General features: G+C 72.4%; 49 protein-coding genes and 3 pseudogenes (2 of these 52 only partly in view). 29 read left to right on the top strand and 23 right to left on the bottom strand.

Going from position 1 to position 57215, the window contains the following annotated elements; all coding sequences use genetic code 11:
• Window positions 1-2710, top strand: partial view of a BTAD domain-containing putative transcriptional regulator gene (locus tag ABD369_RS20810; protein WP_344637976.1) — the 3' portion only. It extends 737 nt beyond the left edge of the window; 2710 of the gene's 3447 nt are visible here — the last part of the coding sequence; its start codon lies off the left edge, out of view; its stop codon occupies window positions 2708-2710.
• A gap of 590 nt (window positions 2711-3300) precedes the next feature.
• On the opposite strand, the gene ABD369_RS20805 is transcribed toward ABD369_RS20810, so the two are convergent.
• Together ABD369_RS20805 and ABD369_RS20800 are read right to left on the bottom strand one after the other, a co-directional pair.
• Window positions 3301-4065: an anti-sigma factor family protein gene (locus ABD369_RS20805; protein WP_344637975.1), complete on the bottom strand. Its 765-nt coding sequence runs from the start codon at window positions 4063-4065 to the stop codon at window positions 3301-3303.
• A complete protein-coding gene (locus tag ABD369_RS20800) occupies window positions 4062-4634 on the bottom strand; it encodes a sigma factor-like helix-turn-helix DNA-binding protein (protein ID WP_344637974.1) in 573 nt (190 codons plus the stop codon). The genes ABD369_RS20805 and ABD369_RS20800 overlap by 4 nt, the downstream gene beginning before the upstream one ends.
• Window positions 4635-4927: 293 nt before the next feature.
• Between ABD369_RS20800 and ABD369_RS20795 the strand changes: the two genes are divergently transcribed.
• The 3 genes from ABD369_RS20795 (at window position 4928) to ABD369_RS20785 (ending at window position 6268) form a co-directional block, all read left to right on the top strand.
• The gene (locus ABD369_RS20795; RefSeq protein ID WP_344637973.1) at window positions 4928-5068 is read left to right on the top strand and encodes a hypothetical protein; all 141 of its coding nucleotides are present in this window, start codon (window positions 4928-4930) and stop codon (window positions 5066-5068) included.
• Window positions 5069-5142: 74 nt separating this feature from the next.
• Window positions 5143-6030, top strand: a complete 888-nt coding sequence (locus tag ABD369_RS20790) for an oxygenase MpaB family protein (RefSeq protein ID WP_344637972.1) — start codon at window positions 5143-5145, stop codon at window positions 6028-6030.
• A gap of 7 nt (window positions 6031-6037) precedes the next feature.
• Window positions 6038-6268 carry a hypothetical protein gene (locus ABD369_RS20785; RefSeq protein WP_344637971.1) on the top strand — a complete coding sequence of 77 codons (231 nt, stop codon included), beginning with the start codon at window positions 6038-6040 and terminating at the stop codon, window positions 6266-6268.
• Window positions 6269-6362: 94 nt separating this feature from the next.
• Here the strand turns inward: ABD369_RS20785 and ABD369_RS20780 are convergent, their stop codons facing one another.
• From ABD369_RS20780 to ABD369_RS20765, 4 genes and pseudogenes are all read right to left on the bottom strand, one after another.
• Complete coding sequence (locus ABD369_RS20780; protein WP_344637970.1) at window positions 6363-9161, bottom strand: helix-turn-helix transcriptional regulator; 2799 nt, start codon at window positions 9159-9161, stop codon at window positions 6363-6365.
• Between the two features lie 60 nt (window positions 9162-9221).
• Window positions 9222-9752: a sigma-70 family RNA polymerase sigma factor gene (locus ABD369_RS20775; RefSeq protein WP_344637969.1), complete on the bottom strand. Its 531-nt coding sequence runs from the start codon at window positions 9750-9752 to the stop codon at window positions 9222-9224.
• Between the two features lie 389 nt (window positions 9753-10141).
• The gene (locus ABD369_RS20770; RefSeq protein ID WP_344637968.1) at window positions 10142-12916 is read right to left on the bottom strand and encodes a helix-turn-helix transcriptional regulator; all 2775 of its coding nucleotides are present in this window, start codon (window positions 12914-12916) and stop codon (window positions 10142-10144) included.
• 136 nt (window positions 12917-13052) lie between these two features.
• Window positions 13053-13271: pseudogene (locus tag ABD369_RS20765) on the bottom strand (hypothetical protein); the annotation flags it as partial.
• A 394-nt stretch (window positions 13272-13665) separates the two neighbouring features.
• Here ABD369_RS20765 and ABD369_RS20760 point away from each other — a divergent pair.
• Together ABD369_RS20760 and ABD369_RS20755 are read left to right on the top strand one after the other, a co-directional pair.
• Window positions 13666-15372, top strand: coding sequence for an AMP-binding protein (locus ABD369_RS20760; RefSeq protein WP_344637967.1), 1707 nt, complete (start codon window positions 13666-13668; stop codon window positions 15370-15372).
• 70 nt (window positions 15373-15442) lie between these two features.
• The gene (locus ABD369_RS20755; protein ID WP_344637966.1) at window positions 15443-15646 is read left to right on the top strand and encodes a zinc-binding dehydrogenase; all 204 of its coding nucleotides are present in this window, start codon (window positions 15443-15445) and stop codon (window positions 15644-15646) included.
• Between the two features lie 236 nt (window positions 15647-15882).
• Here ABD369_RS20755 and ABD369_RS20750 read toward each other — a convergent pair whose 3' ends face one another.
• Window positions 15883-17346 carry a hypothetical protein gene (locus tag ABD369_RS20750; RefSeq protein WP_344637965.1) on the bottom strand — a complete coding sequence of 488 codons (1464 nt, stop codon included), beginning with the start codon at window positions 17344-17346 and terminating at the stop codon, window positions 15883-15885.
• Window positions 17347-17690: 344 nt separating this feature from the next.
• Here ABD369_RS20750 and ABD369_RS20745 point away from each other — a divergent pair, with 344 nt between their 5' ends.
• The 5 genes from ABD369_RS20745 (at window position 17691) to ABD369_RS20725 (ending at window position 26828) form a co-directional block, all read left to right on the top strand.
• The gene (locus ABD369_RS20745) at window positions 17691-18398 is read left to right on the top strand and encodes a hypothetical protein (RefSeq protein WP_344637964.1); all 708 of its coding nucleotides are present in this window, start codon (window positions 17691-17693) and stop codon (window positions 18396-18398) included.
• A 464-nt stretch (window positions 18399-18862) separates the two neighbouring features.
• Window positions 18863-20284 carry an acyltransferase domain-containing protein gene (locus tag ABD369_RS20740; RefSeq protein ID WP_344637963.1) on the top strand — a complete coding sequence of 474 codons (1422 nt, stop codon included), beginning with the start codon at window positions 18863-18865 and terminating at the stop codon, window positions 20282-20284.
• Window positions 20274-25046, top strand: coding sequence for an SDR family NAD(P)-dependent oxidoreductase (locus tag ABD369_RS20735; RefSeq protein WP_344637962.1), 4773 nt, complete (start codon window positions 20274-20276; stop codon window positions 25044-25046). The genes ABD369_RS20740 and ABD369_RS20735 overlap by 11 nt, the downstream gene beginning before the upstream one ends.
• A 29-nt stretch (window positions 25047-25075) precedes the next feature.
• Window positions 25076-26044, top strand: a complete 969-nt coding sequence (locus ABD369_RS20730) for a ketoacyl-ACP synthase III (RefSeq protein ID WP_344637961.1) — start codon at window positions 25076-25078, stop codon at window positions 26042-26044.
• Between the two features lie 13 nt (window positions 26045-26057).
• Window positions 26058-26828, top strand: coding sequence for a 4'-phosphopantetheinyl transferase family protein (locus ABD369_RS20725; RefSeq protein WP_344637960.1), 771 nt, complete (start codon window positions 26058-26060; stop codon window positions 26826-26828).
• A gap of 272 nt (window positions 26829-27100) precedes the next feature.
• On the opposite strand, the gene ABD369_RS20720 is transcribed toward ABD369_RS20725, so the two are convergent.
• From ABD369_RS20720 to ABD369_RS20705, 4 genes are read right to left on the bottom strand one after another with little or no spacing between them, the layout of a single operon-like run.
• A complete protein-coding gene (locus ABD369_RS20720) occupies window positions 27101-28171 on the bottom strand; it encodes an acyl-CoA dehydrogenase family protein (RefSeq protein WP_344637959.1) in 1071 nt (356 codons plus the stop codon).
• Window positions 28168-29334 carry an acyl-CoA dehydrogenase family protein gene (locus ABD369_RS20715; protein ID WP_344637958.1) on the bottom strand — a complete coding sequence of 389 codons (1167 nt, stop codon included), beginning with the start codon at window positions 29332-29334 and terminating at the stop codon, window positions 28168-28170. Before ABD369_RS20715 ends, ABD369_RS20720 begins: the two co-directional genes overlap by 4 nt.
• A gap of 28 nt (window positions 29335-29362) precedes the next feature.
• The gene (locus ABD369_RS20710; protein ID WP_344637957.1) at window positions 29363-30154 is read right to left on the bottom strand and encodes an enoyl-CoA hydratase/isomerase family protein; all 792 of its coding nucleotides are present in this window, start codon (window positions 30152-30154) and stop codon (window positions 29363-29365) included.
• Between the two features lie 31 nt (window positions 30155-30185).
• Window positions 30186-31361: a CaiB/BaiF CoA transferase family protein gene (locus tag ABD369_RS20705; RefSeq protein WP_344637956.1), complete on the bottom strand. Its 1176-nt coding sequence runs from the start codon at window positions 31359-31361 to the stop codon at window positions 30186-30188.
• 119 nt (window positions 31362-31480) lie between these two features.
• On the opposite strand from ABD369_RS20705, the gene ABD369_RS20700 reads away from it, so the two are divergent.
• Window positions 31481-32389 (top strand): LysR family transcriptional regulator, encoded by a 909-nt coding sequence (locus ABD369_RS20700; protein ID WP_344637955.1) that lies wholly within the window; start codon window positions 31481-31483, stop codon window positions 32387-32389.
• A 165-nt stretch (window positions 32390-32554) separates the two neighbouring features.
• Here ABD369_RS20700 and ABD369_RS20695 read toward each other — a convergent pair whose 3' ends face one another.
• Window positions 32555-33289, bottom strand: a complete 735-nt coding sequence (locus ABD369_RS20695) for a DJ-1/PfpI family protein (protein WP_344637954.1) — start codon at window positions 33287-33289, stop codon at window positions 32555-32557.
• A 205-nt stretch (window positions 33290-33494) separates the two neighbouring features.
• Here ABD369_RS20695 and ABD369_RS20690 point away from each other — a divergent pair, with 205 nt between their 5' ends.
• The 5 genes and pseudogenes from ABD369_RS20690 (at window position 33495) to ABD369_RS20670 (ending at window position 37189) form a co-directional block, all read left to right on the top strand.
• Complete coding sequence (locus ABD369_RS20690) at window positions 33495-34508, top strand: GlxA family transcriptional regulator (protein WP_425557696.1); 1014 nt, start codon at window positions 33495-33497, stop codon at window positions 34506-34508.
• Between the two features lie 201 nt (window positions 34509-34709).
• Window positions 34710-35828, top strand: a pseudogene (locus tag ABD369_RS20685) (amino acid adenylation domain-containing protein); the annotation flags it as partial.
• A gap of 88 nt (window positions 35829-35916) precedes the next feature.
• Complete coding sequence (locus ABD369_RS20680; protein WP_344637952.1) at window positions 35917-36201, top strand: phosphopantetheine-binding protein; 285 nt, start codon at window positions 35917-35919, stop codon at window positions 36199-36201.
• 18 nt (window positions 36202-36219) lie between these two features.
• Window positions 36220-36594 carry a hypothetical protein gene (locus ABD369_RS20675; RefSeq protein ID WP_344637951.1) on the top strand — a complete coding sequence of 125 codons (375 nt, stop codon included), beginning with the start codon at window positions 36220-36222 and terminating at the stop codon, window positions 36592-36594.
• Between the two features lie 73 nt (window positions 36595-36667).
• Window positions 36668-37189, top strand: coding sequence for a TerD family protein (locus ABD369_RS20670; RefSeq protein ID WP_344637950.1), 522 nt, complete (start codon window positions 36668-36670; stop codon window positions 37187-37189).
• A gap of 309 nt (window positions 37190-37498) precedes the next feature.
• Here the strand turns inward: ABD369_RS20670 and ABD369_RS20665 are convergent, their stop codons facing one another.
• The 4 genes from ABD369_RS20665 to ABD369_RS20650 form a co-directional block, all read right to left on the bottom strand.
• Entirely contained in the window at window positions 37499-37663 is a 165-nt protein-coding gene (locus ABD369_RS20665; RefSeq protein WP_344637949.1) for a hypothetical protein, read from the bottom strand.
• Between the two features lie 89 nt (window positions 37664-37752).
• Window positions 37753-39024 carry a peptidase C39 family protein gene (locus tag ABD369_RS20660; RefSeq protein WP_425557695.1) on the bottom strand — a complete coding sequence of 424 codons (1272 nt, stop codon included), beginning with the start codon at window positions 39022-39024 and terminating at the stop codon, window positions 37753-37755.
• A 223-nt stretch (window positions 39025-39247) separates the two neighbouring features.
• Window positions 39248-40129 (bottom strand): NAD(P)-dependent oxidoreductase, encoded by an 882-nt coding sequence (locus tag ABD369_RS20655; protein WP_344637947.1) that lies wholly within the window; start codon window positions 40127-40129, stop codon window positions 39248-39250.
• A gap of 87 nt (window positions 40130-40216) precedes the next feature.
• Window positions 40217-40414 (bottom strand): hypothetical protein, encoded by a 198-nt coding sequence (locus tag ABD369_RS20650; RefSeq protein WP_344637946.1) that lies wholly within the window; start codon window positions 40412-40414, stop codon window positions 40217-40219.
• A 173-nt stretch (window positions 40415-40587) separates the two neighbouring features.
• Between ABD369_RS20650 and ABD369_RS20645 the strand changes: the two genes are divergently transcribed.
• Window positions 40588-41031, top strand: coding sequence for an ASCH domain-containing protein (locus tag ABD369_RS20645; RefSeq protein WP_344637945.1), 444 nt, complete (start codon window positions 40588-40590; stop codon window positions 41029-41031).
• Window positions 41032-41076: 45 nt separating this feature from the next.
• On the opposite strand, the gene ABD369_RS20640 is transcribed toward ABD369_RS20645, so the two are convergent.
• On the bottom strand, window positions 41077-42279 hold the full coding sequence (locus tag ABD369_RS20640) for a M20 metallopeptidase family protein (RefSeq protein ID WP_344637944.1): 1203 nt from the start codon (window positions 42277-42279) through the stop codon (window positions 41077-41079).
• 184 nt (window positions 42280-42463) lie between these two features.
• Between ABD369_RS20640 and ABD369_RS20635 the strand changes: the two genes are divergently transcribed.
• Together ABD369_RS20635 and ABD369_RS20630 are read left to right on the top strand one after the other, a co-directional pair.
• Complete coding sequence (locus ABD369_RS20635; RefSeq protein WP_344637943.1) at window positions 42464-43357, top strand: N-acetylmuramic acid 6-phosphate etherase; 894 nt, start codon at window positions 42464-42466, stop codon at window positions 43355-43357.
• Between the two features lie 455 nt (window positions 43358-43812).
• Window positions 43813-45456, top strand: a complete 1644-nt coding sequence (locus ABD369_RS20630; protein ID WP_344637942.1) for a S53 family peptidase — start codon at window positions 43813-43815, stop codon at window positions 45454-45456.
• Window positions 45457-45557: 101 nt separating this feature from the next.
• Here the strand turns inward: ABD369_RS20630 and ABD369_RS20625 are convergent, their stop codons facing one another.
• Together ABD369_RS20625 and ABD369_RS20620 are read right to left on the bottom strand one after the other, a co-directional pair.
• A complete protein-coding gene (locus ABD369_RS20625; protein WP_344637941.1) occupies window positions 45558-45926 on the bottom strand; it encodes a DUF4180 domain-containing protein in 369 nt (122 codons plus the stop codon).
• A 117-nt stretch (window positions 45927-46043) separates the two neighbouring features.
• Window positions 46044-46502 carry a helix-turn-helix domain-containing protein gene (locus tag ABD369_RS20620; RefSeq protein WP_344637940.1) on the bottom strand — a complete coding sequence of 153 codons (459 nt, stop codon included), beginning with the start codon at window positions 46500-46502 and terminating at the stop codon, window positions 46044-46046.
• A gap of 537 nt (window positions 46503-47039) precedes the next feature.
• Here ABD369_RS20620 and ABD369_RS20615 point away from each other — a divergent pair.
• From ABD369_RS20615 to ABD369_RS20585, 7 genes are all read left to right on the top strand, one after another.
• On the top strand, window positions 47040-47183 hold the full coding sequence (locus ABD369_RS20615; protein ID WP_344637939.1) for a hypothetical protein: 144 nt from the start codon (window positions 47040-47042) through the stop codon (window positions 47181-47183).
• Window positions 47184-47421: 238 nt separating this feature from the next.
• Window positions 47422-47733: a type VII secretion target gene (locus ABD369_RS20610; protein WP_344637938.1), complete on the top strand. Its 312-nt coding sequence runs from the start codon at window positions 47422-47424 to the stop codon at window positions 47731-47733.
• Complete coding sequence (locus ABD369_RS20605; protein ID WP_344637937.1) at window positions 47733-48728, top strand: WXG100 family type VII secretion target; 996 nt, start codon at window positions 47733-47735, stop codon at window positions 48726-48728. The genes ABD369_RS20610 and ABD369_RS20605 overlap by 1 nt, the downstream gene beginning before the upstream one ends.
• Window positions 48725-49369, top strand: coding sequence for a hypothetical protein (locus ABD369_RS20600; protein WP_344637936.1), 645 nt, complete (start codon window positions 48725-48727; stop codon window positions 49367-49369). Before ABD369_RS20605 ends, ABD369_RS20600 begins: the two co-directional genes overlap by 4 nt.
• Before the next feature lie 222 nt (window positions 49370-49591).
• On the top strand, window positions 49592-50803 hold the full coding sequence (thrS, locus tag ABD369_RS20595) for a threonine--tRNA ligase (protein WP_344637935.1): 1212 nt from the start codon (window positions 49592-49594) through the stop codon (window positions 50801-50803).
• A 169-nt stretch (window positions 50804-50972) separates the two neighbouring features.
• Window positions 50973-51854, top strand: a complete 882-nt coding sequence (locus ABD369_RS20590; protein ID WP_344637934.1) for a ribonuclease BN — start codon at window positions 50973-50975, stop codon at window positions 51852-51854.
• 56 nt (window positions 51855-51910) lie between these two features.
• Entirely contained in the window at window positions 51911-52966 is a 1056-nt protein-coding gene (locus tag ABD369_RS20585; RefSeq protein WP_344637933.1) for a helix-turn-helix domain-containing protein, read from the top strand.
• Window positions 52967-53127: 161 nt separating this feature from the next.
• On the opposite strand, the gene ABD369_RS20580 is transcribed toward ABD369_RS20585, so the two are convergent.
• From ABD369_RS20580 to ABD369_RS20570, 3 genes and pseudogenes are all read right to left on the bottom strand, one after another.
• Complete coding sequence (locus tag ABD369_RS20580) at window positions 53128-53808, bottom strand: YoaK family protein (protein WP_344637932.1); 681 nt, start codon at window positions 53806-53808, stop codon at window positions 53128-53130.
• A gap of 117 nt (window positions 53809-53925) precedes the next feature.
• Window positions 53926-54333, bottom strand: a pseudogene (locus tag ABD369_RS20575) (cytochrome P450); the annotation flags it as partial.
• Window positions 54334-54350: 17 nt separating this feature from the next.
• Complete coding sequence (locus ABD369_RS20570) at window positions 54351-54506, bottom strand: hypothetical protein (RefSeq protein ID WP_344637931.1); 156 nt, start codon at window positions 54504-54506, stop codon at window positions 54351-54353.
• A 95-nt stretch (window positions 54507-54601) separates the two neighbouring features.
• Here ABD369_RS20570 and ABD369_RS20565 point away from each other — a divergent pair, with 95 nt between their 5' ends.
• A complete protein-coding gene (locus ABD369_RS20565; protein ID WP_344637930.1) occupies window positions 54602-56131 on the top strand; it encodes a helix-turn-helix domain-containing protein in 1530 nt (509 codons plus the stop codon).
• Between the two features lie 223 nt (window positions 56132-56354).
• Here ABD369_RS20565 and ABD369_RS20560 read toward each other — a convergent pair whose 3' ends face one another.
• Window positions 56355-56828, bottom strand: coding sequence for a hypothetical protein (locus ABD369_RS20560; protein WP_344637929.1), 474 nt, complete (start codon window positions 56826-56828; stop codon window positions 56355-56357).
• A 178-nt stretch (window positions 56829-57006) separates the two neighbouring features.
• Between ABD369_RS20560 and ABD369_RS20555 the strand changes: the two genes are divergently transcribed.
• Window positions 57007-57215: the beginning of a pseudouridine synthase gene (locus ABD369_RS20555; protein ID WP_344637928.1), read on the top strand. Its footprint extends 745 nt past the window's final position; 209 of the gene's 954 nt are visible here — the first part of the coding sequence; the start codon lies at window positions 57007-57009; its stop codon lies beyond the right edge, outside the window.

Genomic DNA, 57215 nt, shown 5'->3' with positions numbered 1-57215 from the left:
ATCCGCCGACAAACCTCGCCCCGAACGCCGAGAGCCCGTACGGTCCGGGAAGCGCACGGCCGAGAAGCCCGACGACGACGGGGCACGGAAGGCAGGCGACGGCGCCTCGTCCGTCGCGGCGCAAGGGCCCGAGAGGAGCGGTGGCGCCGGGGGCCCCGGAGCAGCCGAGGGGCGCGAGAGGCCCGACGGGGCCGCGGGGCACGGACCGGCCGACGGAGCCGGCGAGTTCGGCGCCGCCACTCCGGCCGGGACCGACCGGGAGCGTACGGCGGCCGGGGGAACCGAGGGACGACCGGAGGCCGGACGCACCACGCGGGACACTTCGGCCCGGCAGCCGACCCAGGCCCCCGCGGCCGACGCGGTGAGCCTCGGGCGAGCGAGCTCCCCCTCACCGTTCACCGGCCGCTGCGTGGAGCTCTACCGCCTGACGACCGCGGCCGCGAGCGCACTCGTCGGCCACGGACACGTGGCCGGCGTTCTCGGCCCCGCCGGGGTCGGCAAGACCCGCCTGCTCCTCGAACTCGCCCCACGGCTGGAGGCCGCCGGCGAGAGCCCGGACGGCGCCGGCCTGGAAGTGATCTGGAGCCACTGCTTCCCCGGCGAGGGCGTCCCGCCCTACTGGCCGTGGACCCAGGTCCTGCGGCGCCTTTCCGTCACCCGCCCGGACGCCTTCCGCCGCGCGACGGAGCCCTTCGGCGCCCTGCTCGCCCCCCTCATCCCCGAGCGCTCGGCCGGACCCGGCGGCGCCGGATCCGACTGGGGCCAGGCCCGGTTCCTCACCCACGACGCGGTCTGCGAGGTCCTGCTCACCCTGGCCGCCCAGCAGCCGCTCGCGCTGCTTCTCGAAGACCTGCACTGGGCGGACACCGCCTCCCTGGACCTGCTCAGGCTCCTGAGCATCCGCCGCCAGGGCCACCCGCTCGGCATCGTACTGACCGCCCGTGAGCTGGAGGTCGAGTCCGACGCCACGGTGCGCCGGTTGATCACCGAGATCCTGCGCGGCCCCAGGACCGAGACCCTCAGGCTCGGCGGACTGTCCCGGCAGGCCGTCGCCTCCCTGGTCTGGGCGCAGGCCGGGCCTGGCGTCGACGCGAAGGTCATCGAGGTGCTGCACCGGCGCAGCGAGGGCAACCCGTACTTCGTCATGCAGTTGCTCTCCCTCCTCGACAACGCGCGCAGCCTGCACCGCCCGGACGCGGCGGACGTGCTCCTCGCCCGCATTCCGACCGGCGTGCGCGAGGCCCTGCACCAGCGGTTCGCGGCACTGCCCGCTCCCGTCCTGCGCGTGCTACGGCTGTGCGCCGTCATCGGCGCCGAGGTCGACGCCGACCTGCTCCAGCGCACCGCCACCGAGGACGAACCGGTCGCCGAGGCGCTGGAGTCGGCGATCCGCGCCGGGCTCCTCGGCGAGGACCCGCACCACCCCGAGCGGCTCCACTTCACCCACGCGCTGGTGCGGGAGACACTGATCGACGAGCTCGCGCGCGAGGACCGGCACCGGCTGCACGCCCGGGTCGCCCAGGCCCTGTGTCCCCGCAGGCACGGTCAGGTGGCGGACGAGGAGATCGAGCGGGTGGCCCACCACTCGTGGCACGCCAAGAACGCGCTCCCCGCCGAGCAGGCACTCCCCCACCTGCTGCGCGCCGCCGAGCACGCCGAACAGCAGCTGGCGTACGAACAGGTGGAGACCTGGCTGCGCCGGGCGGTGCACCTCGTCGGTTCCCTGCCCTTCGACGACCCCACGACCCTGTGCCTGAAGCAGCGGCTGCACATCCAGCTCGGCCAGGTACTGGCCACCACCCGGGGCTACGGCCACCCCGAGGCCGAGGCGGAGCTCGCACGCGGCCGGGCCCTCGGCAAGGCCACTCAGGCACCTGAGGACCCGTCGGCGCTCTGGGCTCTGTGCGCGGCCTATCTCGTCACCGGCCGGTACGACGCCTCCCGGCGGTTGTCCGGCCTGCTGCGGGACATCGCGGACCGGACCCACGAGCCCGTGGCGATGCTCGGCGCCGCGTACGGCGAGGGCATCGTGCTGCATGTCAGCGGCCAACTGCCGCAAGCGCTGGCCGAGCTGGAGCGCGGCGTCGAGATGGCGGACCGCTTCGCCCGTGAGGGCCACTCGCTGGCCCGTACGTTCCAGCACGACCCTCGCGTCTCCTTGCGCTCGTACGACGCCTTCACCCGCTGGCTCCTGGGCGACCGGCGGGCCGCAGGGGCGCGCCGCCGTGAGCTGCTGCGGCTGACCGAGTACGAGAGCAGGCCCTCCGACCGGTGCTTCGCCCTCTATGTGGACGCGGTCATCGCGGCCTGGGAGGGCGACGCCGTCACGGCGTGCGCCGCCGCGGCCGAGGGCGTCCGGCTGGCGGGCGAACACGGGCTGCTCTACTGGAAGGCGATGCTCGGTCTGCTCGAAGGGTGGGGCCTGACGCACTCGGGGCGACAGGCGGACGGCCTCGGCCTGATGCACACCTCGCTGGCCGAACTGCGCGGGTCCAGCACGCGCCTGCGCCACCCGCTGCACCTGGGCCTGCTCGGCCAGGCCCAGCACCGCGCCGGGCGCACGGAGGAGGCGAAGGCCACCTTCCGCACCCTGCTCGCCGCCGTCGAACAACGCCGTGAGCATGTCTACCTGCACCCGTCGCTGCCCGCCACCCCGCTCCTCCACGGCCTCCTGGGGCGCGGTGCGGCGGCAGAGGTGACGGTCATGTGACGCGGCGGGCCGGCTCCGGCGGGTCTTCCTCTCCTGCCGGGCCCGGTCCGACGGCGGAGCGCGGCCATCTGCTGAGCAGTGTCCGTCGAAGCGGAGCAAGCTCACCTCAGGCCTGAACCGATGTCCGAGACTTGATCGCCGACAGAGCAGACAGGAGTTGCCCACACCGCGCGGGCGACCCCTTCGTCATGCTTCCGCGGACGTCAGGGCGCCAAGCGGTACCCCCTGCAGCGCCAAGCGCGGCGCGCTCGGCATGGAGCTATGGAGTGGTGACGGTAATTCAGCAGGCCGCACCGTGTGATCGAGCCTGTACGAGGCAGGCGTGCGCAGACATCCGACGGCCGGCTCCGCCGCCGGATCGTCCGAGGGGCTGGCCGACGCGTCCGAAACGTGGTTCCGGCCGGGCGCCGACGGATCGTCGAGCACTCCGGCGGCCACGCTGGGCCGGGGAACTGCGCCATCCGGCGGACATCCTCGGGCGCCGGGGACGGCGGTGTCGCCTGGCCCAGCGGCGAGCGGCCTTCAGCGGGCCGGCGACGGCGGAGCGGATGGGCCCGACTGGATCGGGCCGTCCCTTCGGGCAGGCGTCGCTAGACGGGGATCGACAGCAGCTGCCGCCCGTCCGCCGTCCACACCTCGAAGTGGTCGAGCTGCCCACGGGACCACGAGGTGCCGCCGTGCACCACCAGGGCATCCGGGTGGCCGGGCACGCCGTAGCCAGCGGGCGGCACGGACCAGCTGGTCACCGTCTCCCGCTGGCCGCCCTTCGACACCGCGACCAGCGAGCAGGTGAGGGGGCCGCCGACCCCGCTCAACTGGAGCGCGACATGGGTTCCCCACCCCTTGTCCTCCAGCCCCACCGAACCGGAGACCCGGGTGGTGGGATCGGCGGCCCGGTGCTGCTCGCCGGTCATCATGAGCATCACGGCGGGGCTCGGGGTGGGGCTCACGGCGGGCGCGGCCACCGTGTGTCCGGAACCCGCGCGCAGCGCGACGAACGGCAGCGCGACGACCAGCGCGGCGGCAGCGGTGAGCACCGCCGCGAGACGCCACCTGCGGCGGTGCCGCTCGCGGGCGACGTCGGCCAACAGCGAGGTGAGTACGTCCTCGTCGGGGACGGCGGGCGGTGCCGCGGCCGGATCCGGTGCGGTGCCGCGGCCGTCCTCAGGCTCGACGGCCTCCAACGGCTGCCCGACCAGCGGGAGCAGCAGGTCCCGGACCTTCTGGAAGGCATCGGCCTCGCCCAGGCAGTAGTCGCAGGTCAGCAGATGCTCCTCGAACCGGTCTGCCTCCGCGGCGTCCAATCCACCGAGCACATAGGCACCGAGTTCGGCGCAGGCGGCACTCCGGTTCACGCCGACTCCTGTTCTTCGAGGGCGAGCGCGAGGCGGTGGAGCCCGTAGAAGACGCGGGACTTCACCGCCTGCGGTGGCAGGCCGAGCAGCTCGGCGGCCTGGTGGACGGTTCGGCCCCTGAGGAACGACTCGGTGATCGCCTCTCGGTGCTCCGCCGGGAGCGCGGCCAGGGCCTCGGCGATGGCCGGCCGCCGCGGCGTTCCGGCGGCGGGCGCGGTCGGCCCGGCGGCGAGCTCCCGACGGGGCGACACCACCGCCGCGAGGCCGGCCTCGGACGGTTCCGGCCGCGTGAGCGGGAGCGGGTTCGGCCTCCGCCGCAGCAGAAACCTCCGCTGCGTGGCGTTGGCCGGGGCCGCCAGTCGGCTGACCTCCGCAGTCAGCCGCTCGCCGACCGCGCGTCCCTGTGCCACCACGGGCCGGCGAACGACCGCCAGCAGCGCGAGGCGCAGCAGTTCCGCCGCCCGCGCCCGGTCGCCGTCGGCTACGGCAAGGGCATGCGGGTACACGTCGCCGGCGTGTCGGGCGTAGAGCGCCTGCGCCAGGTGGCGCTCATCTGAACGGTTCGTCAATCTGGCCGTCCTCGTGCTCGCGGGGCCCCGGCCGACGTCGCTGGCGACCGGGCACTCATGCATTACGAACGAGGACGGTAACCGGTTCAGCGCTGCCCGGAATCCGCTGCGGTCGGCGAAGAGCCGCTCGGGCCCGTGGTGCGGGTGGCCGCGTTCCACGGATTCGTGGCACGGCATAGAGCTGGCCGGGCGGCGCGGGGCGGCCGCCAGCGGTGTCTGTCAGTGGGATGTGCCAAGGTGTGCGGCATGTCGGCGATCACAGTGCAGGAAGATCACTGCCGCAGCGACTCTTGGTGACCGATGAGACCCTCGGTGGGCTGGTTCGGCTGGACCGGCGCGAGAAGCGCCTCACCGGGCTGCGGGCCGTCCGCACCCGGATCAAGGCCGAAGCCGCCGGCAGAGCCCGGCGCATCAGCTGCGACAGCCGGAGGTGAACCCATGTCCGGGCCGACGCGTAAAGCCTCACGCGCAGGAGGTCCCTGCCGAAGCAGACCAGCGAAGGCCGCCCATGATCACCCGTTCCGTCCCCCGCGATCCGGACGCCCCTGATCCGGGGCTCTTCGGGCCGTCTTCGGTGACCTGGCACCTCCACGCGGACCCCGCGATGTGGATCGGCGGTATCAGCGCGCTCCATCTGCAGGCGCTGCACCCGGTAGCGGCTCTCGGCATCGTGCAGAACTCCTCCTTCGAGGACGATCCCTTCGGCCGTCTCACGGGCACCGGTTCCTTCATCGTCGCAACGACCTGGGGCACCAGGGAACAGGCGGAGCGCGCGGGTGCCCGGGTCCGGCTCGTGCACGAGCGGCTGCGCATCCGCGACCCCGAGACCGGAGCGGTCCACCGGGTCGACGCTCCCGACCTGCTGCTCTGGGTGCACTGCGCTCTGGTCAGGTCCAATCTGCATGCGGTTCTGCGGGGCGGTCTGGACCTCTCGGCCCGGCAGGCGGATCGCTATGTCCGCGAGCAGCGACAGGTCGCGGCCCTGGTGGGCCTGGCGTCCGGTGACGCCCCGGGGTCGGTGGCGGACCTGGAGGACTACCTCTGCGGCATGCGGCCCGTGCTGGCCGCCACCGCCGAGGCGATGGCGATACACCGCTTCGTCGCGCGGCCGCCGCTCCACGGGCTGCACCGGTCAATGCGCCCGGCGTGGACCGTGGCCTCGCGTCTTGGGTACTCACTGATGCCGTCCTGGGCCCGCGAGAGCTACGGGCAGCCCGGCATACCGGCGCCGGTGGCGAACACGGCCCTGCGTGCCGTCCGGTCTGCGGCTTTTCTGATCCCCCGTGCAAAGCGCCTCGACTTCCCCGTGCCCGTGCTGAGCCAGGCCGTCGCACGGCTGGGCAAGTCGAGCATCCCCTCCGGCCGACGGCTGAGTGAACAAACCCGGCGGCCCTGAATGGGGCATGGTCCGGAGTTCCGGCGGATGTTGGTACTGCACCCACGGCGAACAGCGGGCGGTGGACGCGGGCACGGGCCTGGCGCGGGAGTGGGGCGAGGACCGGTTCCCCGAACTGCGCCGCCTGACCGGCTGTTTCGGCATCAACCACTGGTCCCGGCAGGGGGCACGCACCATCGCCTCCCGACGCGGTGAGCTGCGGAGCCGGTCTCGTGGTGAAGGCGGGCACCGAACATGAGGAGCACCGAGGCGTCGTCCGGCTGGCCGGTCCCCGGCCTCGGGCCGGGGCTGTCCCCGCGACTCGTGCGGGCGTCTCCGATCGACTCCAGGCCCTACGACAGGACGCCTCGCCGGGTTGCCTCACGGGCGACGTCGACCCGCGATCGTACCGTCAACTTCCCCAGGATGTGCGAGACATGGGTCTGCACGGTGCGCGGCGAGAGCAGCAGCTCGGCGGCGATCTCCGGGTTCGACAAGCCCGCGGCGACCCGTTCGGCCACCCGGAGCTCGGTGGGCGTCAGGCTCTCCCAGCCCGAGGTCGCCCGCGACCTCGGGCCGCGGGCACCCCGGCGCACCCCGCAGGCGCGCAGCCTGGTCTCCGCCCGCCGGATGTCCCAACGGGCTCCCAGCCGGGTGTAGACCTCCACCGCCTCGTCCAGCCGGCGCTTCGCCTGTGCCGACTCGCCTTGCCTGGCCAGCAGTTCGGCCGCGTCCTCCAACGCCATCCCGTGGCGCAGCGGACGGGCGTGCGCGGCATAGTACGCGGCAGCCGCCAGCGCCGGGGCCGGGTCGGCCGCCAGCAGGCCGCGACCGTAGGCCGCGGCGTGCCGCCAGCGGTCGGACAGGTGCTCCTCGGCGAAGGGCGGCCGGAGCCCGGCCGCCTCCTCGGCCGTCGCACGGTCACCCAGGCCGAGGGCCAACCGCACCATCACCGGTATCCACTCGGGGCCCTCGGTAACCTGGACCGCGGCGTCGGGGTCGAGCACCGGTCGCAGGGTCGCAAGTGCCTCCTCCGGCCGTCCGGCCTGTTCGGCCGCGACCGCACGCGCCATGAGGAGCCAGTCGGCCACGCTGATCCCGGTCACCCCGTCGAGCGGTAGGTCGCGCATCGCCCTCAGGTGGACCTCGCAGCGGGCCCGGTCGTCCCGGTGAGCCGCCACCAGACCCGCCAGTCCGTGCCAGGAGCCCGCCACGACCCGGTAGGTGGGCTCTGCCAGGTACTCGACCTCCGCGAGGGCGTCATCCCACTCGCCCGCGACGAAGTGGTGGTCCGCGATGGCGATGGAGGACCCCACGTGCGGGACGGGCATCCGCTCGCGTGCCGTCTGGAGCCGGCCGATCTCCGCCTCCGCCTCGCCGGACCGGCCGACGGACGACAGGACCTTGAGCCGCTGGGTCCTGAGAACCGCCTCGACCCGGACCAGCGCGCCGTCGGCGCAGTGCGCCAGGCCGCGGTCGGTCAACACCAGAGCCTGGGCGTCATCGCCTCGGAACCGGCTCATTTCGACCAGTGTCCGAGTGGCGAACGCGATGGCGAAGTCGTCTCCGCTGCGCTTACCGAGGGCGACTCCCGCCTCCGCGGCCGAGGCCGCTTCGTCGGTGTGCCCGGCCGCATTCAGGTAGAGGGCGCTCTCCGCGTACAGCCGGGCCGCGCACCGCTCTCCGAGTCCTTCGAGCCCCACCGCGACGCGCAGCACCTCCACCGACTCGCGGATCCCGTCGCTCAGCGAACGCGTCCGGCTGATGGTCTCGGCGAGCAGCCAGGACGCCTCGGCTGCGGCTTCGGGTTCGGTGGCCGACCCGGTGGCGATAGCGCGGGCCATGGTCTCGGCCTCGGCTGCGCGCCCCGACCTCATCAGCGCCTCGACCAGCCTCAGCCGCAGGAACACCGCCGACGCGGTCGGCCCCGGACCGCGGAGTGCCTGCTCCAGCAGTTGCGCCGCCGCCTGTGGGGAACGGTCGACCAGTGCCGCCGCGTTGTCGCGGACCCAGCCGCACGCCCAGTCGTCGGTTTCGAGCCCGTCGGCCTGCAAGAGGTGGGTGGCCACCGCGTCGAAGTCCTCGTCCGCCCGGGCCAACGTCCGCGCGACCTGCCGGTGCATGGCGCCGCGCAGCGCCACGGGGATGGCCTCGGTGAAGACCTGCCAGATGAGGTGGTGACGGAACGCCAGCCGGTCGTCGGCCGGTACCAGGATCTCCGCTGTCAACGCCTCGTCGATCAGCGGCAGCAGGTCGGTCGGCGAGCGGTCCAGGACGGCGAAGAGATCGGCCGGCCGGAACTCCACACCCAGTACGGCTGCTGCCCGGAGCACCTCGCGCAGTCCGGTGGAGAGCCGCTGCATCCGATCGGTGAACGCCGCCGTCGGCGCGGGTACTTGATGCCCGGGCAGGATCTCCAGTCCGTCGGAGCCGACCGTCAGGGCGTCCTGGCGGCGCAGCAGCGCCAGCAACTCGGTGGCGTAGAGCGGGTTTCCGCCGGTGCGTGCCAGCTCCCGGCGGAGGGACGGCCCGGCAGAGGAGGCCAGCCGGACGGCCGCGAGTTCGGCCAGCTCCTCCTCGTCCAGCGGGCGTACGGGGAGGATCAGACCGTCGGTGCGCTCCAGCGCCCCGAGCAGCGGGTCGATCACCGCCTGGCCCTCTCCGGACCGGGCGGCGGCAGCCACCACGAGCGGCAACTGCTCGGCCTGGCAGGCCAGGCGGCCCCAGAGCGACGCCGATGCCTCATCGGACCAGTGCAGGTCGTCCAGCACCAGGAGGACCGGCCCGAGGGTGCACCACCGTTCGACGATCTGGAACAGCCGTTCTGCGGCCGCCGGTACGGGATCCGCCGCTCCCCGCCCGGTGGCCTGCAGCAACGCCAGGACGGCGGCCCGGTCGGGAGTGCCGAGGAGATCGAGGAAGGGCCACAGCGGAAACGACCGCTCCCATTCGCTGGCTTCGCCCCGGAGCACAGAGAACCCGCGTGTTCGGGCCTGGGCGGCGCAGTGGGCCAGAAGGGCCGACTTGCCGATCCCGGCCTCACCCAGCAACAGCACCCCTCGGCCGGTGCCCTCGGCAGCCGCCGAGAGCACTTCCTCGAGTCTGTGGGTCTCCGCCTCGCGGCCGATCAGGTGGGCGCTGCCGTGCTTCATGATCCAGAAAATACCGGTACGAGCGGGCTCCCCGTCCCCTCGGTGCCGGCGCGGGTCGGCTCAGGGCGCCAGGCCGTGCTCCTCCAGCGCCAGGCGCAACGCGCGGATCGCGTAGAAGCAGCGGGACTTGACGGTACCCGGCGGTACTCCCAGCAGCTCGGCGGTCTCGGGGACCGAACGGTGGTTGAAGTGGATCTCGGTGAGCACGGCACGGTGGGCGGGACTCAGCGAGGCCACCGCCTGCCGGACCGACCAGCTGTTGAGCAGCCGGTCGATCTCGTTCCCCAGCGCCTCCTCCCCGGCGACAGCCGCGAGGTCCGGCGTGCCGACCTCGGCCGGACGGCTGCCGCGGGCCCGGAGATGGTCGATGAGCAGGTTCCGCGCCACCCGGTACAGCCAGGGCAGCGGTGTCGCCTGACCACTTGTGAGGATCTCCGGATGGTTCAGCGCACGGACGAACGTCTCCTGGGTCAGGTCCTCTGCCAGCTGCCGATCACCGAAGGTGCGCTTGGCGAGGTAGGCGTGCACAGCTCGGTGGTGCGCCGTCAGGAGCTGGTCGAAGTCGGCGTCTGACATCCGGGTGTGGCTCATGGTGGATCGATCCTCTGGTCGGGTGCTCGGGACGACCCTGACCGAGGTCGATGCGCGAAACATCCGCCAACTGGCGCTGGTTCCGGGAAAACCCCTTCCACCTGCCTGTCTGTGCCGGGCGCGGAGGACGGAACGACCCGGTCGCCGCCCCTCACCGCGGGGTTCTGCGGGCGGAGGCGGTCGGAGTGCTGCACCGTACAGCCGCTCCGCCGGATACCCGCCCGGACGATCCGTCCGACGGTCGCTCCCCCTGCAGCGCGCCGACACGCAGCGGGAGAAGGACCGCTCGCCACCACCGGTCGGCTGGTCGAGGTGAGCACCGGGCCAGTGTGGTCTCGGGCCGCCGGTGACAGCGCGCCGAGGGACGGCATACGGTAACGCCGCCTCGTTCACAGCTCCCGGGCCCGCTCGGACGCGACCACCGCCAGCTCGACCCGGGACGACTTGCCGAGTTTGGCCAGGATCCGCGAGACGTAGGTCTGCACCGTCCGGCGGGACAGGTGCATCCGGTCGGCGATCTGCGGGTTGGAGCACCCTTCGGCAATCATCGCGATCACCGTCCGCTCGGTTGCGGTGAGCGACTCCCAACCCGTCCCCGGAGTGCTCGCGGACCGTCCGCCGGCCGGCCTCACGCCCTCGGCCCGGAGCCGCTCCTCGGCCCGGCGTGCGGGCCAGTCCGCACCCAGTGCGCCGTAGACCTCCACCGCTCGGGCGAGTTCCTCGCGGGCCTGCTTACGCAGGCCCGCGCGCGCCGACAGCAGTGCGGCGCTCTCATGGGCGATGCCCGCGTACAACGGACGGTCCGCCTCCCGGAACAGCTCCGCCGCCTCGGCCGCCGAGGTCGGATCGCCTCCCGCCAGTCCGGAGCACAGCAAGGCCACGGCCCTTCTGCTCGCGGTGGGTTGCGCGTCCGCGACATCCCGGGCGGAGGCGGCCAGCGCGCGGAGCCGGTCGCCTTGTCCGAGCGAGTGGGCCAGCCGCGCGGTGTCCGGGACGACGAAGTCGGCGACCGAGAACCTGCCCTGCTGGTCCGGTCGCCGATGGAACGACTCCAGCAGCTGGAACGCCCGCTCGTCATCCCCCTCGGCCTCACACAGCATGGCGTGCGCCCAGCGGTGGCAGTATCCGATGACGGTCCGTCCGCGCAGGTCCGGTTCGTGGTCGCGAATGAAATCGGTGTGCTCGTCACGTCGGCCCCGGTGTATCTGAACGAGCGCGGCCGCCGCCCGCAGGTCGGGCCCGACCCCGTGGAAGTCGGGGACCTCCAGCCCGGTCTGAGCCTCGGTGAGCGCGGCCTCCCAGTCTCCGCGGAGGAACTCCAACTGTGCGAGCGCGCAGTGGTACCAGGTCAGGAACGTGCCACTGTCGTTGGTCCTCGATCCGGCGCGGAAGGCCGTACGCGCCTCGGCTAGCCGGTCGGTGCCGACCAGGCAGTAGCCGCGGATCAGGTGCGGGGCCATCTGCACGTCGGACCCCGGCTCCCCGCCACCCACGGCGGCGAGCGCCTCGTCGACGAGGGCCAGCGCCTCCTCGGAGCGTCGGCCGACCAGCAGCACGGACGCGCGCAGGCACAGGCCGTAGGCCGTGGCATCGGCGTCGCCGCTCTCCCGGCCGATCGCGACCGCCCAAGACGCCCTCCACTCGGCGGCGTCGTACTCGGCCCGGAGATAGCTGCACTGCGCGGCGAGCCCGTGGAAGCGTGCCGACTGGCCGGGTGTCAGGACGTCCGCGCGCTCCGCCGTACGGACGGTCTCCTCGCACTCCGTCAGCCTCCCCTGCCGGAAGTACGCCTGGGCCAGCCACCACCGGACCGTCCCCCGCCACCGCGAGGGCAGGACGGCGCCGGTCAACAACGACCGCGCCTCCTCCTCGGCCTCGGCGAACCGGCCGGCCCACAGCAGGGCCCGGACCAGGTCGACCTCCAGGTCACGCTCGGCCGACTCCCCCATGCCCCGCCGTAGCAGGTCGATGGCGAGGCCGGGCGCACGCGCGAGCAGCCGGTCGAGCTCGGACCGCAGCCACGACACGTCCTGCCCACCCAGTCGGGGAGCCATCACCAGGTGCTCGGCCACCCGTTCCGCCGGCGCGTTGGCCCCGGCCAGTGAGCGCCCGATCCTCTGGTGGAGCGCCGCTCGGAGGGCGGGCGGGTGGCTCTCCTCGACGGCACGGCGGACGAGGTCGTGACGGAACGCCAGCCCGGTGCCGCGCTCCTCCAGGACTCCGGCCATGAGGGCCTCGGCCACCGGCTCCACCAGTTCGAACACGGAGCGCTGCGCCGCCACCGTCATCTCCTCCGCCGTGAAACCCTTGCCCAGCAGTGCGAGCACGCCCACCAGCTCGCGGGTCGGGCCGCGCAGGGAGCCGATCCGGCGCAGGATCGCCGCACTGAGCGAGGCGGGAACAGCCAGCCGGTCGCAAACGAGTTCCGCCACCGGGCCGCACACCCTGATCTGCCCCGTGTCCAGCAGCCCCGAGACCAGCTCCCTCACGTACAGCGGATTCCCGGCGGCACCGGCGACGTGCTTCAGCAGCCGCCCGTCCGGCCGACCACCGGATTGCGCGGCCACGAGCCGGGCCACGTCGGGCTCGGCCAACGGTCCCAGGTCGACCACCGGCACCCCGCGGTCCGCGAGCGCCGCCAGCAGTCGGCCAAAGCCGCTGTCCTCTCCGCAGGAGCGGCTGGTCAGCACGACGAGCAACGGCAGCTGGTCCAGCGAGCGGGTCAGGCGGTGGACGACGGCCAGACTCGGCTGGTCGGCCCAGTGCAGATCGTCCAGCAGCAGGGCCACCGGGCCCGTCGAACACCAGGCGTCGAACAGCGCCTGCAGCGCCTCGGCCACCAGCGGCTCCTGACCGGCGGCCCCGGGGAATGCCCCAGAAGGTGCGTCCCCTCGGAGCAGCACGCGGATCCGGACCACCTCCGGGCGCTCGGCCGCGCCCAGGCAGTCGACCACGGCGGCGAACGGCAGCCGCTGTTCGATCTCGTTGGCGCTGCCCCGAAGTACGGTCATCCCGGCCTCGCGGCAGAGGGTCTCCGCCAAATCCAGCAGCGTGGTCTTCCCGATCCCCGGCTCACCGCGGAACACCACGGCCCGCCCCCGCCCGCCGGACACCTCCCGGACGAGCCCGTCGAGCCGTTCCCGTTCGCCCGCCCGACCGAACACCCGCTTCCCCTCCTCGCCGCCACCGCCGCTGACCAGCGGCTACGGGCCCGGCCACGATACCGGAGGAGAATGCCGATCGACTTGGCTGCCGGTGCGAACCTCCCGGTGGCTGGCTCAGACCGACGGTGCTGCGCTACGCCAGCTCCACCCACACCCCGTCCGGGAACCCCGGCCACAGCTCGGCGGCGGCCCGCAGTGCCAGCCGGGTCTTGCCGACCCCGCCGACGCCGGTCAGGGTCACCAGCCGGGCGGCCGACAGCAGCCGACGCACCTCGTCGAGCTCGCGCCGACGTCCGACGAAGCTGGTGAGGTCCGCCGGGAGACTTCCGTTCATACGATCGCCGTGCGCTTCCATACGGCACAGCTATCCCGGTTTTCGATCATCTGTCCAGTTACGCCGACCGGGCACCCGTCAGAAGGTGGTGCACCTGGCCTGGACGGCCACTGCCGTGCGGCGCGTGCACGTCTGGACGAGGAGCCGATGCACGCCCTGGAGTCACACCTGTCGTGCCGGGTCGGCCCGCGTACGCTCTCCACCCTGGAGAAAGGCCCTCCTCGGACAGGAACGGCCCGCGGACCGAGCACGACCGGATTGAACCCGGACGGCTGTCGACACGTCAGTTGTTCCGTGCGTCAGCGCGGCTGCCTGCCCGATCCGAGCGGCACCTGGCCGACGCGCGGTGTTGGTACCCGTGCGCCGGGCCTGCCCGAGGCCCGGCCGTTTCACCTGCCCTCAGGAGCCGATTGCCGTGACGACGTACTCCGCCACCCAGCCTTACCGAGCCGCGCGGGACGTGCTGTTGCAGATGCTGGGAGACCATCGGACCGCGCTGGAGGAGTTCCGCTGGCCGGTCTTCAAGGGGCCGTTCAACTGGGCGGTCGACTGGTTCGACGTGATCGCGCGGGGCAATCCGGCGACCGCACTGTGGATCGTGGAGGAGGACGGCAGCGAGGCGAAGTACAGCTTCGACGACCTGGCCCGCCGCTCGGACCGGGTCGCACACTGGCTGGCCGGGCAGGGCGTGCGGCGGGGCGACCGGGTGCTGCTGATGCTGGGCAACCAGGTCGAGCTGTGGGAGTCGATGCTCGCGGTGATGAAGCTGGGTGCGGTGATCATGCCGACCACGAGTGCGCTCGGCGGGGCCGACCTGCGCGACCGGATCGAACGCGGGGGCGCCCGCCATGTGCTGGCGAACGCCGCCGACACCGCCAAGTTCGCGACGGTTCCCGGCGGTTACTCGCGTCTGGTGGTCGATGGCCCGGTCCCCGGCTGGGCGTCGTACACCGAGGCGTACGCCATCGAGTCGCCGGCGCCGTTCACGGCGGTGACCTCCGCCGACGACCCGCTGCTGGTCTACTTCACCTCCGGCACCACCAGCAAGCCCAAGCTGGTCGAGCACACCCAGGTCTCCTACCCGGTCGGGCACTTGACGACCATGTACTGGATCGGGCTGCGCCCGGGCGACGTCCACCTCAACATCAGCTCCCCCGGCTGGGCCAAGCACGCCTGGAGCTGCTTCTTCGCGCCGTGGATCGCCGAGGCGACCATCTTCGTCCACAACTACTCGCGCTTCGACCCGGCCCGCCTGGTCGAGCAGCTGCACCGGGCCGAGGTCACCACCTTCTGCGCTCCCCCGACGGTCTGGCGGATGCTGATCCAGACCGACCTGTCGGCCGGCCCCGGTTCGCTGCGGGAGCTGGTCGCGGCCGGGGAGCCGCTCAACCCCGAGGTCATCGCGCAGATCGAGCGCGCCTGGGGACTGACCATCCGGGACGGCTTCGGGCAGACCGAGACCACCCTGCTGGTCGGCAACACCCCGGGCTCCCCGGTCAAGCCGGGCTCGATGGGCCGTCCACTGCCGGGAGTTCCGGTGGTGCTGGTCGACCCGGTCCGCCAAGGGCCCGCCGACGAAGGCGAGATCTGCCTCGACCTCTCCCGGCACCCCGTCAACCTGATGACCGGCTACCTCGGCGACCCCGAGCGCAACGCCGAGGTGATGGCTGGGGGTTACTACCGCACCGGCGATGTCGCGGTCCGGGACGCCGACGGACACATCACCTACATCGGCCGCAGCGACGACGTCTTCAAGGCCTCGGACTACAAGGTCTCGCCCTTCGAGCTGGAGAGCGTACTGATCGAGCACCCGGCCGTGGCCGAGGCCGCCGTCGTCCCCGCACCCGACCCGATCCGCCTCGCCGTACCGAAGGCGTACGTCTCCCTCGCCCCCGGCTGGGAGCCCGACCGCGAGACCGCGCTCGCCGTCCTGCGGCACGCCCGCGAGCACCTGCCGCCGTATCTCCGGGTCCGCCGGGTCGAGTTCCATCCGCTGCCCAAGACCATCTCCGGCAAGATCCGCCGGGTCGAGCTGCGCGAGCGCGAACAGCGGGCGGCGGACGCCGGTACGGCACTCGACCTGGAGTGGCGCGACGACCAGTTCCCCGAGCTGCGGGCATGACCCGTTGAACCCGCCGCCCGCAGCGCGCATAAGACGTGTCTCCACCGTGTGGGTCCCACGGGCCCAGGAGGTGGCCACCCGCCACGGCATCCGGGTCGAACCGTTCTTCATGCGCCCCAGCGGCGAGCAGTTGGAGACGCTCGCGGCCCTGGTCGACACCGGCGCCGTCCGGCCGTTCATCGACCGCGCGTACGACCTCGACGAGACCGTCGACGCCCTGCGCCACAGCGCCTCGAAGCGCGCCAGGAGGAAGATCGTCGTCCGCGTCTCCTGACCCCTGCGGCAATCTCTGCGACGACCGCCCGGCACCGCGCCGGGCGGTCGTCCGCGTTCACACCCCGACCCGCTCGCCCGTGCCGACGCGAGAGCCCGCCGGTCATCGGGGAGAACCGGCTGGTGTCCGACGATCGGCCGGACGCCCGGAAAGCCGAGCGGGACCCCGGCCGGGCCACAGGCCCGGCACCGGAGTCCCGCTCGATCGGCCCACAGGGCCCAGGCACCCGGGACCGCTCAGCCCCCGAACCGGATCGAGGCGATCTTCCTGTCGAAGCCGATCGCGCCGAGGTCCGGAACGCTTGAGGTCACCACGGCCGAGGAGCCGGTGCAGTCGCGGCCGGTCCAGATCTTGACCGGTCCGCCGCTGAGGTCCAGCGAGGAGGCCTGGTCCCCCTTCTGGACGTTCTTGCAACCGGGGCCGGCGACGGCCTCCGATCCCTTCGGCTCCGTGAAGTTGACGCCGGTGTCAAGGGTGACCACGCCGCTTCCGAGGGCCACCGGGGTTCCGGCCGTGCTCGACGGCGCGGCAGCGGACGCGCTCGGCGAAGCGGCTGCGGACGCGCTCGGTGCGGCGGAGGCGGACGTCGGCGAAGCGGACGCGGCGGGCGCACCGCTCTCGGCGGCCGGGCGCAGCACCTTCCCGCCGTGCGGGGACACCGCGAACCAGGTGCCGCCGACCCCCTCACCATTCGCCTGCCCCGGAGCGGTGTCCTTGCTGAAGCGGTACACCGGCCAGCCACCGATCGTCACCTGACGCGTGCCGTCGGCCCGGGTCACGATGCCGATCTCCGAGGTCGGCACCCCGTCGACGAAGATCCGCGAGCCGGGCTGGACCAGGACCGGCGGCCAGGTCGTGGCGCAGGCGTCATTGCAAGTGGACTTCGACGGCTTCGCCGTGTCCTTGTCGAACCGGTAGAGCGTGAACCCGGCGCCGTCGTGCACGATCGGAGTCAGGCCACCCGCCGAACCCGCCGTCAGCTGCACCCACTTCATCGCCTCCGGGCTGTTGCGCGGCCCGGAGTACTGGTCCCCGGTGTTCGGCGGCGCGTTGTTCTCCTTCGCGGTGCCGTTCTTGTAGTCCAGGCCGGTATCGGCGTCGGTACCCTGCCGGGACTGGCTGGCCTTGCCGCCCTCCGGCGTCACGGCGAACCAAGTGCCGCCCACGCCCTGGCCGTTGGCCTGCGCCGGAGCGGTGTCCTTGCTGAAGCGGTACACCGGCCAGCCGCCGATGGTCACCTGGAACGTCCCGTCGTCGCGCTTGACGACACCGACGTCGGACCGCGACACGCCGTCCAGGAAGATCCGCGAGCCGGGCTGGACCAGGACCGGCGGCCAGGTCGTGGCGCAGGCGTCATCGCAGGTGGACTTCGACGGCTTCGCCGTGTCCTTGTCGAACCGGTAGAGCGTGAACCCGGCGGCGTTGTGGACGACCGGATTGAGCGGACCCGCCGCGCCCACGCTGAGCTGCACCCACTTCATCGCGGCCGCCGTGTTCGCCGCCCCGGCGGCGAAGTCCCCGGTGTCGGCAGGTGCGTTGTTCTCCCGCGCCGTGCCCGGCACGTAACTGACGGGCGAGGACGCCGTCGCGCTCTCGGCGGGCTTCGGCCTCGCGGTCGTCCCGCTCGGCGAACAGCCCGTCAGCGCTGCGATCCCCGCTGCCAGGACGGCCGCCAGTGTCGCGGCACGTGCTCGGATCATTTCGTTTCCCTAGGTAGTTCCACCGGCTGCCCGTTCCTCCGTCAGCCGTCCGCGCTCCTTTACGGAGCCGGCCCGTGAACTCCTCAACCACAACCCGGCCCATCCACGTGATCCGCCTCACACGCCCGTCACGGCACCCACCGCTCACAGCGGCAGGTCAGCACCACCGGCCCACCGGCCGAAGGGCTTCGGCGCGACCTGCCGTTGACCGACACCGGCCGCCGACGGCACCGTACGCGGCGAGTGACGGCGGTCGACTGAACGAGAGGCCGCAGCGGTGCGTAAGCCCGTGCGAAACCCGCCGTCACCACCCCAGCCCGGAAGGTCTCGATGCCGTGCAAGCCATGAGCAGGATGAATCTGCTGTTCACGCTCACTTCCCTGTCCGTCGTGCTCGTCGCCGTCGAGCGCTTCTCCTTCACCACCGAAGTCCTGCTGCAACCGTACGGTTTCCTGCGCCTGCACGAGTTGCTACAGGTGACCGTACTGATCCTCGTCACGGTGATCATTCCGGCGCTGATCTTCAGGGAGGTCTCCCGCGACTTCTCGGCCCTGCGATCGAGGGAGGGGAAATGGCTCTTCCTCCTCTTCACCACCGGCGTGTACTTCTATGCCACCGGGAACGGCCTGCACGAAGTCGCCTCGGCCGCCTTCAACGAGTACTGCGATCCCGACGCTTTCACCGGTGATCTCTGCGGCGGCCTGTTCTTCAACGACTTCTACACCGGCAACACGATGTTCTTCGCCGGTGCCCTGCTGATGAACACGAGCCTGCTGATCACCGAGAGCAGGAACCCGGACGAGTCGTCCGCCGGGAGCTCACAGGCCGCCCTCGTGGTCAACGCGGCCGTGTACGCGGTGACCGTCCTGGCATACGCCGGGTTCGACCGGGCCCCCGTCGGCCTGGTGTACTCCGTGGGGATGTCCCTGATCGCGGGCGCGTTCTTCCTGAAGGTCCGCCGGCACTACCGGAAGTTCCCGTTCATCACCTACAGCGCCCTCGTGTACGCGCTGGGCGGGTCCGCGTCCCTGGTGGTTCGGATGTGCGCGTGACCGACCCTCCGTCAAGCGTTCCTGGCTTGCGCGCCGCCACGCCGGACCGGGCGGCGGCGTGTCGTGCGTCACCACCATGGTGCGCTTCGCCACCCGGGTCGTCGTTTCGGCCTGCTCGCCACCGGGGTGCTCGCACGACCGGCCCTGCTCGGCGGATCCGTCGCGACCGAGAACGCCGAGACCTCGCGCTGCGCCACGAGGTCACGGTGCTCCGCCAGCTGCTCCTGCTGGGCGGCCTCCCTCGCGCCGATGGGGGTCCGGCCGGAGGAACCGGCCCTCAGCGCGGCTTCCCGGATCCGTCGTGAACCCATGGCCGCTGACGTGCGTAAGGACTCCCGGCGAGCCACCCGGGTGCGCCGGGACTCGGCTCCCTCCGGCGTGGGGCGGCCACGGTCCGGGATGAGTGGCCGAGTACCCGGCCGCCGGGTGCCAACGCCCTCCGTTCCACTGCATTGGAGTACTTCGTGTTGTCAGGCATCGAGACCACGGTCGGGTTGTTCCCCGGTCAGGGCGGCTACCGCAGGGGAGCTCTGCACGCGATCTGGTCGAGCGGGGACCCGGTCCTCCGGGACCTCTTCGCGGAGGTCGACGCGGCTGCCCGGGACATCCTCGGCAAGGAGGTGAGCCCGCGACTCTTCGCCCGCGACCCGCTCGGCCCCGAAGGGCTGTTCACCGAGGACCCGGAGATCCTCCAACTCGCCGTGTTCGGCACCTCGCTCGGAGTCTTCCGCCTGCTGCAGGCGCGGGACGCTTCCACGTCTGTCCTGATGGGGCACAGTCTCGGCGAGATCACCGCGCTGGTCTGCGCCGGCGCGTTCTCGGCACGCGCCGGCGCCGAGTTGATCTGCCATCGGATCGCGGTGACCACCCGGCTCGGATCGTCGGCCGGCGGGATGCTCTCCCTCGCCTGCGACGAGCATCGGGCCGGCAAGCTCCTGGACCTGGTCGCCGAGCCGAGGTTGGGGATCGCCGTGGTCAACGGCCCCGGACAGGTCGTCCTCTCGGGTCCGCTGGCCGGCCTGCGCAAGGTCGAGCAGATCGCCGACACCATCGGGGTCACCGCCGTACGGTTGCTCGCGCCGGTCGCGTTCCACAGTCGCGAGATGGAGGCGGTGCGCGTCGAAGTGCTCCGCCGCATCCGTGACGTGCGGCAGCGTCCGCTGGCCGTGCCGGTGTTCTCGCCGATCCTCGGCCGGTTCTACCGCGACTCGGACCGGCTCGCGGAGCTGCTGAGCCTGCATCTGGTGACACCAGTCCGATTCGGCGACGCCGTGCGGCGGATGCACGGTGCGGGAGCCCGGATCTTCGTCGAGATGGGCGCCGGAAGCACACTGTCCGGGTTGGCCGGGGCGGCGTTCCCGGAGATCACCGCACTGGCTCCGCTGTCCGGGAGGGACGAGGCCCGCGGCCTGGCGGAGACGGCGGCGTTCCTGCGCGAACCGGGTCTTACCGCGTCGGCGGCCTCTGCACCCCGGGAGCCGCGGCATCCCGTGGACGCGCGACCCGTGACCGTACGGCCCGAGGACACGCCGAGCGGGGTTCCCGCAGCACCTGAACCGGGGCCTGCGGTACCCCCGCCCGCCTCCTTCGAGGCGGGCGGGCCCACCACGGCCGGCCGCTCCCGTACCGAGCTGCTCGCGGAGATCCGGACTCTCTACGCCGAGGCACTGGAGTACCCCGAGGAGGTGTTCACCGAGGACGCCCATCTGGAAGCCGACCTCGGCGTCGACTCGGTCAAGCAGACCGAGCTGCTGGTGCGGGTACGCGGTCACTTCGGGCTGCCGGCCGAACCGGACGGCGCCCGGGCCGCTGCCTACGAGACGGTGGGCGCCGTGCTGGACTGGGTCGAGGCCCGGGTGTCGGGGAGTGCCGCCCATGCGCGTTGAACCCGCTCCGAACACCGACCGGAACCACGCGTCGCACGCTGTGGCACTGGTCGGGATGGGCCTTACCGTGCCCGGCGCCACCAGCCCGGAGCAGTTCTGGAACCTCCTCCAGGAGGGCACGGAACTCCTCGCCGATCCGCCGCCGCAGCGTTGGCGGACCGACGACTTCGTCAGCTCCGACCGGTCCGCTCCGGACAAGACGTACCAACAGGCGGGTGGCTTCGTCACCGGCACCCTGCCGGGCCGGGACGACTACGCCCAGGTCTGGCTCCGGCACTGTGTCGACCAGGCGATGGCCGAGGTGCGACGCACCGACGGTGACCGGTACAGCCTCTGCCTCGGCTACACCGCCGACGGCAGCCAGCACCAGGAGGAGGCCCTCCTGGCCGCCGGTCTCCTCGCCGGGGCCGACGGCCTGGACGAGGCGGACACCGGGCAGCTCCGCTCGATGATGCGCCGGCACTTCCCCCGTGCCGGCGAGCCCGGCCGGTACCTGCCGCACCGGATCGCCAGGGACGCGGTGCACCGGATCCTGCCGGCCGACACCAGGGTGCACCTGATCGACACCGCGTGCTCGTCCTCCCTCTACGCCGTCGACCTGGGCGTGCGCGAGATCCTGGCCGGGGACGTCGACATCGCGGTGTGCGGCGGAGCCCTCGTCCTGACGCCGACCATGTCCGTGCTGTTCGCCAAGAACGGCGGCCTCTCGCCGACCGGCAGGGTCCGCTCCTTCGACGCCGACGCCGACGGGGTCCTGTTCTCCGACGGCGCCGCCGTCGTGGTCCTCAAGCGGCTGGACCGCGCCCTGGCGGACGGCGACACCGTCCACGGGGTGGTCGTCGGCTCTGGGCTGTCGGCCGACGGGAAGGGCACCTCCATCTACAAGCCGGCCGTGGCCGGACAGAAGCTGGCCATCACTCGGGCGCTGGAGAACTCCGGTGTGTCACCCGAGGAGGTCGGGCTGATCGTCGCGCATGCCACCGGCACCCCGGCCGGCGACCTCGCGGAGCTCACCGGACTGCGCGAGTGCTACCCGGGGCGCGGCACCGTCCCGGTGGTGTCCAACAAGTCACTGATCGGGCACACCGGTTGGGCGGCCGGGGTGGTCTCCGTGATCCATCTGATGCTGGCCCTGCGCCACCAGGTGATCCCGGCTCAGCACCGGTTCCGGGCGGCGTCCGAGGCGGCCGGGCTGAACGGCTCACGGCTGGCCGTCCCCGGGGCGGCAGTGGCTTGGAGCAGCGACGGGCGCCCCCGGATCGGCGCCGTCTCGGGGTTCGGGTTCGGCGGCACCAATGCGCACCTCCTGGTGCGGGAGCACGGTCCGCACCTGCCCGCTGCCTCCCCGTACCGCAGGCGCGAGCACGACGACCTCGTCGTGGTCGGGTGGGCGGCCCGACTGCCCGACGGCGCGACCGGGTTCGGCGACGAGTACCCGCCGCCGGGGCGCGACGAGTTGCGTCTGCCGCCGCCGGCCGTCCGCAGGCTCGACCGGACCCAACTGATGCTGGTCCAGTGCGTCCATCGCCTGGCCCCGGCGGTCCGTGCAGCGCTCTCCCGCCGGGGCGAGCGCACGGGGGTGGTGGTGGGGCACGCCGGCCCCACGCGCAGTGCGCTGCTGTACCGGCTGCGCGCGCACCTCGACGAGGTGGAGCGGGTCGCGGCGGAGGCCAGCGCCGGACCGGGGGTCAAGGAATACCTCGGCGCGTTCCGCGACAGGGTCACCGGCCTGATCCCACCGCCCACCGAGGACTCCTCCCCGGGGGAGATGCCCAATGTCATCGCGGGCCGCCTCGCCAACTGCTTTGATCTGCGCGGACTCAACGCGACGGTCGACCAGGGCGGAGCCTCGCTCCTGGAGGCGTTCGAACTCGCCTGCCGGTACCTGGAGTTCGGCGATCTGGAGATCGCCCTGGTCGGCGGGGTGAGCGGCAACAGCCTCGCCGAGTGGCAGGCGGCGACGCTCGGACCGGAACCCCTGCGGGAGGGCGCCTACCTCTTCGCGGTGACCACCCGGGGCGTGGCGGCCGAGGAGGGACTGCCGGTCCTCGCGGCCATCCGGGACGTCGGCGTCGCCGACGAGCCCGCTGCACGGTCCGCCGGCGGCCTCCAGGGCGCCGAGGGCGGGGACGAGTTGGTCGCCTTCCTGCTCGGCCAGGCTCCCGAGGCACGGATCAGCCGTCGCCCCGGCCCCGGGGAACGGGCGCACGTGCTGAGTCTGCGCCGGGAGGACGGCGCGGCACCCGCCGCCGGTGCGGCATCCAGGCACGGCGGGACGGCCGAGGAGGCCACAGCGGCGGTGACCCGGATGGACCGCCACGTGCTGACTCTCGCGCCGCACCCGCGCCGGCCGGTGCGGCCCGCGCGGCGGGTCGTCCCGGCTGCGGCCGTCCTGCTCACCAACAACGCGGCGACGACGGGCCTGGACGGGAACAGCGCGACGGTCGTCGAGGTCGGGCACGACGGCGCGGTGGCCCGTCGGGACGGGTCGGTGCGGCAGGTCGAACTCACCGAGGACGCCTTCGACGACCTGCTGGCCGGGTCGGATCCGGCCCAGCTGCAGATCGTCTGCGACCTGAGCCGGGTCGCCGCGGGATTCGACCCCGCCGGCCCGGAGCACCGCGCCGTGCTCAGACTGCACGACGCCATGTTCCTGGCCGCCAGGGCCGCCGCCGCACGGTGGACGACCGGGCATTCGTTCACGGTGTTGGTGCTCGGCGGCATCCGGTCCGACCGCACCCCGCACCCCCTGTCGGGACTGTTCACCGGCTTCGTCAGGGTTCTCGCCCAGGAGTTCGGCCCTTCCGCCGTCTACGCCGTGGTGCACGAGGCGCCCGACTTCGCCTCGGCCGCCGAGGACCTGCGGGCGGAAGCCGACGCGGAGCGCCTGCTGCCCGATGTCTACTACGCGGGCGGCGAGCGTCTCCTCGTGCGCGCCGAACGCCGGTCCGCCCGTCCCGGACCCGCCGCGCTGACCAGGTCGTCCGTGGTGGTGGCGGCGGGCGGTGCCCGGGGCATCGGTGCCGAGGTGCTCAAGTCCCTTGCCCGCGACGCGGCGCCACGACTGTTCGTGCTGGGGTCGACCGCGGTCGACGGTCTCGATCTGGCGGCGGTCGAGGCCGGAAAGGCCGAGTTCATCAGGAGCCGGACCACTGGCCCGCACGCCCTGACCGTGCCACAGGCCGACCGGGCCTTCGAACGGCTCGTGCGGGCCAGGGAGGTCCGCGACACGCTGGACGAACTCACCGAGCACTGCGGCGAGGGCCGGGTCAGCTATCTGGCCTGCGACCTGCGTGACGCCGACGAGGTCCGCCGCGCGATCGAGCAGGTGCTGCACGCCGAGCCCCGGGTCGATCTTCTGCTCAACGTGGCCGGGATCATCAGCACCGCCCTGGTCGGGAACAAGTCCCTGGCCGACTTCACCGCGGTGCGGGACCTCAAGCTGCTCGCCCACACCAACCTGGCCAACGCGTTCGGCGACCAACTCCCCTTGACCTGGTGCAACTTCGGATCGGCCAACAGCTTCCTCGGCCAGCCGGGCGACACCGACTACGCCGCCGGCAACGAGTTCCTGCACAGCGCGGCCCAGTACGCCGCCGCCTGCGGCCACGACCAGTACACGGTCGGGTTCGGCCTCTGGGGCGAGGCGGGCTTCGCCAGCGGGCCGCTGTGGCGCAGCTATCTGGACACGTCGGGAGAGCTGACCCCGATGAACTCGCAGGAGGGGGTCAGGCATTTCCTCGCCGAACTCGCCGAACCCGATCGCCCGGTCGGCACGGTGCAGTTGGGCGACCGCGAACGCGCGGTCCTGGAGCGCACCGCTCCCGGCTACCTCCCCTGGTGCGACCGTACGACCGGGGCCCCGTCCCGGGCGTCGGCGCGGAGCGGGTCCGCCTACCACGTCGAGGAGTCGACCGCACAGAGTGTGACCCTGCTGCGGACCTTCGACCTCGAACGGGACGGCTACCTCACCCACCACCTGGTGCGTGGTCTGCCGACCCTGCCCGGGTCGTTCTACCCGGAACTCGCCGCCGAGGCCGCGGTCCGGCTCCTCCCGGGCATGGTGCCCGTCGCCTTCGACAACCTCGTCCTGGCCGCTTTCCTCCGGGTGCCGGGCCCCGACCGACCGCAGACCGTGCGGGTCTCGGCACGGCTGCACGCGCGGGAAGGCGCGGACTCCGTCGTCCGGGTCCGGATCACCGGCGATGTCGTGGCCCCCGGCGGGCGGGTGCTGGTCCGCGACAAGCTGCACGGCAGCGTGGAGGTGCGACTCGGTGACGCGGCCCGGCCGGCGCCACGCTGGCCGGAACCTGCCGAAGCCCGGGTTGGTGAGGCCGTCCACCCGCTGTACGGGAATGCCCCCGGCATCCGCCTCTCCGGCATGTTCCGCCCCGTGGCCGAGCCGTCCGTGCAACCGGACGGACGACGGGGCCGGCTGCGGCTGGACCCCGCTGCACGGCACCGCTGGTTCCCGAACGCGCTGACCCCCGAGCTGGTGCTGGAGGCCCTGGTGCAGCTGGCGGTGATCCAGGCCCCGGGCGAGCCGGCCGAGATCCGGGTACCCCGCTCGATCAGGCGGATCGAGCTGTTCGACGCGCCCACCGAGCGGGGCGACCTGAGGTTGTACGGCTCGGCTCACGACCTGTCCGACCTGGACTCCGGTGCGCCGCGCAACGAGGGGGTGGCCGTCACCGCCGACGGTCTCGTGCTGGCGAGGGTCAGCGGGATCGCCACTGTGACCCTCGGCCGGCCCGCGCCCTGATGCCCACGTCCGACGTCCCCAGGAGAACCATGACCACCACAAGCACCGCGGCGCCGAACTGGCAGGACGCCGGCATCGCGATCCTCGGCTACGGGCACTACTACCCACCGCACCGGGAGGAGTGCGCCGCGCAGACCACCGGGGAGGGCGTCGACCCCGCCGTGGGCACCATCACCGTGAAGTCCCGGCACCGATCCAGCGCCACGGAGACCGTCGCCGACATGGCCCTCCAGGCCGCCCGGCAGGCGATCCGCGACGCCGCGGTGGCTCCGGACGAGATCGACCTGTTGATCCTGACCAACTGGACCGAGCGGCTGTACGTCCCCGATCTGGCGCCGCAGGTGGCGGCGGCGCTCGGAAGCCGTCGGGGCCTTGCCTTCGACCTGTGCGGTGCCTGCACCGGATTCGTCCACGGCGTGCAGACCGCGGCGGCCTTCCTTTCCTCCGCAGGTGACTGGCGGACGGCGCTGGTGGTATCGGCGGACCAGTTCTCCCGCCGTGTCGACCCCACGAGGTACGGCAGCGTCACCCTCGGAGACGCCGCGGGCGCAGTGGTCCTGCGGCGCGGCCCGGCGTCCCGTTCCGCGCTGCTGGATTCCCTGCTGGTGAGCGACGGCACCAGGTCCGGCGTCGTGGCCGTGCCTGCCGCGACCGGCTGGATCGAGGTCTCACCGGACCTGCCGCGGCACGCCGTTCCCGGCCAGGCGGGCGCGGCCAGGCTTCTGCTGGAGCGGAACGGGCTCACCATCGACGACATCGACTGGGTCGTACCGCATCCGGGCACTGATGCGGTCCACGGCCCGGTCCGAGAGGCGATCGGGGTCGAGCCCGGCAGGTTCGTCACCAATTTCCCCGACCGCGGCAACACCGGTTCCGCCTCCATCCCCGTCGTCCTCTCCGAGTACCTCGAATCCGGCCCGTTCCAGCGTGGTGACCTCGTGCTCGCCCTGGCAGTCGGCTCCGGCTGGTACTCGGGCGGACTGCTGTTCCGGCTGTAGGACGGGGACATCGGTGACTGCGGTCGAAAGGCCGGTCGCGCCGGCGGACTTCACCTCCGGCGGTCCGGTGCACATCTGGCACTGTGCGCTCCCGCGGGCGGTCGGCCCGGTCCACCTGAGCCTGCTGACGGCGGACGAACGGCAACGCGCGGCCAGACTGCGGACAGCCGCGAAGTCGGCACAGTTCGTCGCCACCCGGGTCGCGGTCCGGCTCGTTCTGGCCGACCTGCTGGCAACGCCCCCGCTCGCGGTCCGGTTGGGGCGCCGGCCGTGTCCCGGCTGCGGCGATCCGGGACACGGTCCGCCGGTGGTGGCGCATCCCCGGAACTCACTGTGGATCAGCATCTCCCACACCTCGGGGTGTGGTCTGCTGGCGGTCGCCGCCGATCCGGTCGGGGTGGACGTCGAACGGTACGGCGGCGTGGACGCGGAGCTTCTGGCACCGGAGGTGCTCACACCTGCGGAGCGGGCCCACATCGACGCGCTCCCGGATCCCGCACAACGAGACCGGGCCTTCCTGCGCTGCTGGACCCGGAAGGAGGCCGTGTTGAAGGGGGCCGGGGTGGGCATGGCCGCCGACCTCCGCGTCTTCGACGTTCACCCGGGCCGTGCGGGAGACGGGACGGCAGTGGAAGTCACCGGCCGGGTACCGGGTATCCGCACGCGCTGGGAGGTTCGGGATCTCCCGCTGGGGCCGGCGTGGGCGGCCGCCCTCGCCCGCCCGGCCGGTCTCTCCGGCCCCGTGCACCTGCACACTCTCACCTGGCCTTCGTGGGCCCCATAGAAGCTCCAGACCTGCCGGACCACTCGGCGATCTTCACGATGTCCGTAGCACCACAGCCGTTGTGGTCAATTGCAGGGCCCCGTCGCGCACCTCAGGCCGTTGGGTGACGCTCCGAACCGTTCACATTCAGCAGGCGCCGTCCACGAGACCACCGTGCCGACCGCCGGGCCAGGATGATCGGCCATCAGACGCCGAAGACCGGGGATGCCCAGCCGGGAGGAAACCCCGGCCGGGCATCCCCGGTCTTCGGCGTCGCCGGTCCGGCCCCGCGGTCAGGCCGCGGGAGTGCCGGTCACCAGCGGCCACAGGCGGCCCGTACCGCTCTCCACCACGTGTCGGCCGATCCGCGCGAACCAGGCCTGCTCGTTGCCGTCCTCGTCCCGCCACGACCACAGCCGGGTGGTGGCCAGGCGCAGCGGGCTGAGCTCGGTGAACCCGATCGCGCCGTGCAGTTGGTGGGCGATGCGCGTGATCTCGCCCACCGAGGCGGATGCCTGCGCGGCGGCGGCCTGGGCCGCGAAGGCGGCGCCGCCCGGGTCGCCCAGTGCGGTCGCAGCCGCCTCGACCGCCGCACCGACCAGGGCCGCCTCCTCGATCAGCTTCGCCTCCTCCTGCTTGACGGCCTGGAAGTGGCTGAGCGGACGGCCGAACTGGGACCGGGCCGCGGTGTGGGCCACCGTGAGCTCGACGCAGCGCCGCGCGGCACCCGCGATCAGCGCGGCCCGGGCCAGCCCGGCGCGCCATTCGGCCTCGGCCAGGACGGCTTCCGGGACGCGGCGGACCCGGTCGGCGGGAACCGCCGTGTCGGTCAGGACGACCCCGTCCCTGGGCTCGCCCGCGAGGTTGGCTCCCTCGAGCAGCCGGTACTCGTCCGGTTCGAGTGCGAGCAGCACCGGCCCGCCGGGCCCCTCGGTCAGCACGACCACGGCCTGCGCGGCCCGGGCCCACGGCACCCGGGAGAGCGTGCCGCTGACGTGCACCGCGTCGTCGGTGCCGGCTGCTCCCGGCGGGCCGACCCGGCTGGCCGTGTCGACGTTGGCGAACCGGACGTCGAGCGGGCCGCGGGCGAAGGTGAGCGGCCCGTCCGGCACGGCCAGCCCGGCCCGGGCCAGCAGCGGGCCGGCGACCAGCAGGGTCTCGGCGAGCGGTGCCGGGCAGCCGTGGTGGCCGGCCTCGCGGACCAGTGCGACCAGGGCGTGCGGGTCCGTGTCCGGCGGGGGCAGCGCGTCGGCCGTGGTCAGGGCGTCCCACAGGGCGCGGGCGGCAGCGGCGGGTTTGTCCAGGGCGTCGCCCGGGTGCCGGGCGAGCACGGCGGCGGGCGTACGGAGGTGATCGGTGGTCATGAGGGGAGCTCCAGGCCTCGGGTGATGATTCCGCGAAGGATCTCGTTGGTGCCGCCGCGCAGCGTGTAGCCTGGGGAGTGCAGGATCGCGGTGGCGAGCAGTTCGGGGTAGCTGCCCTTGGTGGTGTCGGTCCGGGCGGCCGTCGGGAGGATCTCCCGTACTTCGTTGACGAGTTCGCCCTCGAAGCGGGTGCCGAGGTCCTTCACCAGGGCGGCCTGCACGTCCGCCGGGCGGCCGGCCTCCAGGGCGGCGGCCACACCCAGCGACAGCTGCCGGATCGAGGACAGCCGCGCGGTCAGCCGGCCGACCCGGGTGTGCTGCTCGGGGGTGCAGGCCCCTCGCCGCAGCTGCTCGACGAGTGCCGTGAGCAGCGGCACCGTGGACAGGAACCGTTCGGGCCCGCTGCGTTCCAGTGCCAGCTCACCGGTCACCTGCCGCCAACCGTCCCCGGGCCGGCCGAGCAGGGCGTCGGCGCCGAGCTCGACGCCTTCCAGGTGGAAGTAGTTGAAGGTGTGCTCGCCGCTGAGCAGGCGGATCGGCTCGATCCGCACCCGCGGGTCGCGCAGGCCGACGATGAACTGGCTGAGCCCGGCGTGGCGGTCGCCGGACTCGTCGTCGGTACGGGCGAGCACGATGGCGTAGTCGTTCAGGTGGGCGCCGCCGGTCCACGTCTTGGTTCCGGTCAACCGCCAGCCGTCGTCGGTCCGTTCCGCCCGGGTCCGGACCGCCGCCAGGTCCGAGCCGGCGTGCTGCTCGCTCATGCCGATGGAGAAGAAGCACCGGCCGGCGGCTATTCGCGGCAGGAAGCGGCGGCGTTGCTCTTCGGTGCCGTGACGCAGGATCGACGGGCCGGCCTGCCGGTCGGCGACCCAGTGGGCCGAGACCGGTGCGCCGGCCGCGAGCAGCTCCTCGATGACGACGTAGCGTTCGAGGTTGCCGCGCCCACCGCCCCCGTACTCCTTGGGCAGTGCCATGCCGACCCAACCGCGCTCGGCGAGCCGGCGGGTGAAGCCCGGGTCCCAGCCGGTCAGCCAGGAGTCGGGGCGGCCCATGACCGTTCCGGCGGCGCGTTCCTCGGCGAGGAAGTCCCGGACTTCCCGTCGGAGCCGCTGTGTTTCGGGCCGTAGCTGGACGGCGCGGGCGCCGGTGGTGGGCGGGGTCATCGCGGTGCTCCTCTGGTCGTGGGCGGGGTCAGTTGCCCGTGAAATGCGGGGTGCGGCGCTCCCGACGGGCCTGGACGCCCTCGCGGAAGTCGGCGGTGGCGGTCGTCACCGGCTGTGCCAGGGACTCCCAGGCCAGGGCCTGCTCGACGGTCATCAAAGGGCGGTTCAGACCGTCCTTGGTCAGCCGCACCGCGAGCGGCGCCGCGGCGGCGATGCCGTCGGCGACCGCGAGTGCGGCGGCGAGCACCCGGTCCGCGGGCAGTGCCTGGTGGACCAGGCCGATCGCGGCGGCCTCGGTGCCGTCGACGAGCCGTCCGGTGAGCAGCAGTTCGCGCGCGCGCGGCAGGCCGACCGCTTCGGCGAGCAGCGCGGTGGTGGCCATCCCGGGGTGCAGGCCGAGGCGGACGAAGGGTGCGCCGAGCTTCGCGTCCGCGGCGGCGTACCGCAGGTCGCAGGCCAGGGCGAGGGCGAGTCCGGCGCCGATGGCGTGGCCGCCCACGGCGGCGATGGTGGGCACGGGCAGGTCACGGACGGCCAACCAGGCCCGGTAGAAGGCCGCGAGATGGGCCCGGGCCGCCGCGATGCCGAGGCCGTGCCCGGCGGCCAGGTCGCCGAGGTCGGCCCCGGAGCAGAACGCGGGGCCGGTGCCGGTCACCACCACGGCCCGCAGGTCGGGGGTCCCGCTCAGGGCCTGTACGGCGGCGCGCCACTGCTCGGTGAGTCGGCCGGTCATCGGGTTGCGGCGGTCCGGGTCGGTGAGGGTCAGCACTGCGACCCCGTTCGGTCGGTGTTCGACGTGCAGGGGTTCCTGCTCGGTCATGACGGCTGCTCGATTCGTGGTCGACGGCTGGTCAGGAGGCGGGGTGGAAGCCGATCTCGGCGAGCACTTCCTCGGTGTGCTGCCCGATCCGGGGACAGTGCCGGTGCAGGCCGGCCGGGGTCCGCGAGAAGCGCACGGGCTGGCCGATCAGGTGGTAGCCGCCCTCGGTGGGGTGCTCGGCCCGCTGGAGAAGGCCACCCTGCCGGGCGTACCCGCTGGTGGCGGCCTCGGTCAGGCTGAGCACCGGCGCGGCCGGGATGCTGACCGAGTCGCAGAACCGCTGCCACTCGGCGTTGCTGTGCCGGGCGGCGAACTGCCCGGCCAGTTCGTACAGTTCGTCGGCGTGGCGGGCCCGGTCGCCGAGCGAGCGGAAGCGGGGGTCATCGGCGAGCTCGGGGTGGCCGACGAACGCGAAGAAGTCCCGCCAGTTGCGGTCGCTGTAGGGCAGGATGCACATCCAGCCGTCCGCCGTGCGGGAGGCCCGGCGCCGGGAGCTGAGCGCGCGCGGGTAGCCGATCGGCCCCTCCGGCGGGTCGAGGGTGGCCGCCGCCAGGTGCTCGACCAGGTTGAAGGCCAGCATGGTGTCCGCCATCGGCACCTCGACGTGCTGGCCGGCGCCGGTGGCGTTCCGGTGGTGCAGCGCGGCCAGTACGGACTGCGCGATGACCAGGCCGCAGACCTTGTCGACCAGCACGGTGGGCACGTAGTACGGCTCGCCGCTGACCTGCTCGTTGAGCCACACCAGGCCCGAGGCGGCCTGCACGATGTCGTCGTAGGCCGCGTGGTTGCCCAGGGCCGAATCGCTGCGGAATCCCTGGGCGTTGGCGTACACCAGCCCCGGGTTGACCGCGGCGACCTCGTCGTAGCCGAGTCCGAGGCGGGCCAGCGCGTGCGGGCGGACGTTGGTGATGAACACGTCCGCGGTGGCGATCAGGGCCAGCAGTGCGTCGCGGCCGTTCGGGGCCTTAAGGTCGATCGCGACGCTGCGCTTGTTCCGGTTGAGGTTGAGCGCGCCCGCCCCCATGCCGGAGTGGCGCTGCGGGGGGAGGTGCCGGGTCATGTCCCCGGTCGGCGGCTCGACCTTGATCACGTCGGCGCCCAGGTCGCCCAGCTGCTGGGCCGCGTACGGTGCCATGATCACGCTGGCCAGCTCGACCACGCGCACTCCGGCGAGCGGGCCCGCCCCCCGCTCCTGTTCTGGCGACATCGCTGCCCTCCGGTGTCATTGGGAACCGGCCGGTCGCCGGTTGACATGCCATCAGTCAACTCTGGGGGAATTCATATCGTCCAATACTTCCTGACGTGCCATTCCATATGCTGTGCCATATGGAACTGACACAGCGACTCCTCGAACAGTTCGTCGTGCTCGCCGAGGAGCAACACTTCGGACGGGCCGCCGATCGGCTCACCATGCGCCAGCCGCCGCTCAGCCAGGCGATCCAGCGACTGGAACGCGTACTCGGCGTCAGCCTGTTCGAGCGCGGGCCGCGCGGCGTGCGGATCACCCCGGCCGGCCGGGCCTTCGCCGAGGACGCGCGGCGGCTGCTGGAGGCCCAGGCCGCCGCCGTGGACCGGGCCCGGCGCGTCGCCAGCGGACGGGAGGGCGAGGTGCGGCTCGGCTTCATCAGCAGCCTCGGCTATCACTACGTGCCCGATCTGCTGCGCCGAGCCCACACCGAACTCCCCGGGCTGCGGCTGCAGTTGCGTCAGCACCCCTCGGTCGAGCTGATCGCGATGCTGCACGCCGGCGCGCTGGACCTCGCCCTGGTCCGGCTCCCGATCTCGGGCAGCGACGAACTGACGGTCAACCAGGTGGGCGTCGAGCGGCTGATCGCCGTGCTTCCGGAGCACCACCGGCTCGCCGCGCAGGACTCGCTGGCGCTGGCGGACCTCGCCGACCACGACTTCGCCGTACTGCGCCCCGGCGCCCTGCCGGGGCTCGCCCAGCAGGTCGCGCTCGCCTGCGCCCAGGCAGGCTTCACCCCCCGGCCGCTGGGACAGGCCGACGACCTGCCCGGCCTGCTCAGCTACGTCGCCGCCGGCCTCTGCGTGGCCCTGGCGCCGGAACAGGTGCGCTCGCTCGGCCTGTCCGGTGTGGTCCACCGTCCACTGCGCGGCAGTTCGCCGCACCTTCGGACGGCGATCGCCGCCGTGCACCGGTCGGACAGCGGTGACGCGGCGGTCCAGCGGGTGGTCGGGCTGTTCGGCTCGCCCGCCCTCACACCCGAGGCGTAGCGTCCGGTGGCCTGCGCGAGGACCGGCCGGGACGAACCGCTGGGCCGCCCGGGCCCGTTCGGCCGCTCTCCGCGGACGTGCCGAGCAACGGGGCGGAACCCGGCGCGTACCGGCGTGGCGGATCCGGCCGGACGGCTCACGGTGTGAATCCCCCTGGTGAACAGCCTACTTGCGAAGAAACGGCCCGCCGCCGAGCCGGGCGAGCAGCTCGGGGTGACCGGCCAGGGCCTCGGTCAGCACCTGCTTGCCGAACGGCGCGTAGCTCGCGGTGTCGGTGGCGGCCCAGTCGATCCCGCCGAACGGCGGCTGCGGGTCGTACTCGATCAGCAGCTGCACCTGCCGGGCGGCGTCCTCTCCGGCCAGTCGGCCGGCCAGGTGCAGCGCCATGTCGATGCCGGCCGCGACACCCGCGGCCGTGACGTACCGTCCGTCCTCGACCCAGCGGTCGGCCACCGGGGTCGCGCCGAAAGGGACGAGCAGGTCGCGGAACAGCCAGTGCGTGGTGGCCTTGCGCCCCTCCAGTAGCCCGGCGGCGGCCAGCAACAGCGAGCCGGTGCAGACCGAGCCGACCACCGACGCGCCTGAGGCGGCCCGGCGCAGCCGGGCGAGCAGCGTCTCGTCGGCCATCGCGGCGAGTGTCGGCACCAGACCGCCGGGCACCACCAGCACATCGGGGTCGGGGACTTCGTCGAAGGTGTGACTGGGCAGCACGGACAGCGGGGTATCGGTGCCCATCGACTCGATCCGCTCTCCCAGCACGACGGTCCGGATGCCCGGCACGGTGTCCGCCAGCGCGGCGCAGACCTGGAGCGGACCGACCAGGTCGAGCACGGTGATTCCCGGGTAGGCGACGAAGGCGACGGTCCGGGCCGGCTGCGCGGTCTCGGTGATGGTGGTCATGGCTGAATTCCTCGCTGGCTGCGGATGGCATCGGCGGCAGCGCTCCGGCTGCGTCCCGGTCGCGCTCCGGCCCCTCGAAGCCACCGTCGCCGCCGGCCCGGGGATGCGGCAACCGGCACCCCGTCCGGTTGTCCGGAATCCTGCGATCCCCGGCCGCCGGACCGGCGGGCGTAGGCTGGCGGCCGTGACGACGACTGCCCGCCAGGTGGTGATCATCGGCTACGACCAAGCGGACCTGCTCGACATCGCCTGCGTCGCCGACACCCTGGACGCCGCCAACCGGCTCGGCGCCGAACCCGCCTACGACCTGCGGCTGGCGACACCTCACGGCCGGCCCGTCCGCTCCTCCACCGGGCTCGTCCTGATGAGCCAGGCCGCCGTCGAGCGGGTCCGCGGCCCCCTGGACACCCTGCTGGTCGTCGGCGGCCTCGGCCATCTGACGGCGGCCGCGGACGCCGATCTCGTCTCCCACGTCCGGCGGCTGGCGGCCCGCAGCCGCCGGGTGGCCTCGGTCTGCACGGGTGCGAGCATCCTCGCCGCGGCCGGCCTGCTGGACGGCCGGCGGGCCACCACCCACTGGGCGTACGCCCGCGAACTGGCCGTCCGGCACCCGAAGGTCACGGTCGACCCGCGCCCGCTCTACCTCGTCGACGGCGACGTCAGCACCTCGGCCGGTGTGACCAGCGCGCTCGACCTGACGCTGGCCGCCGTGGAGGCCGACCACGGGCCCGAGCTGGCCCGACTGGTCGCCCGCTGGCTGGTCACCTACATGCAACGGCCTGGAAACCAGGAGCAGTTGTCCATCTACGTCAAGGACCCGCCGCCCGAGCACCGGGTCCTGCGCCGGCTCGTCCTGCACATCACCGGCCATCTCGACGCCGACCTCGGCACCGCTGCCCTCGCCGCCCGGGCTGACATCAGCGAACGGCACCTGTCCCGTCTCTTCCTCGACCGACTCGGCCAGCCTCCGGCCCGTTTCGTCCGCACCGCCCGCACCGAAGCGGCCGCCCGGCTGCTGGAGACCACCGCGCTCCCGCTCGCCGCCATCGCCGGACGCTGCGGCTTCGGCTCCACCGAGACTCTGCGCCAGGCCTTCCACGCGCACTACGGAATCTCACCCTCGGCCTACCGGCTGGCGCTCCGCGCCGGCCCGCCCTCCGCCGCGCTCCCGGCACCGTCGGAAGCGGTTCCGACGGACGCCGTCGACGGCCGCGGATGAGGACGGAGGCGCCGTAGAGGGACCGCTGCCCGGTACGCGACCGCAACCGCCGGACACCGGAGGATTCCGGGGCCCCGCCGTACGCTCCACAAGGCCACCGGGGCCGGGCCCGCAGGGCCGACGGCTCTTTCGTGGACCAGGCGTTGACGGTTCGTCACATGGAGTCACGGCGAGTCGCAGGTGCCACTGGCGCGCCTGCAGATCCGGCTGCCCCGCTCGATCGAGCTGGTGGTCTCGCTGCTGGCCGTCCTGAAGTCCGGCGCCGCCTACGCGCCGCTGGATCTCGACCACCCGGCCGGGCGGCTGTCGTCGATCCTCGCGGACACCGATCCCGTCGTGGTGCTCACCACCGGCTCGGTCGCCGCGTCGCTGCCCGGCGAGGCGGCGACCCTGCTCCTGGACGACCCGTGTACCACCGCCCAGTTGGCGGCGCTGCCCGACGGCGACCTGCGCACCGCCCGGGCCGCCGGCCCCGCGCCGCAGGACACCGCGTACGTCATCCACACCTCCGGCTCGACCGGCCGCCCCAAGGGCGCGGCGGTCTCGCACCGCGCGATCTGCAACCGACTTCGCTGGATGCAGGACGCCTACGGGCTGACCGAGGACGACCGGGTGCTGCATAAGACCAGCAGCGGCTTCGACGTCTCCGTGCGGGAGTTCTTCTGGCCGCTGATCACCGGCGCCACCCTGGTGGTCGCCCGGCCCGGTGGACACCGGGACCCGGCGTACCTGGCCGAGCTGATGATCAGCCAGGAGGGCATCGCCACCGTCCACTTCGTGCCCGCCATGCTGAGCGCCTACCTGGCGGAACCCGGCTCGGCCCTGCCGACCCGCCTGCGGCGGATCATCTGCAGCGGCGAGGCGCTGCCCGCCGACCTGGCCACCAGGGCCGCGCAGGCGATGGGCGCGCCGGTGCACAACCTGTACGGCCCCACCGAGGCCGCCGTCGACGTCACCGCCTGCGCGCACGATCCCGGGCGGCCCGGCGCCTCCGTGCCGATCGGCCGGCCGGTCTGGAACACCCGCACCCACGTGCTGGACGCGTTCCTGCAGCCGGTTGCTCCCGGCTCGGCCGGCGAGCTCTACCTGGCCGACGTCCAGCTCGCGTCCGGGTACCTGGGGCGGCCCGCGCTGACCGCGCAGCGCTTCGTCGCTGACCCGTTCGGACCGCCCGGGAGCCGGATGTACCGCACCGGCGACCTGGTCCGGCAGTCGCCGCAGGGCGAGTTGGAGTACCTGGGCCGGACCGACCACCAGGTGAAGCTGCGCGGCCTGCGGATCGAGCTCGGCGAGATCGAGGCCGCCCTCACCGCTGACGACGGCACGTCAACCCGGGCCCAGGTTCCACTGCCACCTCCGCGTGACCACGCTCCCCATCGACCCACCGCAACCGACCAGGAGGTCCACCATGTCCGACGGCTTCGAGCCGCTCACCCGGGAGATGATGAAGGCCACCGTCCCGCTGGGTGAAGAGCCCACCGACATCCCGGACGACGACGAACTCCAGCTGCTCGGCCCGGACTCGATCCGCCTCATGCACCTCGTCGAACGCTGGCACCGGGCCGGGCTCGAACTCTCCTTCGTCGAGCTGGCGGAACGCCGCACGCTCGCCGAGTGGTGGGACCTGCTCTCCACCCGACTGCCGAGGGGTTCGCAACTCCGCCCGGGGCACGATCGGCTCCCCGCGCAGTAGGCCGAAATCGACGCCTCGATGGTGGCGGCTGGCCTCGACTCCGGCGTCCCCGAGGAGGCCGTCGCCGGCCTGGCGCAGGCCCCCTGGCCGCTCGTCAGCTACCGCGGCCGGTACGCGCCCATGGTCCCCCACCTCGGCAACGAGCAGGTACGGGTGCGCCACGACACCGTCATGTCCCGGGTCGACCGGCTCGTCGCGCGCGGGCGGGCCGAGGAGTCCCTCCGTACGGATCGCCCCCGCCGGCGGCTGGTCACGGCGGTCCACGCGCTCGCCAACGAAGCGATCACCGAGACCGGGCAGGGCCGCCTCGCCACGGAGCGGGCCTCCGACGTGCCGGCCACCGGCCCGCCCGGCCTGCCTCGTCGGTTTCCTGTCAATTATGCGTCACTGTAAGCCGGTTACTCGGTGTCAGACGGGTCGGCCATGGCACCATGGAAGGTCGGTGCGCCGACGGACGGAGTGTCCTGTGAGCAGTCTCAACAAGGGTCTGGGACGGATCGAAGTGGACCTGCAGTGGGATCCGAATCCCGCCGGTACGGTGCCCCACGACCTGGACCTGATCGGCGCGACCTACGCCACCGACACCCCGGACAGCGACCCGGTCTACCTGGTGTACTTCGACAGCCGCTCCCCCGACGGCACGATCACGCTGAACCGGGACAGCCGCGACGGCCGGGGCTTCGGCGTCGACGAGCGCATGGTCCTGGAGCTCGACCGTCTCGCGAGCCGCTACCGTAGGGTTGTCGTGGGCGTCGCGATCCAGCAGGGCGGCGGCCGGGTGACCTTCGCGGACATAGCCCACCCCGACGTCCGAATCCGGGAGCGGCGCGATCAGCTCGCGGCGGTGGACTTCGACACCGTCGGCGAGGCGACGGCGGCGCGGGTCGCGGAGTTCGTCCGGGACGACTCGGGGGTCTGGCGGTTCCGGGCCAGCGTCCGCGGCTTCGACGCCGATCCGGCCGCCTTTGCCCGGATCATGGGCAGTTGAGCAAAACCCGGGTCAAGCCTCGCGATCCCCGGAGCCCGCGATGTCCGTCCTGGTGACGTGCGACTTGTTTCGGACACATGCGCGACATGCTGCTCAACGGCACAGGAGGACAGGAAGAGCCCGCCCGCACACTGGGACCGGGTGGCGCCCCACGGGCCGGGCCGCCACGAAAGGGAGTGACCACGCCATCCTCTGCGTCAACCGCACGGGAATCCCCTGGACGTGGATAATCCGCCCTTCACGACGCGGCAACGGTGCCCACCACGGCTACTCCCGGCCCCTCCTGCCCGCCGCGGAGTCTGGGGTGGATCACGCTCCGACGGCGCCTCGCCCGCGACCCCGTTCGACATCGCCGTCCCGATCCGCCAGCACCGCGAGGTCCTCGGTGGCGCTCGCCCGGATCGGGGCGCTGGTGACCGGCGGGGCCTGAGTCAGGATCAGCTCGGTCTGCTCGTCCAGGCCCATCACGGTCACCGGGGACCGGGACGGCCACCTGACCCGAGACGGCGGCAACCGCTGCCACCACGTCATCGAGACGGCCGTCGGCCGGCACCTCGTCCTCGTCAGCTGATCCCGACCGCGCGCAGCGCCTGGTGCTGACCTGGTGCTGACTTGACGGGCCAGTAGACGTAGCAGATGCCGCCCGAACCCCCCGTGACCTGCCCGTTCGCGTCGTAGCGCTTGGTGCGCAACCAGTTGTTCTCGAACTGGCGGCGCCGGTAGACGCGGCGGACCTGGTCATCGCCGGGCGAGGCGGGGTCGTTGGCGATCACGTCGCCGTCGGGGGTGAAGCCGACCACCGCCATCAGGTGGCCGTCGGTGCCGTAACCGGCGCCGTCGAGTTCGGACTTGAGGAAGGACTGGGAGGTGATGACCGGGATGCCTGCGCGGATCAGGCGTTCGAGGTCGGTCAGGGAGGTGAGGCGGGTGATCACGGCCTGGAGGTCCGGGTAGGTAGCGGCGTAGGCGGCGTTGAAGGGCCAGTTGCCGCAGCCCCGGTACTGGTGGTCGTAGGTCCCGCGGGCGGCCTGGCAGACCTGGGGGTCGGCGTAGGCCGGGTCGATCCAGGCCAGGTCGGCGGGGACGGGACGGCGACCCCAGTACTCGATGACCATCTGGGAGGAAGTGGGGCTGCACCAGGCCTCTCCCCCGTTGTCGTACTGCGGGTACTGGCCTTTGTGGATCTCCTGTGAGTAGCGCGGGACGGCCAGTTCACGACCCGGTCCCGGTACTGAGGCCGGCACCTCGAAGCGGTCCGGCAGGTCCGAGGTCATCGCGCCCAACCGCCATACGGTGGGGGCGAGTTCGGTGCCGGGACGGCGGTACAGGGTCAGCCGCAGCGCGTACGAGGCCAGGCGCAGACCGCCGGCCGGGTCGGAAATGGCCAAGGTGTCGGTGGAGATGCGGCTTCTGCCGTCCTGCTGGTGCTCCACCGAGGTGCGGCGGATGTCCTGGTCGGAGGCGGCCCAGCGTCCCATGGTGTACCAGGGGGTGGTCTCGCCGTCGCTGTAGCTGCCGCGCAGTTCGACTGCGATCCAGGTGCCGACGGGTGTGTGGGCGTTCCAGGAGGCGACCAGCTCGGTGGCGGGGGTGGTCAACTCCCGTACGGGGCCGGTCCAGGTGGCGTACTCCCAGGTGGAGGTGGTGCCGGTGTGCGGGTCAGGGTAGTCGGTGGTGCCCACCGGGGTGGTGATGGTGATGCCCGGACGGTCGCCGTCGGCCGGGCGGGTGCCGTGGTCAGCGCCCTGGCGCCAGTCGGCGGTGGTGGTCCAGGCGTGGTACTCCACCGGGGAGCCTGGTCCGTCGGAAGCGGGGATCGGCCCGGACGCCGACATCGGCGCGGACGTCGGCGCGGATGTCGGCGCCGACGTCGGCGCGGCCCCGGACGCGGAGTGGAGCGGTGGCGCGACGGTGCCGGCCGCTGCGGCGAGTGCGGCCGTCAGCATCGTCCGCCGTGACGTGGAATCGTTCACAGTGCCGGCCTCCCAGGGCTCGCGTGGCGGCATTGGAGTACGGAGCCGGGCGCGGAGCCGCCGCTCGACCGCGCCCGGTGGCGGCTCAGTCCAGGCCGGCCCGGCGGCGGGCGACCTCGGCCACGGCCGACCAGTCCCGATCCGCGTCGCCGTGGGCGACCGCGTCCAGGAAGGCGTCGCGCAGCACTCCGCCGAAGGGCAGCGGAACGTGCTGCTCGCCGCCCGCCTCCAGGGCGAGGTTGACGTCCTTCATACCGAGGACGAGGCGGAACCCGGCCGGCTCGTAACGCCGTTCGCTGATCATCGAGCCGTAGCCGGTGTAGGCCGGGCCGGGGAAGAGGGTGTTGGTGAGCAGCTCAACCAAGTCGGCCGGCTTGACGCCGCTGGCCTCGGCCAGGCTGGTGGCCTCGGCCAGCGACTCGATGGCGCAGGCGAGCAGGAAGTTGGCGCTGATCTTGGCGGCGTTGGCCTGGTGCGGCTCGCTGCCCAGGCGCCAGGTGCGCTGCCCCATCGCGGCGAACAACGGCTCGGCCTGCTCCAGCAGCTCGTCCGGGCCTGCCGCCAGGATGTTGAGCTTGCCGGCCTCGGCCACCTCGGCGCGGCCCAGGACGGGCGCGGCGAGGTAGCCGATCTTGTGCTCGGCGTGCAGTTCGGCGGCGCGGCGGGCCAGCGGGAGCGAGATGGTGGCCATGTTGATGTGCAGCCGCGCCCGGGCGCCCTCGAGCAGGCCGGGATCGTGGAGGTTGGACTCGACCGCGCGGTCGTCCGCGAGCATCGAGACGACGATGTCGTTGCCGAAGATCCCGGCCAGGTCGGCGGCTGGCCGCGCACCCTGCTCGACCAGGGCCTTCACCGGCCCGGGCGAGCGGTTCCAGACCTGCACGGAGAAGCCCGACCGGACCAGGTTGGCGGCCATTCCGCGCCCCATCGAACCGAGTCCGACAAAGCCCACCGTGAGCGCGGCCATGGTCTCTCCCCTCGCCGTCAAAGTCATCCGCACCGGTTCGGTACGGATTGACTGTACGTCAACTGCCGCGAGAAACCGTTCGACCGGTCACTGACCGGCTGCGTCCTCGACCTCGCCCTGCGCGGACTGGTCCGGAAGCGGGACGTTGTCGGGTGAGCTGACACCGGTACCGCGGCTGCCGGAGGTGCCGGCGTCGGCTTGGCCCGCGTGGGCGCTGGGTGCCGTGAGCGAGGCGACCACCCCGACTGCGAGGGACGCGACGGCGAGCATGCTGCGCTTCTTCATGCCCTCTCCAACGAGCAGACCGCGCCGGGGTCACGCGGAGAGCCGGCCGGCTACGGATGTGCGCAGGCGGCGCTCCGGTCGCCGGCACGGGTCACGCGGAAAACGGTCGGGCCGGCACGGGTCACGCGGAAAACGGTCGGGCCGGCACCGCTCCGGCGGCTACCGTGGCCGGTATGACGAGCGATCATCTCCCCGCCCTGGACGTCGCCGCGCTGCCCAGGGCCTGCTTCGCCTTCCCCGGACCGCTCCGCGACCGGCTGGTCGACGCGATCCTGGACGGTTCGAAGACCTCCACCACCGGCCTGCGGACCGCGTACGAGCGCGAGAACGAGCCCCTGCCGCGGGTCGGCGAGCGCTTCGCGGTGGTCGACTCCGCCGACCGTCCGGTGGCCGTGATCGAGGTGACGGAGGTACGCGTGGTCCCGCTGGCCGAGGTGGACCTGGCGCACGCCGTGGACGAGGGCGAGGGCCACAGCACCGTCGCCCGGTGGCGGGCGGACCACGAGGAGTACTGGCACGGCGCGGAGCACAGGGCGGCACTGGACGATCCGGCCTTCACCGTGGACGACGCGAGCCTGGTGGTCCTGGAGCGCTTCCGGCTGGTCCGCGCACTCTGAGCCCAGCCGTGCGCCCTCCTCCGCGCCCCGCGCCTGCCGTACCGTTCAGCCTGCGGTGGCCGCCAGGCGGCGGGTGGCCAGGTCGGCCAGCAGGGCCGCCTGCCGGGAGAGGACGGCGTCGTCGAAGGCGGCGGACGGCGCGTGGTTCGTCGGGGCGGTCCGCGGGTCGCGGTCCGCGAGGACGGCGCCGAGGAAGAGCATGGCGCCAGGCACCTTCTCCAGGACCAGGGAGAAGTCCTCCGAGCCGTTGATCGGGTTGGGCGCGGGCAGGACCGCCTCCGCGCCGAGGAGTTCGCGCGCGGTGTCCAGGGCGAATCCGGTCTCGTCCGGGGAGTTGACGGTCACCGGGAAGAGCACCTCGTACTCCACCTCGGCCTCCAGGCCGTGGGCCCGTGCGATGCCCTCGACCAGGGCGGGCAGTCCGGTGCGCAGCAGTTCCCGGTTCTGCGCCGAGTAGCTGCGGACGGTGGCGTCGAAGGCCGCGCTCTCCGGGATGATGTTGCTCTTGCTCCCCGCGCTCAGCCGGCCGACCGTGACGACCACGGGGTCGAAGACGTCGAAGGTGCGGGTCACATGGGTCTGCAGGGCGGTGACCATCTCGCAGACCGCCGGCACCGGGTCCTTGGCGCGGTGCGGCGAGGACCCGTGGCCGCCCCGGCCGCGGACGGTCACCCGCAGCTCGTCGCAGGCGCTCATCATGGCGCCCGGCCGGGCGTAGACCGCCCCGCACGGAATCTGGCTCGACGTCACATGGATCGCGTACGCGGCGTCGGGCTTCTTCCCCGCCGCGTCCAGGACGCCCTCGTCGATCATCATGCCGGCGCCGTTGAAGCCCTCCTCCCCCGGCTGGAACATGAACACCACGTCGCCGCTGAGCTGCTCCCGCCGGTCGCACAGCAGCCTGGCCGCACCCACCAGTCCGGCGGTGTGCAGATCGTGTCCGCAGGCGTGCATCCGTCCGTCGATCCGGGAGGCGTAGTCCAGACCGGTGGTCTCCTGAACCGGCAGCGCGTCCATGTCGCCGCGCAGCAGCACCGCCCCGCCCGGGGCGCCGGTACCGCGCAGGACGGCCGTGACGGAGCTGAGCGAACGTCCGGTGCTGATCTCCAACGGCAGTCCGTCCAGTGCGGCCAGCACCTTCTCCTGGGTACGCGGCAGGTGCAGTCCGAGTTCGGGTTCGCGGTGCAGTGCCCGGCGCAGCTCGGCCAGTTCGCCCTGGAGTTCCCGCGCCCGCTCGACCGTCGACATGGTCGTCCTCCGCCTCTCGTCGGTGCCTCCCCCCATCTCAAGCCCGTCGCCGGCAAGTTGCAACACCTGTGCACGGTCCGGCGCGCACCTGACGCACCCGGGGCAGCCCGCGGGTCGGTGACCTGGCGGGGCGTCAGGACGTATCGTGCGGAGCAGTCGAACGCCGTCCGCTCCTGGAGGCCCCGTGACCGCCCTGCCGCCGACCGAGCGCCGCAACCCGGCCACCACCGGGATCGACCTGCTGTCCACCCTCGATCTGCTGCACGCCGTCAACGCGGCCGACGCGGAGGTGCCGGCCGCCGTCGCGCGCGCCCTGCCGGTGCTGGCCCAGGTGGTGGACGCGGCGGTGGCGGCGCTGCACGGCGGCGGCCGGGTGCATTACGTGGGCGCCGGTTCCTCGGGCCGCTACGCCGTACTGGACGCCGCCGAGCTCGCCCCGACCTACGGGCTCGAACCCGGCCGCATCACCGCCCATCTCGCCGGCGGACCGGGTGCGCTGGCCCGGGCCGTGGAGGGCGCCGAGGACAGCGAGGCGGACGGGCGGCGGGCGGTGGCCGGGCTGAAGCCGGTCGACGTGGTCATCGGGCTCGCGGCGAGCGGCCGGACCCCGTACGTGGCGGGCGCGCTGGCGGCCGCCCGGGCGGCCGGGGCGACGGCCGTACTGGTGAGCTGCGATCCGCGGGCGCCGCTCGCCGACCTCGCCGACCTGCACGTGTGCACCGACACCGGCCCCGAGGTGGTGACCGGCTCGACCCGGATGAAGGCCGGCAGCGCGCAGAAGCTGGTGCTGCACAGCTTCTCCACCGCGGTGATGGTCCGACTGGGCCGGACCTGGTCGAACCTGATGACGGAGGTGGCCGCGACCAACGCCAAGCTGGTCGGCCGGAAGCTGACCATCCTGGTCCAGGCCACCGGTGCCGACGCCGAGACCTGTCGCGCCGCGCTGCGGGCCGCGGACGGCGAGTTGAAGCCGGCTCTGGTCCGGCTGCTCACCGGCGCCACCCCGGCGGCCGCCCGAGCCGCGCTGGCCGCGGCCGACGGTGTGGTGCGGACCGCAATCGACCAGCTGCTCTCGTAACCTCCCTGCCACCGAAGGGAATTGATCGGATCCCGGGGCTGCGCAGCCGTCTGCTCGCAGGGCAGGATGTACACGATCATGGCGAGTGAGGCGCGCTGTCGGAAGGGGAGCCGGGGGATGGGTGCCGGCGGCGCGGCAGTGAAGTGTCGGCGCCATGGCGGTGGGTCAACCAGCCGTGAACATTGGATTTCGCCGGCGCAATCTGCCCGGTTCCGGGCGGACCCTCTCCCGGCCCCACCGCGACCTCGGCGCACCCTGCCGGACCTCCTCGGGCGCGGGCGCTGTCATGACGGCGACATCCGGGGACATTGTCGCTTCATGTAACTGGCAAGGGACGCACCCCTTTTGACGGAGCCTCTGCACTCCTACCGTTGAGGTCATCCAGCTGTCAGCGCCGTCCCCGCCGGATCCCCGCGGGGACTCCTCGGCGCACCCTTCGTCCCTGGAGGACCTCCTTGAAATCCCGCCTCAAGCCCCTCATCGGCCTGATCGCCGCACCGCTGCCGATCATCGCGCTCGCCGCCGCGCCGGCCTTCGCGGCGCCCGCCGCGGTCCAGCGGGTCGCCCTGGACGGGAACGTGATACCGGCGGTGAGCCACTCGACCCGGCTCGGTGACGTCGCGGCGGACCAGCGGATAACCGTGGCCGTCAGCCTCAACCAGCGTGACAGGGCGGGCCTTGATGCCTTCCTGGCCCAGGTGACCGACCCGAAGTCGCCCGGCTACCAGCATTATCTGACAGTCGGCCAGTTCGCCCAGCGGTTCGGCGCGGCCCCGGCGACGGTGGCCAAGGTGTCCGCCTACCTGAAGTCCCAGGGCCTGGCGGTCGGCGAGGTCACGGCCAACCACCTCACCCTGGAGGCCACCGGGACCGCCGCACGAGTGCAGCAGGCGTTCGGCACCAGGCTGGCGAACTTCCACGACGGCAGAACCGGCCGCGACTTCTACGCCAACACCGCGCAGCCCGTGCTGCCGGCCGAGATCGCCGCCGCGGTGAGCAACGTCTCCGGGCTCGACAACTACGCGAAGTACCGGCACTTCAGCTCCGGCAAGCTTTTCCCCGAGGCCGCCGGCCACGCCCCGTCCGGGCTGAGCCCGGCCAAGGCCCGCACCGCGTACAACCTCAACTCCGCGATCAGCGCCGGTTACACCGGCAAGGGACAGACGGTCGCGGTGGCGGAGTTCTCCGCCTTCCAGCAGTCGAACATCACCGCCTACGACAAGTACTACGGCCTCACCCCGCCCACCCCGGCCGTGGTCAGCGCCGGCGGCGGCACCACCGACCTGTCCGGCCAGGGCGAGGTCGAGCTGGACATCGAGGTCATCCACGCGCTGGCGCCCGGCGCCGCTGTGAAGGTCTACGAGGCGCCGAACAGCGACGCCGGCGAGGTCGCCCTCTACAGCAAGCTGGTCAGCGACAACGTGCCGGTCATCTCGATCAGTTGGGGCATCTACGAGGCGGGCGAGACGGCGTCCAACCGGGTCGCGGTGGACACCGACTTCAAGGAGGCCGCCGCTCAGGGGCAGTCGGTCTACGCCGCCTCTGGTGACAGCGGCTCCGACGACGCCGGCAACGGCGGCACCTCGGTGGACTTCCCGGCTGCCGATCCGTACGTCACCGGCACCGGAGGCACCACGCTCTCCACCACCTCCTCGGGCGGCTGGAGCCGGGAGACCGCCTGGAGCGGCAGCGGCGGCGGCGTCTCCTCGGTCTTCGCCACCCCGAGTTACCAGACCAAGGTGAACACCGGCGCCAAGCGCGCGGTGCCCGACGTCGCCGCCGTCGCCGACCCCGCCAGTGGCTGGGCCGTCTACACCGGGGGCGGCTGGTACACCTACGGCGGCACCAGCGCGGCCGCTCCCAACTGGGCGGCGTTCACCGCCGTCTACAACAGCGAGGCCAAGGCCAAGTCGAAGCCCGCTTTCGGCTTCGCCAACAGCACCATCTACTCGCTGGCTTCCTCGGCCGGCTACGGCGCTGCCTTCCACGACGTCACCAGCGGCTCCAACGGCGCCTACAGCGCGGCCAAGGGCTACGACAAGGTGACCGGCTGGGGCTCCTACAACGGCGCGGGGTTCCTCAAGGCCAAGCTCGGCTGAGTGGCAGCACCGCGGCGAAGGGGTCGGGCCGGCGCCCGGCCCCTTCGCCGCGTGCAGACGCACCGGCGGGCGCCGGAGCCCGTGTTCGACGCCTCCGGCCGTCAGCGGCCCGCGAGCCGGGCCCGCAGGGCGTCCAGGTCCGACAGGAACCAGAGCTGGCGGCCGCGGTTGCTCTCGCGGACGAAGTCCTCCAACGCGGTACTGACGCTCACGTGCCGGGAGATGTCCCCGATGACGGCGAGCCCGAGCCGGTAGTTGGCGAACTTCTGGACGATGTCGCCCGCGACGCGGGTCCGCAGCCGGAAGAAGTCGTCCGTGAGCCGCTCGACCGGGACTGCGACCCAGGCTGCGCCCTGGTAGGCCCCGTTGCCGATCAGGTCGGTCGCCTCGCGCTCGCCGCTCAGCGGTGCGCCGTCCGGTGCGCAGACCAGGACGGGTGTGCCTTCGAGCTGCTGGAGTATGTCTGCCATGGGGCTGTGTCCCTTCTGTCGTGGGTAGGGGTTCCGGCGCGGTCGCGCCTGTTCCTTGAGCAGGTTTCCCGCCTCGGCAGGAGTGCCGCCTTCGGCTCAGCCGGCGTGGAACGCCGGTCAGCGCGGTTCGTCGACCAGCGCCTCGACGACCTTCAGCAGGTCCGCCACGGTGCCGAGGCCACCCAGTGCGATGATCTTGAGGATCGCTCGCTCCTCGTCATAGACGGTCTCCACCCGCAGGTGGTCACCGCTCTCCCCGCCCCGGCTCTGCGCGGCTGCGATCACCGTGTTGGTCAGGCGGACGGTCTCCTCGGCGCCGATCGCGTCGATCTGCACGATGCCGGACACCTCGGCATGGCGGGTACGGCGGACGGCCGAGGGGGCGGGCACACCGGTGAAGGCCTCCAGGTCCTCGCGGGTGATCCGGTACTGCCGGCCGACCCGGGTCGCCTTCAGGCGCCCCTCCCGCACATAGCCGCGCACCGTTCTGACGTGCAGTCCCAGCAGGTCCGCCACCTGCTCCACCGAGTAGTAGAGCTGCCGCACCACGCCCTCCCAACCACGCTCCACCCGCATCGGGCTCCGCTATTGACCCTAAAAGTACATCACTTATGGATCAACAGGGAATTTTAGGGAGTCCGCTGCTGACAAGCAGACAGCACCTCGACGGCCGCCCCTGCCCGTACGGCCCAGCAGCGGCGGCGGCGCGCCCGCCGCACTGCGCATGGTGCTGGGGGGACGGCACCGAACCGGGAGCAGCGAGGAGCGGGCGACGGGACCTCCGGACCAGCCGCGGGCGACGGGGAAGCGCCGGGTCACCTTCCCGAGCGCGATCACCGTGCTGACACTGCTCACCGTTCCGGTCTTGGCCCTGGCCTTCCTGATCCCGCCCGGGGAGCATCAGCGCAACGCGAGCGACATCCGGATCCGGGGGACGTACCACCGGATCTCGGTCGGACTGCCCGTCACCAGCCGCCTGGAGGACCTGCTCCTCTCCCCCGTCGACGGCCGCTACGGCATCCGCGACCCGCACACCGGCGAGGTCTGCCCGACCTTCGACGGAGCGCTCTACGGCAGTGCGGCGGTCTTCCTGTTCGTGCTCGCCGTGTGTGGGTGCCGACCACCGCCGTCACCGTCGGCGGCGCCTGCCTGGCGAAGGTCCGCTACGACCAGTACCTGCGATTCGCCTGGCCGCTACTGGCACTGCTGTCCGTGCCGATCTGCCTCTTCGTCGGATTCGGCGCGGTCGTCAGCTGATTCCACACCGATTCACCCGTGGGATTGTGACGCGTCACCAGAATGCCGCCACCCCCCACCTCGACCTGGCCACCCGAGGCGCCCGGCGGGCCCGGTTCAAGCGGCCACAATTTCATGGGAATTTCTTTACGAGACTTTTCTGCAACGCAGTTGGGCCAGCTCTGAACGGACTCGCATGTGCGATAACCTCATCGCCCCAGTGCGGTGCGCAAGGTACATCGCCGGAAAAGGGGGAAGAGTGTCAGACGGATATCATGTCCATCCCGACGCCCTCGACGTCTACGCCGGACAGGTGGAGGACGCGGCCGAGCGGGTGTCGCAGATCATGAGCGCGATCGGTTCGATCTCGGTCCCCTCGGACGCCTTCGGCCTGTTGCCCGACGCACAGAACCTGCACTCGGCCTACCAGGAGCACTCCGACGCCGACGTGCAGGACTGCTTGGACCTGGACGGCCTGCTGCGGGAGACCGTCGAGGGGCTGACGGGCGCGAGCGGCAACTACCGCGACGCCGAGTCGGCGACCAGCGGCGCCATGGGCGGGGGTGCCTGATGATCGACCCCGGCGGGCCGGCCGACAGCGGCGGGGCGTACCAGTGGGCGCAACAGCCCGGTCATCTGACGCTGCCGCAGATCCAGGAGGCCAAGAAGCCCGATCGCAGCGGCATCGACGGCGCTCTCGACGACGCCGTGCAGTGGACGCTGGAGCAGACCGGCGCCATCAAGCTGCTCGAAAAGGTCACCGGAGCCCCGGAGCTGCTCACCGAGGCCGCCAAGGACTGGCAGCAGCAGGCGGTCGAGATGCAGAAGGTCGCCGACGACCTGCGGACCGGCGCCCGGCAGCTCTCGGCGAACTGGCACGGGCAGGCCTCGGAGGCCTTCGGCCGGCACATGGGTGAGATCGTCCAGGCGATGGACGGTACCGCCGACGACATGGCCCAGACGGCCGGGATCCTCGGCCAGGCGGCCGCGGAGTGCGCGCTGGCCGAGGAGACGGTGATCCACCTGATCACCGAGCTGATCGACCTGCTGGTCGGCATGCTCGCGACCAGCTTCATCCTCGACCTGTTCACGGCCGGTCTCGCCACCGTGGTGGACGCCCTGGTCAGCGAGGCCGAGGTGGCCGTGTACATCGCGAAGATCGAGAAGGTCTCGGCGGGACTGGCCAAGACCCTGCGCGAGCTGATGGACGCGGTCAAGGAGCTGAAGGCGGCGGAGCGGGCCGGCAAGTCGGTCGAGGAGGTCAAGAAGGCGCGGCAGGCGGTCCGGGCGGCGGCCAAGGTGATCCGGCAGAACGGCAGCATGCTCAAGAACCCCAACGGTCTCAGCTTCCGGGACCGGCTCGCGCACCATGTGGTGGCCGGTCAGCTCGGCGAGCACACCCTGGGCGCGGTGGAGCACGGGCTCGGCATGGAGAACAACTGGAAGGACCCGCTCAAGGAGTTCCTCACCAGTGACACCGGACAGCGCTCGCTGGACCCGCACGGCACCGAGGAGCCCGAGCCGTACCACGTCGACCGCAGCCGCATCGAGGAGGCGTTCGGGTGAGCACCTCCCAGCTCCCGCCCGAGGGGGCCTCGGCCCCGGCACCCGCCGGGGACGCCTGGCTGCACCCCGTCGTGGCGGCCCACCTGCGTCCGGGGGAGACCCTCCTGGCCGCGGCTCCCGGCTATCTCGACGGCCTGCTTCCCGCCCTCCCCCGGGAGTACCTGCCGAACCTCGACCGCGAGGCGGGCGGCCTGGAGCGGGCCTTCGGCTTCCTGGTCTGGCTCTGGCCGCCCACCTGGTTCCAGGCCGCGGCGGAGTGGGTGGAGAACCGGGTCTACCCGGCGATCCGGCGGAAGTTCCACGGCGGCGCCTGGTCCGGTGGCTGGGAGAGCACGGCCGGGCGTCTGCTCGTCTCCTGCTACCTCTCCGGCGACCGGCCGCCCGCCGGACTGAGCACCCGCATCGCCCTGGCGGTGACCAGCCATCGGCTGCTCCTGCTGACCTGCACCCGGGTGCACGACGAACCGTACGACGCCCAGGTGATCGCCGAGCTGCCGCACGGCACGTACCGGCGCCGGGGTGAGCCGCATCCGGCCCGGCAACGCTGCCGGCTGGACCTGGAGTTCGGCGACGGCTCCTGGCTGGCCTTCGAACTGTCCAGACCGGAGCTGGTGCCGCAGCTGGCCGACGTGCTGAGCTGACGGCGACGGGCCGCGGAGCGATGAACACCGTTGTCCGAGCGGCATGATCGCTGCTAGCGTTGATCGCATGAAGCGCGCTGTGAACCTGACGACGACGCCGGACTCGGTCCCGGCGCGCTGATTCGTGTTCCTACCGCGAAGCCCCGGGGCGAGAGCCCCGGGGCTTCGTCGTGTGGATCCCGTGGTCGCCCGCCCCACCCGATCACAGGGAGACCACCACCCATGCACGACCACCGCAAGCTCGGCCGCGAGCTGGACCTCTTCGACACCGACCCGCTGATCGGCTCCGGCCTGCCGTACTGGCTGCCCGCGGGCGCCGCCGTTCGACACAGCCTGGAGGAGTACATCCGCGAGGTGGAACGGCGGGCGGGCTACCGGCACGTGTACTCGCCCGCGCTCGGCAAGCGCGAGCTCTACGAGATCTCGGGACACTGGTCGCACTACAGCGACGACATGTTCCCACCGATGGCCCTGGGCGGTGAGCAGATGGTGCTGCGCCCGAGCCTGTGTCCGCACCATGCGCTGATCTTCCGCTCCCGGGCTCACAGCTACCGCGAACTCCCACTCAGGATGGCCGAGTTGGGCGGCATGTACCGCTCGGAGCTGTCCGGGGTGCTGGGCGGGCTGACCCGGGTGCGGGCGATCCAGCTCAACGACGCGCACGTCTTCTGCACCATCGACAAGGTCGCCGACGAGGTGCGGGCGGCCCTGGAGCTGATCCGGCGGGCCTACCGGGCGCTGGGGATCACCCCGGCGCGGATCCGGCTGTCGCTGCCGGGTGAGGGTGGGAAGTACGTCGCCGCGCCCCAGCTGTGGGAGCGCTCGACCGCGCTGCTCACCGAGGTGCTGGAGAGTTCGGGGCTGGAGTACGAAGCGGTGGCGGGCGAGGCGGCCTTCTACGGCCCGAAGATCGACGTGCAGATCGCGGACGGGGCCGGCCGGGAGGCGACCCTGTCCACCGTTCAGGTCGACTTCCACCAGCCGGAGCAGTTCGACCTCGGCTACATCGGCCCGGACGGCTCGCGGCACCGCCCGGTGATGGTCCATCGAGCGATCATCGGCAGCGTCGAGCGGGCCGTCGCCCACCTGATCGAGCAGCACGGCGGCGCCTTCCCGGCCTGGCTGGCACCGGTCCAGGTGGTGGCGCTCCCGGTGTCGGAGGAGGAGGCCCCGGCGGCCGCGGCCTTCGTGGAGCGCTGCCTGGAGCGGGGACTGCGCGCCGAGTCGGCCGGCCCGGCGCAGGGAAGCCTGGGCGCCCGGATCCGTGCCGCCCGGCTCGTCCCGTACCAGGCCGTCATCGGCGCCCGCGAGGCCGCCGTCGACGAGATCGCGCTGCGTCTGCGGGACGGCCGCAGGATCGATCCGCGACCGACCGGTGAAGTCCTGTCGCACATCGGCGAGTTGGTCTCGGGACACCGCACCGACCTCTGGTGACGTGGAGGCTCACGACCGCTTTCCTGACACACCGCTCCAAGGCCCGGGCAGCCCGGGTGGACGTACGGCTCCGCGGAGAGCGGTCGGCTCCGGACGGGCGGCGAGCCGTGTCCGGCCGGGCCCGGGCCGGTGCCGGATGAGAGTCTGGGAACGGAGGTGATCGGTGACCATGTCCGGAGCACCCGAGCGCGCGGCCGGGCCCGGGCCGCGGGGCAACCGCCGGACCGGGGCGAGCGCGCTCACCGGACCACTGCCCAGGCACGGAGCGATCCGGATCGCGGTCCACCGGATCTGGCGCCACGGGCGCGAGATGGAGCTGATGCACCGGGCGATGGGCTTCGCGGCCCTCGGCTTCGTCACCCTCGTCCCGCTGCTGATCGTGGTCGCCGCCGCCTCCCCCGTGCACGGAGCCGGGTTCGCCGGCTGGGTGGTGGACGGGCTCGGACTCTCCGGCCGCTCCGCACAGGAGGTCCGGGACCTGTTCTCCTCCCCGACCCAGGCGCTCAGCACCACCACCGCGCTCAGCCTCGCGGTCGCCAGCGTCTTCGGCATCTCCTTCATGGCGGCCGTGCAGACCGGCTACGAACGTGTCTGGCGGCTGCCCCCGGCCGCCTGGCACGCCGTCTGGCGGCAGGCGATCGGGCTCGCCGGGCTGGTCGGCTTCCTGCTGGTCGCCTCCTGGGCCGGCGTGCCCTGGCAGTCCAGCCCGGCCCAGCCCGCGCTCCGCCTGGCGACCGCGCTCGGCGGCGGTCTGCTGTTCTTCTGGTGGACCAAGTGGCTGCTGCTCGGCGGCCGGGTGCCGTGGCGGGCGCTCTTCCCCGGCTCCGCGCTGACGGTACTGGCCCTGGTCGGACTGCGGTTCTTCTCCGAGCTGGTCTTCCGCCCGCTGATCATCTCCAACGCGCTCTCCTACGGCGTGATCGGCACGGTGCTGGTGGTGCAGTCCTGGCTGGTCGGGGTGGGCTTCACGGTCTTCGCGGGCGCCCTGGCCGGCCACGCCCTCTGGGAGCACCAGCAGCACCGGAAGGAGCAGACCGAGCCGGCGGAGTGAGACGGCGACTGCCGGGCGGGGTGGACGCCCTCCGGTGGCGCCCGCAGACTGCTGCGATGGAACGATCGTTGGAGCCAGGTCCCGTCCTGGGCCCGGCCGGGAAGCCGACGGCCGGGCAGTGGGCTGACGAGCAGCCCGCACGGCACTCGGTGGCGGAACGGACACGCGAGACCCGAGGCCCCGGGCCGGGCGGGGCGCGGAATCTCGCGGTCCCACTGCACGTACTGGAGGTACCGGCCCCGCAGGTACCTCCGTTCGCGATCGGATCATTCGACTCGATCGGCCCGATGTCACGGGCGGCCTTTCCGCACCGGCACTCCTTCTACGAGATCGTCTACATCGCCGACGGCTCCGGCTGCCATGTGGTGGACCTGGCCCGCAGACCGCTGCGCCCACCGCACCTGTGCGTGATCACCCCCGGCCAGGTCCACCACTGGGAGGACGCCGACGACGTCAACGGCTGGGTGGTGCTCTTCAACGAGGAGTTCCTGCTGGCCCACCCCGAGGACGGTGCGGCGCTGCGCGAGCTGAGCAGCCGCCCGTGGCTGAGTCTGGACGAGGGGGCGGCGCGACGGTTCGGCGACTTGATCGAGGCGATGGCCCGGGAGTACCGCGCGGCCGAGATGGGGTACGCCGGAGTGCTGCGCTCGCAGTTGCACGTGCTGTCGGTGTGGGCGCTGCGGGCGGCAGCCGGTGCGGGCGACGCCCCAGCGGCCGAGGACCGGGTCGGCGGACGACCGGCCGAGCTGGTGGCCGAGTTCACCCGCCTGATCGCCCGACCGGGGCAGGCGGAGCGCTCGGTGCGCTCGTACGCACGGGAGTTGGGCATCTCGGCCGGCTACCTGAGCGAGATCGTGAAGTCGGCGCTGGGCCTGACCCCGGGCAGCCTGATCCGGCGCAGCCAAACGCTCGATGCACAACGGCTACTCCTGCGAACGGATCTGACGGTACGACAGATAGCCAAGGAGGCGGGTTTCGCCGATCCCGCGTACTTCTGCCGGTTCTTCCGCCGCGAGACCGGCCTCTCCCCGGGCGAGTACCGCAGCCGGGGTGGAGGAAACCACCATGATCCCCGAATCGAGTCCATCGTCACCGCATCCGGTACGGCGTAGGTTTGATGGCAGTGATCCCCGACGGCCCACCGGTGTGCCGCACGGTGTCCGGCCCGGCGTGCTCGATCGCCCACCCCCACATCTCACAGGTGATCGTCCTGCCCAGGACACCGTGCGGCGCCCTGGCCGGCTCCCCCACGCCCGGGCCGGCTTCTCGCGGGTCAGCGCACGGTGAGCTCACCGTGGGCCACGTGGCCGACGGCCAACGCCGTGACCACGACGGTACCCAGGAGCAGCGACCAGGCCACCCCGTGGTGCGATTGGAACCCGGCGCCGAGGAAGGCGCCGAGCCCCATCGCGACCGCCGCCCCGGCCCGGCGCCCGGAACGCGGGCCCGTGCCGCCGGCCGGCCGCGAGTCGGCGGCCAGGCCGGTCAGCGTCATGGTGAGCACGGTGGTGGTCAGGTCGGCGACGGCCGCCCTGCGCACCGAGGCGTTGCGGAAGCCCATGGCCACCGCGAGCACGGCGATCACCGCGTAGCGGCCCGCCTCACCCGAGGCCAGCGCCGCGACGGCGGCGGCCAGGCCGGTCAGCACCGCCTCCGCCGCCAGCGCTCCGCCGAACCACCGGTGCGTCGGACGGGAGTTCATCGCCACCGCGAACCGTCCGCCCGCCACGGCGCCCGCGAGAAACCCGGCCAGCGAGGTCAGCGAGGCCGCGGCCGAGAACCCCGGCGCACCCGCCGCCGCGAAGCCGACCAGGACCACGTTGCCGGTCATGTTGGCCGTGAAGACCCTGCCCAGTCCGAGGAAGCTGACCGCGTCGAGGAAGCCGCTGACCACGGTCAGAACCATCAGGACGGCCGGCAGCGACTCCCCGGCACCGGTCGGCTTTCCGCTCATCCCGCCATGTTCTCAGCGCGGCTTGCGAGTTGGGGGCGGCGCGCCTGACGCGTCGACGACAGTCCGATCGGCCGGGCGGTGGTCGAGGGCACCGCCCGGCCGATCAGGTGCCCGGGGTCAGAACCGCACCGGGAGGGCCAGCAGCCCGCGGGCCCGGATCGAGGGCCGCCGGCGCAGGGTGTCGCGCGGGACGTCCAGGGCCAGATCGGGGAAGCGCCGCAGCAGGGTGGCGATGGCGATGCCGGTCTCCATCCGCGCCAGGGGCGCGCCGACGCAGTAGTGGATCCCGTGACCGAGGGAGAGGTGGGTGCTCTCCCGGCGCCGGAGGTCGAGGCGGTCGGGCCGCTCGTAGCGGTCCGGGTCGTGGTTGGCTGAGCCGAGGGAGAGCAGAACGGTCTCCCCGGCGGGGATCGTGACCTCACCGGCGGTGAGGTCCTCCAGCGGGAACCGGCGGATCGCCAGCGGCGCGGGGGTGTCGTAGCGGGTGAGCTCCTCGACGGCGGCGGGGAGCAGCGCGGGGTAAGCAGGTCTTTGACGTCCTGCTACCTGGTGACCAGCCAGAACGGCAGTCGGTCGGGGCCGGTGATCCGCTGCACGGGAGCGGTCGCGCGGAGTGCGGCGTAGCCGCCGTACAGGTCCTGGAGCAGCTCGGTCACGCCGACGGTGGCCGGTGCGGGCTCGGGAAGAGTGGTCGCCATGAGGGGCGGCCTAGGGGCTGCGGCGCGACGCCCGGCATCGGCTCCGGGACCTCCCCGCGCCAGTCGTATCTCAAATATGAGATATGGTCTGCTGCGTGACCGACGACTACCTCATGCGTATCGGCAAGCTCATCCGTGATGCCCGTCAGCACCGAGGCCTGACTCAGGCCCAGCTCGGCGAGGCCCTGGGAACCAGTCAGAGTGCGGTGAACCGGATCGAGCAGGGCAAGCAGAACCTCAGTCTGGAGATGATCGCCCGCATCGGCGAGGCCCTGGACAGTGAAATCGTCTCGCTCGGCTACGCGGGTCCGATGCACCTGCGGGTGGCCGGCGGCACCCGGCTGTCGGGCTCCATCGATGTCCGCACCAGCAAGAACGCCTGCGTCGCGCTGCTCTGTGCCTCACTGCTGACCACCGGTCGGACCACCCTCCGGGAGGTCGCCAGGATCGAGGAGGTCTATCGCATCCTTGACGTCCTCACCAGCATCGGCGTCAAGGTCCGCTGGCTGAACGACGGACGCGATCTGGAACTGACCCCGCCCGCTGAGCTGAACCTGGCGGCCATGGACGTCGCGGCCGCCCGGCGGACCCGCAGCGTGCTGATGTTCCTCGGTCCGCTGATGCACCGCGCCGACCACTTCGAGATCCCGTACGCCGGCGGCTGCGAGCTCGGCACCCGTACGGTCGAGCCGCACCTGACCGCGCTGCGCCGCTTCGGCCTGGAGGTGGCCACCACCGGCGGCAGCTACCACGCCAGCGTCTCGCCCGCGGTCTCGCCGGACCGGCCGATCGTGCTGACCGAGCGCGGCGACACCGTGACCGAGAACGCCCTGCTGGCCGCCGCCCGGCACGACGGGGTGAGCGTGATCCGCAACGCCAGCCCGAACTACATGGTCCAGGACCTGTGCTTCTTCCTGGAGCGGCTGGGCGTGCGGATCGAGGGCATCGGCACCACCACCCTCACCGTGCACGGCAAGCCGGAGATCACCTGCGACGTCGACTACGCGCCCGCCGAGGACCCGGTCGAGGCGATGAGCCTGCTGGCCGCCGCCGTGGTCACCTCCTCCGAGCTGACGATCCGCCGGGTGCCGGTCGAGTTCCTGGAGATCGAGCTCGCCGTGCTGGAGCAGATGGGCCTGGACTACGACCGCAGCTCCGAGTACCCGGCGCTCAACGGCCGCACCCGGCTGACGGATCTGACCGTGCGCCCCTGCAAGCTCACCGCACCGATCGACAAGATCCACCCGATGCCCTTTCCGGGCATCAACATCGACAACATCCCGTTCTTCGCAGTGATCGCCGCTGCCGCCCACGGCACCACGCTGATCCACGACTGGGTCTACGAGAACCGCGCCATCTACCTCACCGAGCTGGGCCGCCTCGGCGCCGACGTCAAGCTGCTGGACCCGCACCGGCTGCTCGTCCAGGGGCCCACCCGCTGGCGGGCGGCCGAGATGATGTGCCCGCCCGCGCTGCGCCCGGCGGTGGTGATCCTGCTGGCGATGCTGGCGGCTGAGGGCACCTCCGTACTGCGCAACGTGTACGTCATCAACCGCGGCTACGAGGACCTGGCCGAGCGACTGAACTCGGTCGGCGCCAAGATCGAGACCTTCCGCGACATCTGAGCCCGCACATCCCCGACCCCGGAGCACCTGGAGCCGGGGGCATCGGGAGCCTGGACGCCCACCGGGGATGCCGGAGCCCATGAGTTGTTGGAGCCCGAGGCATCGGCGACTGCGGATCAGAGCACCTCGGTACGTAATTCCGGGAATCGGCACATCGGCCTTCGCACCCGAATCAATCCGGGCGCGAAGGCCGACGGCCGTCCAGTGATGCGGGGAGTCGATGTCAGTCCCCGGTGTTGGTGGCCCAGACCGGACGGTTGTTGTGGTCGTAGACGACCACGTTGCCGTCGTCCTGCACGGCCACGTAGGCGCCCCGGTGCCAGGTGTTGGAGGCCCAGAGCGGGTGGCCGTTCCGGTCGTAGAGCACGAAGTTACCGTCCTCCTGCATCACCGCGGCGTTGCCGTTCGGCCAGGCCCCGGGAGCCTGCCAGGCCGGCCGGCCGTCCTTGTAGAGCACGAAGTTGCCGTCCTCCTGGACCCGGAGCACCGTCCGGCCGTTCCCGGAAGTCCACGCCTGGTTCTTGTTCAGCGTGGCCGGCGGGTAGAAGTGGGAATCGCTCCTGACGCTCTTGACCTCCCGTACGCCGTGGCCGGTCGCGGCAGGCGCGGAAGCGTACGCGCTACCGGCCAGCACGCCGCCGACGGTGAGCGCAGTGGTTGCGAGCGCGACGGAGAAGTAATTCCGGAACTTGGACACCGTGTTTCCTTCCATGAGAAGCAGGGCGGGACAATTAAATATCCGCACTGATCGACAATGCAATACCTTTCTCGAATCCCAGAAATAGTCTTATTTACATTCGCAAGTGGGTGTGCGATCGACCTGTTATTGGAATGGGTTCGCCCGCGCGCCCGGCCGACCGCTACGCTGACCCGCGATGAGACGCAAGACCAAGGCGCCGCCCGCCCCTCTGCCGCAACGACTGGGCATCGACCCGGTCCGCCTCCGCCTGCCCGTGGACCGCAAGTGGGCCACGGTGCGCGACCACCTGGTCGACCGGCTGCCGGTACCGGCGTCGGTGATCGACGCCATGCTCGGCGAGGGCGCCGTGGTCGGGACGGGCGGACCGATCGCACCCGACGCTCC

It is taken from the genome of Kitasatospora cystarginea (assembly GCF_039533515.1).
Classification (GTDB): Bacteria; Actinomycetota; Actinomycetes; order Streptomycetales; family Streptomycetaceae; genus Kitasatospora; species Kitasatospora cystarginea.
Note: the sequence above shows the minus strand (reverse complement) of the source record. Positions and strands in the feature narration are given on the sequence as shown.

What these genes read in the sequence shown, in the direction of transcription:
- ABD369_RS20790 (WP_344637972.1), top strand. Translation starts at nt 5,143, where the DNA reads ATGATCACCCGTTCCGTCCCCCGCGATCCGGACGCCCCTGATCCGGGG.
- ABD369_RS20785 (WP_344637971.1), top strand. Translation starts at nt 6,038, where the DNA reads ATGGTCCGGAGTTCCGGCGGATGTTGGTACTGCACCCACGGCGAACAG.
- ABD369_RS20780 (WP_344637970.1), bottom strand. Translation starts at nt 9,161, where the DNA reads ATGAAGCACGGCAGCGCCCACCTGATCGGCCGCGAGGCGGAGACCCAC.
- ABD369_RS20775 (WP_344637969.1), bottom strand. Translation starts at nt 9,752, where the DNA reads ATGAGCCACACCCGGATGTCAGACGCCGACTTCGACCAGCTCCTGACG.
- ABD369_RS20750 (WP_344637965.1), bottom strand. Translation starts at nt 17,346, where the DNA reads ATGATCCGAGCACGTGCCGCGACACTGGCGGCCGTCCTGGCAGCGGGG.
- ABD369_RS20745 (WP_344637964.1), top strand. Translation starts at nt 17,691, where the DNA reads ATGAGCAGGATGAATCTGCTGTTCACGCTCACTTCCCTGTCCGTCGTG.
- ABD369_RS20735 (WP_344637962.1), top strand. Translation starts at nt 20,274, where the DNA reads ATGCGCGTTGAACCCGCTCCGAACACCGACCGGAACCACGCGTCGCAC.
- ABD369_RS20730 (WP_344637961.1), top strand. Translation starts at nt 25,076, where the DNA reads ATGACCACCACAAGCACCGCGGCGCCGAACTGGCAGGACGCCGGCATC.
- ABD369_RS20720 (WP_344637959.1), bottom strand. Translation starts at nt 28,171, where the DNA reads ATGACCACCGATCACCTCCGTACGCCCGCCGCCGTGCTCGCCCGGCAC.
- ABD369_RS20715 (WP_344637958.1), bottom strand. Translation starts at nt 29,334, where the DNA reads ATGACCCCGCCCACCACCGGCGCCCGCGCCGTCCAGCTACGGCCCGAA.
- ABD369_RS20710 (WP_344637957.1), bottom strand. Translation starts at nt 30,154, where the DNA reads ATGACCGAGCAGGAACCCCTGCACGTCGAACACCGACCGAACGGGGTC.
- ABD369_RS20705 (WP_344637956.1), bottom strand. Translation starts at nt 31,361, where the DNA reads ATGTCGCCAGAACAGGAGCGGGGGGCGGGCCCGCTCGCCGGAGTGCGC.
- ABD369_RS20700 (WP_344637955.1), top strand. Translation starts at nt 31,481, where the DNA reads ATGGAACTGACACAGCGACTCCTCGAACAGTTCGTCGTGCTCGCCGAG.
- ABD369_RS20695 (WP_344637954.1), bottom strand. Translation starts at nt 33,289, where the DNA reads ATGACCACCATCACCGAGACCGCGCAGCCGGCCCGGACCGTCGCCTTC.
- ABD369_RS20680 (WP_344637952.1), top strand. Translation starts at nt 35,917, where the DNA reads ATGTCCGACGGCTTCGAGCCGCTCACCCGGGAGATGATGAAGGCCACC.
- ABD369_RS20675 (WP_344637951.1), top strand. Translation starts at nt 36,220, where the DNA reads ATGGTGGCGGCTGGCCTCGACTCCGGCGTCCCCGAGGAGGCCGTCGCC.
- ABD369_RS20660 (WP_425557695.1), bottom strand. Translation starts at nt 39,024, where the DNA reads ATGTCGGCGTCCGGGCCGATCCCCGCTTCCGACGGACCAGGCTCCCCG.
- ABD369_RS20655 (WP_344637947.1), bottom strand. Translation starts at nt 40,129, where the DNA reads ATGGCCGCGCTCACGGTGGGCTTTGTCGGACTCGGTTCGATGGGGCGC.
- ABD369_RS20650 (WP_344637946.1), bottom strand. Translation starts at nt 40,414, where the DNA reads ATGAAGAAGCGCAGCATGCTCGCCGTCGCGTCCCTCGCAGTCGGGGTG.
- ABD369_RS20645 (WP_344637945.1), top strand. Translation starts at nt 40,588, where the DNA reads ATGACGAGCGATCATCTCCCCGCCCTGGACGTCGCCGCGCTGCCCAGG.
- ABD369_RS20640 (WP_344637944.1), bottom strand. Translation starts at nt 42,279, where the DNA reads ATGTCGACGGTCGAGCGGGCGCGGGAACTCCAGGGCGAACTGGCCGAG.
- ABD369_RS20625 (WP_344637941.1), bottom strand. Translation starts at nt 45,926, where the DNA reads ATGGCAGACATACTCCAGCAGCTCGAAGGCACACCCGTCCTGGTCTGC.
- ABD369_RS20620 (WP_344637940.1), bottom strand. Translation starts at nt 46,502, where the DNA reads ATGCGGGTGGAGCGTGGTTGGGAGGGCGTGGTGCGGCAGCTCTACTAC.
- ABD369_RS20605 (WP_344637937.1), top strand. Translation starts at nt 47,733, where the DNA reads ATGATCGACCCCGGCGGGCCGGCCGACAGCGGCGGGGCGTACCAGTGG.
- thrS (WP_344637935.1), top strand. Translation starts at nt 49,592, where the DNA reads ATGCACGACCACCGCAAGCTCGGCCGCGAGCTGGACCTCTTCGACACC.
- ABD369_RS20590 (WP_344637934.1), top strand. Translation starts at nt 50,973, where the DNA reads ATGTCCGGAGCACCCGAGCGCGCGGCCGGGCCCGGGCCGCGGGGCAAC.
- ABD369_RS20585 (WP_344637933.1), top strand. Translation starts at nt 51,911, where the DNA reads ATGGAACGATCGTTGGAGCCAGGTCCCGTCCTGGGCCCGGCCGGGAAG.
- ABD369_RS20580 (WP_344637932.1), bottom strand. Translation starts at nt 53,808, where the DNA reads ATGAGCGGAAAGCCGACCGGTGCCGGGGAGTCGCTGCCGGCCGTCCTG.
- ABD369_RS20570 (WP_344637931.1), bottom strand. Translation starts at nt 54,506, where the DNA reads ATGGCGACCACTCTTCCCGAGCCCGCACCGGCCACCGTCGGCGTGACC.